The 57,671-nt window shown below is 67.5% G+C and carries 48 protein-coding genes (2 of these 48 only partly in view); 17 read left to right on the plus strand and 31 right to left on the minus strand.

Annotation, left to right across the window (positions count from 1 at the left end):
• Nucleotides 1-721: the 5' portion of a tRNA epoxyqueuosine(34) reductase QueG gene (queG, locus tag INR38_RS06530; RefSeq protein WP_012206924.1), read on the minus strand. Its footprint begins 335 nt before the window's first position; 721 of the gene's 1,056 nt are visible here — the first part of the coding sequence; the start codon lies at nt 719-721; its stop codon lies beyond the left edge, outside the window.
• Nucleotides 722-733: 12 nt separating this feature from the next.
• Here queG and tsaE point away from each other — a divergent pair, with 12 nt between their 5' ends.
• From tsaE to INR38_RS06545, 3 genes are all read left to right on the plus strand, one after another.
• On the plus strand, nt 734-1,261 hold the full coding sequence (gene tsaE / locus INR38_RS06535) for a tRNA (adenosine(37)-N6)-threonylcarbamoyltransferase complex ATPase subunit type 1 TsaE (RefSeq protein WP_207441892.1): 528 nt from the start codon (nt 734-736) through the stop codon (nt 1,259-1,261).
• A complete protein-coding gene (locus INR38_RS06540) occupies nt 1,258-2,757 on the plus strand; it encodes an N-acetylmuramoyl-L-alanine amidase (protein WP_207441894.1) in 1,500 nt (499 codons plus the stop codon). Before tsaE ends, INR38_RS06540 begins: the two co-directional genes overlap by 4 nt.
• Before the next feature lie 207 nt (nt 2,758-2,964).
• Nucleotides 2,965-3,189, plus strand: a complete 225-nt coding sequence (locus tag INR38_RS06545) for a glycine zipper 2TM domain-containing protein (protein ID WP_012206927.1) — start codon at nt 2,965-2,967, stop codon at nt 3,187-3,189.
• 73 nt (nt 3,190-3,262) lie between these two features.
• Here INR38_RS06545 and INR38_RS06550 read toward each other — a convergent pair whose 3' ends face one another.
• A complete protein-coding gene (locus INR38_RS06550; RefSeq protein WP_043782650.1) occupies nt 3,263-3,913 on the minus strand; it encodes a DedA family protein in 651 nt (216 codons plus the stop codon).
• Nucleotides 3,914-4,186: 273 nt separating this feature from the next.
• On the opposite strand from INR38_RS06550, the gene INR38_RS06555 reads away from it, so the two are divergent.
• Together INR38_RS06555 and mutL are read left to right on the plus strand one after the other, a co-directional pair.
• Entirely contained in the window at nt 4,187-4,477 is a 291-nt protein-coding gene (locus INR38_RS06555) for a glycine zipper 2TM domain-containing protein (protein WP_013801089.1), read from the plus strand.
• A 164-nt stretch (nt 4,478-4,641) separates the two neighbouring features.
• Nucleotides 4,642-6,666, plus strand: a complete 2,025-nt coding sequence (mutL, locus tag INR38_RS06560; protein WP_207441896.1) for a DNA mismatch repair endonuclease MutL — start codon at nt 4,642-4,644, stop codon at nt 6,664-6,666.
• A 43-nt stretch (nt 6,667-6,709) separates the two neighbouring features.
• Here mutL and INR38_RS06565 read toward each other — a convergent pair whose 3' ends face one another.
• A complete protein-coding gene (locus tag INR38_RS06565) occupies nt 6,710-7,714 on the minus strand; it encodes a tripartite tricarboxylate transporter substrate-binding protein (protein ID WP_207441898.1) in 1,005 nt (334 codons plus the stop codon).
• A 52-nt stretch (nt 7,715-7,766) separates the two neighbouring features.
• Complete coding sequence (locus INR38_RS06570) at nt 7,767-8,990, minus strand: M20 aminoacylase family protein (RefSeq protein ID WP_207441900.1); 1,224 nt, start codon at nt 8,988-8,990, stop codon at nt 7,767-7,769.
• Nucleotides 8,991-9,130: 140 nt separating this feature from the next.
• On the opposite strand from INR38_RS06570, the gene INR38_RS06575 reads away from it, so the two are divergent.
• Nucleotides 9,131-10,123, plus strand: coding sequence for a LysR substrate-binding domain-containing protein (locus INR38_RS06575; protein WP_207441902.1), 993 nt, complete (start codon nt 9,131-9,133; stop codon nt 10,121-10,123).
• 7 nt (nt 10,124-10,130) lie between these two features.
• Here the strand turns inward: INR38_RS06575 and INR38_RS06580 are convergent, their stop codons facing one another.
• From INR38_RS06580 to INR38_RS06595, 4 genes are all read right to left on the minus strand, one after another.
• Nucleotides 10,131-11,588, minus strand: a complete 1,458-nt coding sequence (locus tag INR38_RS06580; protein WP_207441904.1) for an efflux transporter outer membrane subunit — start codon at nt 11,586-11,588, stop codon at nt 10,131-10,133.
• Between the two features lie 28 nt (nt 11,589-11,616).
• Nucleotides 11,617-14,868, minus strand: a complete 3,252-nt coding sequence (locus INR38_RS06585; RefSeq protein ID WP_207441905.1) for an efflux RND transporter permease subunit — start codon at nt 14,866-14,868, stop codon at nt 11,617-11,619.
• An 86-nt stretch (nt 14,869-14,954) separates the two neighbouring features.
• Nucleotides 14,955-16,229 carry an efflux RND transporter periplasmic adaptor subunit gene (locus tag INR38_RS06590; protein ID WP_207441906.1) on the minus strand — a complete coding sequence of 425 codons (1,275 nt, stop codon included), beginning with the start codon at nt 16,227-16,229 and terminating at the stop codon, nt 14,955-14,957.
• A gap of 113 nt (nt 16,230-16,342) precedes the next feature.
• On the minus strand, nt 16,343-17,203 hold the full coding sequence (locus INR38_RS06595) for an alpha/beta hydrolase (RefSeq protein ID WP_043819199.1): 861 nt from the start codon (nt 17,201-17,203) through the stop codon (nt 16,343-16,345).
• Between the two features lie 175 nt (nt 17,204-17,378).
• Between INR38_RS06595 and INR38_RS06600 the strand changes: the two genes are divergently transcribed.
• From INR38_RS06600 to INR38_RS06610, 3 genes are all read left to right on the plus strand, one after another.
• Nucleotides 17,379-18,293, plus strand: a complete 915-nt coding sequence (locus tag INR38_RS06600; protein WP_012206938.1) for a LysR family transcriptional regulator — start codon at nt 17,379-17,381, stop codon at nt 18,291-18,293.
• Between the two features lie 352 nt (nt 18,294-18,645).
• Complete coding sequence (gdhA, locus tag INR38_RS06605; RefSeq protein WP_207441907.1) at nt 18,646-19,989, plus strand: NADP-specific glutamate dehydrogenase; 1,344 nt, start codon at nt 18,646-18,648, stop codon at nt 19,987-19,989.
• Nucleotides 19,990-20,173: 184 nt separating this feature from the next.
• The gene (locus INR38_RS06610) at nt 20,174-21,712 is read left to right on the plus strand and encodes an IPTL-CTERM sorting domain-containing protein (protein ID WP_207441938.1); all 1,539 of its coding nucleotides are present in this window, start codon (nt 20,174-20,176) and stop codon (nt 21,710-21,712) included.
• A 130-nt stretch (nt 21,713-21,842) separates the two neighbouring features.
• Here the strand turns inward: INR38_RS06610 and INR38_RS06615 are convergent, their stop codons facing one another.
• Nucleotides 21,843-23,162 carry a serine hydrolase gene (locus INR38_RS06615; protein WP_192366302.1) on the minus strand — a complete coding sequence of 440 codons (1,320 nt, stop codon included), beginning with the start codon at nt 23,160-23,162 and terminating at the stop codon, nt 21,843-21,845.
• A gap of 109 nt (nt 23,163-23,271) precedes the next feature.
• Nucleotides 23,272-24,144: a hypothetical protein gene (locus INR38_RS06620; RefSeq protein ID WP_012206945.1), complete on the minus strand. Its 873-nt coding sequence runs from the start codon at nt 24,142-24,144 to the stop codon at nt 23,272-23,274.
• A gap of 149 nt (nt 24,145-24,293) precedes the next feature.
• Here INR38_RS06620 and INR38_RS06625 point away from each other — a divergent pair, with 149 nt between their 5' ends.
• A complete protein-coding gene (locus INR38_RS06625) occupies nt 24,294-25,196 on the plus strand; it encodes an alpha/beta fold hydrolase (RefSeq protein WP_192366301.1) in 903 nt (300 codons plus the stop codon).
• A 27-nt stretch (nt 25,197-25,223) separates the two neighbouring features.
• Here INR38_RS06625 and INR38_RS06630 read toward each other — a convergent pair whose 3' ends face one another.
• The gene (locus INR38_RS06630; RefSeq protein ID WP_012206947.1) at nt 25,224-26,663 is read right to left on the minus strand and encodes an alpha/beta hydrolase; all 1,440 of its coding nucleotides are present in this window, start codon (nt 26,661-26,663) and stop codon (nt 25,224-25,226) included.
• Nucleotides 26,664-26,974: 311 nt separating this feature from the next.
• On the opposite strand from INR38_RS06630, the gene INR38_RS06635 reads away from it, so the two are divergent.
• Nucleotides 26,975-28,645: an ankyrin repeat domain-containing protein gene (locus tag INR38_RS06635; protein ID WP_207441908.1), complete on the plus strand. Its 1,671-nt coding sequence runs from the start codon at nt 26,975-26,977 to the stop codon at nt 28,643-28,645.
• 6 nt (nt 28,646-28,651) lie between these two features.
• On the opposite strand, the gene INR38_RS06640 is transcribed toward INR38_RS06635, so the two are convergent.
• Complete coding sequence (locus tag INR38_RS06640; protein ID WP_207441909.1) at nt 28,652-29,902, minus strand: YeeE/YedE family protein; 1,251 nt, start codon at nt 29,900-29,902, stop codon at nt 28,652-28,654.
• Between the two features lie 175 nt (nt 29,903-30,077).
• A complete protein-coding gene (locus INR38_RS06645) occupies nt 30,078-31,043 on the minus strand; it encodes a sulfurtransferase (RefSeq protein WP_207441910.1) in 966 nt (321 codons plus the stop codon).
• A 204-nt stretch (nt 31,044-31,247) separates the two neighbouring features.
• On the opposite strand from INR38_RS06645, the gene INR38_RS06650 reads away from it, so the two are divergent.
• From INR38_RS06650 to INR38_RS06675, 6 genes are read left to right on the plus strand one after another with little or no spacing between them, the layout of a single operon-like run.
• Complete coding sequence (locus tag INR38_RS06650) at nt 31,248-32,444, plus strand: multidrug effflux MFS transporter (RefSeq protein WP_207441912.1); 1,197 nt, start codon at nt 31,248-31,250, stop codon at nt 32,442-32,444.
• Between the two features lie 29 nt (nt 32,445-32,473).
• Nucleotides 32,474-33,463 (plus strand): tRNA (adenosine(37)-N6)-dimethylallyltransferase MiaA, encoded by a 990-nt coding sequence (miaA, locus tag INR38_RS06655; RefSeq protein WP_207441913.1) that lies wholly within the window; start codon nt 32,474-32,476, stop codon nt 33,461-33,463.
• A gap of 16 nt (nt 33,464-33,479) precedes the next feature.
• The gene (locus tag INR38_RS06660; protein WP_013801071.1) at nt 33,480-34,196 is read left to right on the plus strand and encodes an ABC transporter ATP-binding protein; all 717 of its coding nucleotides are present in this window, start codon (nt 33,480-33,482) and stop codon (nt 34,194-34,196) included.
• Nucleotides 34,197-34,215: 19 nt separating this feature from the next.
• On the plus strand, nt 34,216-36,783 hold the full coding sequence (locus INR38_RS06665; protein ID WP_207441914.1) for an ABC transporter permease: 2,568 nt from the start codon (nt 34,216-34,218) through the stop codon (nt 36,781-36,783).
• A 16-nt stretch (nt 36,784-36,799) separates the two neighbouring features.
• On the plus strand, nt 36,800-37,867 hold the full coding sequence (locus INR38_RS06670; RefSeq protein WP_012206955.1) for a PLP-dependent cysteine synthase family protein: 1,068 nt from the start codon (nt 36,800-36,802) through the stop codon (nt 37,865-37,867).
• 3 nt (nt 37,868-37,870) lie between these two features.
• Nucleotides 37,871-38,995, plus strand: coding sequence for a carotenoid 1,2-hydratase (locus tag INR38_RS06675; RefSeq protein ID WP_207441917.1), 1,125 nt, complete (start codon nt 37,871-37,873; stop codon nt 38,993-38,995).
• A gap of 61 nt (nt 38,996-39,056) precedes the next feature.
• On the opposite strand, the gene INR38_RS06680 is transcribed toward INR38_RS06675, so the two are convergent.
• The 18 genes from INR38_RS06680 to INR38_RS06765 form a co-directional block, all read right to left on the minus strand.
• Nucleotides 39,057-40,055, minus strand: coding sequence for a branched-chain amino acid ABC transporter permease (locus INR38_RS06680; protein ID WP_012206959.1), 999 nt, complete (start codon nt 40,053-40,055; stop codon nt 39,057-39,059).
• A gap of 27 nt (nt 40,056-40,082) precedes the next feature.
• Entirely contained in the window at nt 40,083-40,967 is an 885-nt protein-coding gene (locus tag INR38_RS06685; protein ID WP_012206960.1) for a branched-chain amino acid ABC transporter permease, read from the minus strand.
• Nucleotides 40,968-41,024: 57 nt separating this feature from the next.
• Nucleotides 41,025-42,221, minus strand: a complete 1,197-nt coding sequence (locus tag INR38_RS06690) for an ABC transporter substrate-binding protein (protein ID WP_012206961.1) — start codon at nt 42,219-42,221, stop codon at nt 41,025-41,027.
• A gap of 99 nt (nt 42,222-42,320) precedes the next feature.
• Nucleotides 42,321-43,031, minus strand: a complete 711-nt coding sequence (locus tag INR38_RS06695; RefSeq protein WP_043819222.1) for an ABC transporter ATP-binding protein — start codon at nt 43,029-43,031, stop codon at nt 42,321-42,323.
• 1 nt (nt 43,032) lies between these two features.
• Complete coding sequence (locus INR38_RS06700; RefSeq protein ID WP_012206963.1) at nt 43,033-43,803, minus strand: ABC transporter ATP-binding protein; 771 nt, start codon at nt 43,801-43,803, stop codon at nt 43,033-43,035.
• A 613-nt stretch (nt 43,804-44,416) separates the two neighbouring features.
• Nucleotides 44,417-44,926: a DUF1178 family protein gene (locus INR38_RS06705; RefSeq protein WP_207441919.1), complete on the minus strand. Its 510-nt coding sequence runs from the start codon at nt 44,924-44,926 to the stop codon at nt 44,417-44,419.
• Between the two features lie 38 nt (nt 44,927-44,964).
• Nucleotides 44,965-45,270, minus strand: coding sequence for a DUF2818 family protein (locus INR38_RS06710; protein WP_012206965.1), 306 nt, complete (start codon nt 45,268-45,270; stop codon nt 44,965-44,967).
• Between the two features lie 55 nt (nt 45,271-45,325).
• A complete protein-coding gene (gene nuoN, locus INR38_RS06715; protein ID WP_012206966.1) occupies nt 45,326-46,819 on the minus strand; it encodes an NADH-quinone oxidoreductase subunit NuoN in 1,494 nt (497 codons plus the stop codon).
• A 24-nt stretch (nt 46,820-46,843) separates the two neighbouring features.
• Entirely contained in the window at nt 46,844-48,319 is a 1,476-nt protein-coding gene (locus INR38_RS06720; RefSeq protein ID WP_012206967.1) for an NADH-quinone oxidoreductase subunit M, read from the minus strand.
• A 16-nt stretch (nt 48,320-48,335) separates the two neighbouring features.
• On the minus strand, nt 48,336-50,369 hold the full coding sequence (gene nuoL / locus INR38_RS06725) for an NADH-quinone oxidoreductase subunit L (RefSeq protein WP_034396572.1): 2,034 nt from the start codon (nt 50,367-50,369) through the stop codon (nt 48,336-48,338).
• A 53-nt stretch (nt 50,370-50,422) separates the two neighbouring features.
• Complete coding sequence (gene nuoK / locus INR38_RS06730) at nt 50,423-50,731, minus strand: NADH-quinone oxidoreductase subunit NuoK (RefSeq protein WP_012206969.1); 309 nt, start codon at nt 50,729-50,731, stop codon at nt 50,423-50,425.
• Nucleotides 50,728-51,396: an NADH-quinone oxidoreductase subunit J gene (locus tag INR38_RS06735; protein ID WP_012206970.1), complete on the minus strand. Its 669-nt coding sequence runs from the start codon at nt 51,394-51,396 to the stop codon at nt 50,728-50,730. Before INR38_RS06735 ends, nuoK begins: the two co-directional genes overlap by 4 nt.
• A 34-nt stretch (nt 51,397-51,430) precedes the next feature.
• Nucleotides 51,431-51,940, minus strand: coding sequence for an NADH-quinone oxidoreductase subunit NuoI (gene nuoI / locus INR38_RS06740; protein ID WP_012206971.1), 510 nt, complete (start codon nt 51,938-51,940; stop codon nt 51,431-51,433).
• An 11-nt stretch (nt 51,941-51,951) separates the two neighbouring features.
• Nucleotides 51,952-53,028 (minus strand): NADH-quinone oxidoreductase subunit NuoH, encoded by a 1,077-nt coding sequence (nuoH, locus tag INR38_RS06745; protein ID WP_013801064.1) that lies wholly within the window; start codon nt 53,026-53,028, stop codon nt 51,952-51,954.
• Nucleotides 53,025-55,148, minus strand: coding sequence for an NADH-quinone oxidoreductase subunit NuoG (gene nuoG / locus INR38_RS06750; RefSeq protein WP_013801063.1), 2,124 nt, complete (start codon nt 55,146-55,148; stop codon nt 53,025-53,027). Before nuoG ends, nuoH begins: the two co-directional genes overlap by 4 nt.
• 15 nt (nt 55,149-55,163) lie before the next feature.
• Entirely contained in the window at nt 55,164-56,522 is a 1,359-nt protein-coding gene (gene nuoF / locus INR38_RS06755) for an NADH-quinone oxidoreductase subunit NuoF (RefSeq protein WP_034396578.1), read from the minus strand.
• Nucleotides 56,519-57,010, minus strand: a complete 492-nt coding sequence (gene nuoE / locus INR38_RS06760) for an NADH-quinone oxidoreductase subunit NuoE (RefSeq protein WP_012206975.1) — start codon at nt 57,008-57,010, stop codon at nt 56,519-56,521. The genes nuoF and nuoE overlap by 4 nt, the downstream gene beginning before the upstream one ends.
• Nucleotides 57,007-57,671, minus strand: partial view of an NADH-quinone oxidoreductase subunit D gene (locus tag INR38_RS06765; protein ID WP_013801061.1) — the 3' portion only. Its footprint extends 589 nt past the window's final position; only the last 665 of its 1,254 coding nucleotides appear in the window; the start codon falls outside the window, past its right edge — the gene reads right to left on this strand; its stop codon occupies nt 57,007-57,009. Before INR38_RS06765 ends, nuoE begins: the two co-directional genes overlap by 4 nt.

Here is a 57,671-nt window from a genome sequence, read left to right on the forward strand (position 1 = left end):
AGATGCGATTGGCCATCAGCGGCCGCAGCTCCTCGGGAATGGCGCCCGCATGCTCGATGGTCAGATAGGAGATGCAGCGCCGCGCGTCCACCCGGTGCGGCGCCACGATGGCGCCCGTGGGGCAGGCCGTGATGCAGGCCGCGCAGCTGCCGCAGTGCGCGGTCACCGGCGCCGTGGGCTCCAGCGCAAGGTCCACATAGATCTCGCCCAGGAAGAACATGGAGCCCGCTTCGCGATTGAGCACCAGCGTGTGCTTGCCGCGCCAGCCCTGGCCGCTGCGCCGGGCCAGCTCGGCCTCCAGCACGGGCGCGGAATCGGTGAAGGCGCGGTGCCCGAAGGGGCCGACTTCCTGTGCAATGCGCTCGGCCAGCTTCTGCAGCCGGTTGCGCAGCACCTTGTGATAGTCGCGCCCCCGGGCATAGACGGAGACAATGCCCTCGTCGGGCCGCTGCAGCCGCGCCCACTCCACCGCTTGCCAGGCGCCCGGCGCATCGGCTGGCGTGTCGCGCGGCAGGTAGTCCATGCGCGCCGTGATCACGCTGACCGTGCCCGGCACCAGCTCGGCAGGCCGGGCGCGGCGCAGGCCGTGGGCCTGCATATAGTCCATCTCGCCATGGAACCCTTGGGCCAGCCACTGCATCAAACCCGGCTCCGCAGAAGACAAATCCACGCCGGCCACGCCAATTTGGGAAAATCCCAGCTCGCGGGCCCAGCCTTGCATCAAAGGAACCAATTGACTGCTGCACAACATACTCCCTCGATTGTAGAAAGCGCCCAGCCGCAGGATGCGGAAACTGCGGGCCGTCGCTGGATATGGGGCAGCGAGGAAGACACGCAGCGGTTTGCGCAGCAGCTTGCAGACCATCCCGCGATGCGCAACGCCTACGTCACGCTGCACGGCGACCTGGGCGCAGGCAAGACCACGCTGGTGCGGCACTGGCTGCGCGCCCTGGGCGTGCAGGGCCGCATCAAAAGCCCCACCTATGCCGTGGTGGAGCCGCATGAGGCGCCGGACCTGGCCATCTGGCACTTCGACTTCTACCGCTTCGATGATCCGCGCGAGTGGGAGGATGCAGGATTTCGCGATATTTTCGCCAGCCCCGGTCTCAAGCTGGCAGAATGGCCCGAAAAGGCCGCAGCGCTTACGCCTGCGGCAGATATAGCTATTCATATCGAAGCAATCGACGAGACGCAGCGCCAGGTGACCTTGCTCGCCGGCACGCCCGTCGGACGCGCCGTGATCCAAGCACTCAAGGCATGAGCGACGCCAACTCCTCCTCCTATCCGTCCGGCCTGTCGCGCCGCAATCTTTTGCAGGCGGGCTCCATCGTGCTGCTGCTGGGCCGCCAGCACATCGCGCACGGCGCCACCATCGTGGCCGTGCGCGTCTGGCCCGCGCCCGAATACACGCGCGTGACCATTGAGTCCGACCGGCCGCTGGCTGCCAAGCAGTTCTTCGTGGACCAGCCCCCGCGGCTGGCCGTGGACATCGAGGGCATCGACCTCAATCCCGCGCTGCGTGAACTGGTGGCCAAGGTCCGCTCCGACGATCCCAACATCGCCTCCATCCGCGTGGGCCAGAACTCGCCCAGCGTTGTGCGCCTGGTCATCGACCTCAAGCAGCCCGCCAAGCCCCAGGTCTTCACGCTGCAGCCCGTGGCGGCCTACAAGCACAGGCTGGTGTTCGACCTGTACCCCGCCAAGGCCGTGGACCCGCTGGAGGCGCTGATCAGCGAGCGCCTGCGCGATGCCTCCGGCGACGATACCGCTGTCGCATCGGCATCGGCCCCCCCGCCGCCTCCACCACCGCTGCCCCGGCCCTCAGGCTCCACGGCGCCAGGCCCCGACCCGTTGGGCGACCTGATCGCCCAGCACAGCAGCGGCTCCGGCGGCAAGACGCCTGCACCGCCCGCCGTGGTGGCACAGGCACCTTCCCCTGCCGCTCCGGCCCCGGCGCCTCGCCCTCCCGCGCCTGCGCCCGTTCCGGCCCCTGCCCCCATTGCCGCGCCCAACATCGCCACCTCGCGCCAGACCGACCGCATCATCATCGTGGCGCTGGACCCCGGCCACGGCGGCGAGGACCCCGGCGCCACCGGCCCCAGCGGCACGCGTGAAAAGGACGTGGTGCTCAAGATCGCCCACCTGCTGCGCGACCGCATCAACGACACCCGCATCGGCGGCAGCCCCATGCGCGCCTTCATGACGCGCGATGCCGACTTCTTCGTGCCCCTGGCCACGCGCGTGGAAAAGGCCCGGCGCGTGCAGGCCGACCTGTTCATCAGCATCCACGCCGACGCCTTCACCACGCCGGCCGCGCGTGGTGCCAGTGTCTTTGCGCTCAGCGACAAGGGCGCCTCCAGCACGGCCGCGCGCTGGCTGGCCAACAAGGAAAACCAGTCCGACATCGTCGGTGGCCTGAACATGGGCTCGCAGGACCAGCATGTGCAGCGCATGCTGCTGGACATGAGCACCACGGCCCAGATCAAGGACAGCCTCAAGCTCGGCGGCGCCCTGCTCGGCGAGATCGGCAACATGGCCAAGCTGCACAAGCCGCGCGTGGAGCAGGCCGGGTTTGCCGTGCTCAAGGCGCCCGACATTCCCAGCGTGCTGGTGGAAACCGCCTTCATCAGCAACCCCGAGGAAGAGGCCCGGCTGCGCAGCAGCGCCTACCAGGTGCAACTGGCCGACGCGCTGATGCGCGGCATCCGCAACTACTTCGCGCACAACCCGCCGCTGGCACGCAGCCGCTCCGTCTGACAGAGCCAGGCGAAGGCCGCGGGCGATGCCGCCCGCAGCCGCTGTCGGACGGTAAAGACGCGACACTTCCGAGCCGCCCGGCGGCAGCTCGGGCAGATCTCCTACCGCTGACGCAAGCCCTGAATGAGAGCATGCAAACATGTTCCACACAGTGCTTGCGCCACACGCCACTCACGGCGACAAGGCAGGCCATCACAGGAGATGAACATGAAGACACGCCTTTATTCCATTGCCGCCGCAGCAGCCATTGCCCTGTTCTCTGCCGGCTGTTCCACCAATCCCAGCAGTGCACAGATCGGTACCGGCGTAGGCGCCGTGGCCGGTGGTGTCGTGGGGGATGCCCTGTTCGGCAGCACGCTGGGCACCGTGGGCGGTGCAGCCGCCGGTGCACTGATCGGTAACGAGGTGGGCAAGCGCAACGACCGCCGCTGATCCCCACTCCCGCTCCATGAAAAAACCCCTTGCGCCATGAAGGTGCAAGGGGTTTTTTCTATGCGCTGAAAGCTCAGGCGGCCGTCTTGGGCGCGCGCCCCGCGCGCCAGGCGCCAAAGATGGCGATCAGGCCCGGCACCAGGATCAGGCCCCAGATGATCTTCTCCAGGTTCTCGCGCACCCAGGGCAGGTTGCCGAAGAAATAGCCGGCTGCGCTGATGCCGAACACCCAGACAATCGCCCCGCCCACATTGAAGGCAGTGAACTTGCCCCGGTTCATCGCGGCCACCCCGGCCACGAAGGGCGCAAAGGTGCGGATGAACGGCATGAAGCGGGCCAGCACGATGGTGATGCCGCCATAGCGCTCGTAGAACGCGTGGGCCTGGTCGAAGGCGCGGCGGTTGAACCAGCGCGAGTCCTCCCACTGGAACACCTTGGGCCCTATGTAGCGGCCGATGGTGTAGTTGCACTGGTCGCCCAGCACGGCCGCCACCAGCAGCACGGTGCAGGCGATCGAATAGTCCATGAGGCCGACGCCGCACAGCGCGCCGACGATGAACAGCAGCGAGTCGCCGGGCAGAAAGGGCATGACCACCACGCCCGTCTCCACGAAGACGATGAGAAACAGCAGCGCATACACCCAGGGTCCATAGGCCACGACAAAGGCCTCCAGATGCTTGTCGATGTGCAGGATGAAGTCGATCAGGAACTGAATGATTTCCAAAAGAGAGTCCTCCGCGGCGGGCGCCGCACCGGCCCGTACTGTACTTCGCCGACATGCCCCCACGGCCGAGCCGGAGCCGGTCACGCCATCGCACATACCGGCGCTTGCAGGAATCTACAAATGCTTGAAATCAAGCTTGTTTTGTTACACAACTTGATAAAACTCTACGAAAAACTCATGAATGCGTCAGCTTTTTGCAGGCAAAGTGCTTCCATGCCGTCGGCAATGCCGGCCCGGCCTCACCACCATCGCCAAGACACAAGGAAGCAAGCCATGAACAAGACCCTTCGCACTTTCGCGCACAAGTCCGAACGCCAGTCCGGCTCCACGATGGGCCGCACCCTGGCCATCGCCGCCCTGCTGACCGGCGCGCTCGCGATGGGCGGCTGCGCCCACCGCCCCAACAATGCGCAACTGGGCACGGGCGTGGGCGCCGTGGCCGGTGGCGTGCTGGGCAGCGCGCTGTTCGGCACCACGCTGGGCACCGTGGGCGGCGCCGCGGCCGGTGCGCTGGTCGGCAACCAGATGGGCAGCAACAGCGACCGCGCAGGCCGCCGCCGCTGACCCTGCGGCCACCCTCATTCAAAGAGTGCCCCCGGCTCCGGCCTTTGTTGCCGGGGACGCCTCTTGGAGCCGCTTTCGCGGCTCCTTTTTTTTGCGGGCGCCGGCGCCGCACACCCCATTCCCACAGCCCGCAAGCGGTGGATGCGAGCCCCTAGAATTGCCTCGTGAACGCATCCATCCCCTCCTCCGACACCCTCCCCCGCCGCCCCATCCGCGACCTGCCCGACGAGCTGATCAGCCAGATCGCGGCCGGCGAAGTCGTCGAGCGCCCTGCCTCGGTGGTGCGCGAACTCGTGGACAACGCACTGGATGCGGGCGCCCGCCAGATCAACGTGCGGCTGCTGGCCGGCGGCGTGCGGCTGATCTCGGTGGAGGACGACGGCGGCGGCATCCCGCGCGATGAGCTGCCCGTGGCATTGCGCCGCCATGCCACCAGCAAGATCACCGATCTGCACGACCTGGAGACCGTGGCCACCATGGGCTTTCGCGGCGAGGCGCTGGCGGCCATCTGCTCGGTGTCCGAGGCATCCATCCTCTCGCGCCCTGCGGGCCAGGACTCGGCCTATCTGCTCGATGCGCGCAGCGGCGAGCTGCGCCCCGCCGCCCGCAACCAGGGCACGACGGTCGAGGTCAAGGAGCTGTTCTTCTCCACGCCGGCCCGCCGCAAATTCCTCAAGAGCGACGCCACGGAGCTGGCCCACTGCATCGAGTCCGTGCGCCGCCATGCGCTGGCCCGGCCCGACGTGGGCTTTGCCATCTGGCACGAAGGCAAGCTGGTCGAGCAGTGGCGTGCCGCCGGCAGCATGTCGGATGAAGCCCTTGCGCGCCGCCTGGGCGATGTGCTGGGCGACGCCTTCGTGCAGAACTCCGTGACGGTGGAGCACTGGTCGGGCGCCGTTCACGTCACGGGCCGCGCGGGCATTCCCGATGCGGCGCGCTCCCGGCCCGACCACCAGTTCTGCTACGTCAATGGCCGCTTCGTGCGCGACAAGGTGCTGACCCACGCCTCGCGCAGCGCCTACGAGGATGTGCTGCACGGCCACAAGCAGCCTGTCTATGCGCTGTATGTGGAGATCGATCCTGCGCGCGTGGACGTGAACGTGCACCCCACCAAGATCGAGGTGCGCTTTCGCGACAGCCGCGAGGTGCACCAGGCCGTGCGCCACGCCATAGAGAACGCGCTGGCCGCCCCGCGCGCGGCGGCCGCCGCCGCCGCTGCCGCCGAGGAAGCCGCCCGCACCCCGGAGCTGGCCCCTGCCGCACCGGCCACCGCGCCCAAGGTGGCGGCTCCCGCCTGGCCCCAGGCGCGCATGAGCTTTGGCGATGAACAGGGCGGCCACAAGGTCAGCAACATGGCGGGCCTGTGGGCACCCATGCGTGAACCCGCGCCGGCCCCCGTGGCGCTTCCTGCCCAGACGGCCATGCAGACTGCCGGTGCCGCCGAAGTCGCGGTGGACACGCCCGGCGTGCAATGGCCTGCCGGCGATGTGCCCGCCAGCTATGCACCCGCTGCACAGCCACAGCCAGTCACCGTCACCGAGCCTTCACCTGCGAACTTCACGCCCCCGGCAGCGGACACCCCTGCCGCTGCCGAAGAAACCATCTGGCCCCTGGGCCGCGCCGTCGCCCAGATCCACGGCGTGTACATCCTGGCCGAGAACGCCCAGGGCATGGTCGTGGTGGACATGCATGCGGCGCACGAGCGCATCGTCTACGAGCAGCTCAAGAATGCCGTCAACGCGGCAGAGCAGATCCCCAGCCAGCCGCTGCTGATTCCCGCCACCTTCGCCGCCACGCCCGAGGAGGTGGCCACGGCCGAGGCCCATGGCGACACGCTGCAGGCCCTGGGCATGGAGGTTTCCCCCTTCTCGCCCAAGACGCTGGCCGTGCGTGCCGTGCCCGCCACCCTGGCCCAGGGCGATGCCGTGGAGCTGGCGCGCAGCGTGCTGGCCGAGCTGGCCCAGCACGACGCCAGCACCGTGGTGCAGCGCGCGCGCAATGAGATCCTGGCCACCATGGCCTGCCACGGCGCCGTGCGCGCCAACCGCCGCCTGACGCTGGACGAGATGAACGCCCTGCTGCGCCAGATGGAAGTCACCGAGCGCTCCGACCAATGCAACCACGGCCGCCCCACCTGGCGGCAGATGAGCATGAAGGAATTGGACGCGCTGTTCCTGCGCGGTCGCTGAACCTGCCCGGCTGCCGCCAGCACCGTCTACACCGTCAACGCCGTCAGTCGCGCATGTTCGCGAAGGCCGCCAGCTGCTCGTATTTGCGGTCTTCCTCGGCGATCAGGTGCGCCAGGTCCTCGCGGCCCGAGGCGGGCACCATGCCTGCATCTTCCAGGCGCTTGCGCACGGCGGGCTCGGCCAGCGCCTCCTGCAGGGCCGCCGTGATGCGCTGCGCGGTGGCGGCGGGCAGCCCGCGCGGCGCCATCAGCGCAAACCAGCCCACCAATTCATAACCGCGCAGCGGCGCCAGCTCGGCCATGGCCGGAACCTGGGGCAAGGCGGACAGGCGCTGCGCGCTGGTGACCGCCAGCGGCACGATGCGCCCGCTCTGCAAAAACGGTTGCGCCGCCGTGGGCGAGAGCATGGCCAGGTCCAGGCTGCCGCCCGCCAGGTCGCTGGTCAACGGCGCCACGCCGCGGTAGGGCACATGGGTGATGGAAACACCGGCGCGCTGCTTGAACAGCTCTCCCGCGAAATGCAGGGTCGACCCCACGCCCGAGCTGCCGTAGCTGAGCTTGCCGGGCTGGCGGCGCGCCAGCTCCAGCAAGTCGGCCATGCTCTTCACGCCCAGGCCCGGGCGTGCGGCCAGGATCAGCGGGCCGGTGGCCACCAGGCCCAGCGGCGTGAAATCGCGGCGGCCGTCGTAGCGCTGCGCGGGGTTGACGATGCGCGTGGCCACCAGCTCGTTGCTGGCCCCCATCAGCAGCGTGTAGCCATCGGCCGGTGCCGAGGCCACGCGCTGGGCCGCAATGGCACCCGCCGCCCCGCCCACGTTGTCCACCACCACCGTGCCGCGCAGCCGCGCGGCCAGCGCATCGCCCACCACGCGGGCGGCCAGGTCCACCGAACCACCGGCCGGGTATCCGACGACCAGCTTCAAGGGCTTGGCAGGAAAGCCGACCTGTGCAGCAGCCGGCAAGGCCAGCCCCAGCGCGGCGGCGCCCAGAAGACTGCGGCGGCTCAGGACCTGGCGGGCCTCGGAGGAGAGAGGAAATGCAGTGCGCATGGTGGCAATCGCAGGTGAAGTCGTGAAAGGAATCCGGTGCGGGCGCGGCGCCTCAGGCGGCGGACAGAAAACGCCGGGCCAGCTTCACCCAGTAGGTGGCTGCCAGCGGCAGGATGCGGTCGTTGAAGTCGTAGCCGGGGTTGTGGACCATGCAGCCGCCCGTGCCATGCGTGTCGCCCACGCCGTTGCCCACGATCAGATAGCTGCCCGGGCATTGTTCGAGCATGAAGGAGAAGTCCTCGCTGCCCGTCAGTGGCTGCAGGTCGGGGATCAGCGCCTGCTCGCCCAGCCAGTCGCGCGCCACCTCGCGGGCGAAGACCGTGCTGGCCGTGTCGTTGACCAGGGCCGGATAGCGCCAGCGGTAGTCCACCACGGCCTCGGCCCCCAGCGTGGCGGCCTGGGCATGGGCCAGCGCGGTGATGCGTTCGCGCAGCAGGGCACGCACCTCGGGCCGGTAGGCGCGCACGGACAGGCGCAGCTCCACCTCGCCAGGGATCACGTTGGGCGCATCGCCGCCATGGATGGCGCCCACGCTGACCACGGCCATGTCACGCGGATCGACATTGCGCGAGACCACGGTCTGCAGCGCCAGCACCAGGTGGGCCGCCGCCACCACCGGGTCGGCCGACAGATGGGGGGCCGAGCCATGGCCGCCCTTGCCGCGCACGGTGATGATCACCGTGTCCGACGAAGCCATGAACGAGCCCTCGCGAAAGCCGAACTGCCCCTCGGCAAAGCCCGGCATGTTGTGCAGCGCAAAGATGGCATCGCAGGGGAACAGATCGAACAGGCCGTCCTCCACCATCTTGCGGCCCCCGCCCAGGCCCTCCTCGGCAGGCTGGAAGATCAGGTTCAGCGTGCCGTCGAAGCCGCGCGCCTGGGCCAGCTCGCGCGCGGCGGCCAGCAGGATGGCGGTATGGCCGTCATGCCCGCAGGCGTGCATGCGTCCCGCGTGGCGGCTGGCATATGGCAGGCCGGTCTGCTCGTGGATGGGCAGCGCGTCCATGTCGGCGCGCAGGCCCAGCCGGCGCGTGCCCGTACCGCAGCGCAGCGTGCCGACCACGCCCGTGCCCCCCAGGCCCCGGTGCACTTCATAGCCCCAGGAGGCCAGGCGCTCGGCCACCAAGTCGCTGGTGGCGAACTCCTCGAAGGCCAGCTCGGGATGGGCATGCAGGTGATGGCGCAGGGCCACCATCTCGGCCTGCGTGGCGCGTATGCCGGCAAGCACCGGATCCGCGGCTTCGGCCGTGGTGGAAACGGGCGGTTCAATGTTCATGCCCGCAGTCTAGGAAGCGTGGGCAGCGGGAGGAAGACCGCCAGCGCCTGCCCTGCCAGGCATTGCCTGTCATCCCCGAACACCTGCACGCGCCAATCACGGGCATGGCACACATGGTATGAAACCTGCAAGATCGGCCCATGCATTCCCAGCCCCACCCCGATGCCGGCCCCGCAATGAAGCTGCACCAGATGCGCTACCTCGTCGCCGTGGCCGGCTGCGGCAGCGTGCGCGCCGCGTCACGCGCGCTGGGCATCACGCAGTCGGCCATCACCCAGGCCCTGCGCGAACTGGAGGAAGGCCACCGCCTTGCGCTGTTCGAGCGCCAGAGCAGCGGCATCGTCCTCACGCCGGCCGGGCGCACGCTGCTGCGCCACGCCCAGCTGATCACCGGGCAGATGGCCCAGGCCGAGGATGAAATGGCCCGCCTGCGCGACACCTGCGCCGTGGCGCGCCTGTCCGTGGGCGTGACGCCCTGGGTGGGCCAGAGCCTGCTGCCCCATGTGCTGCGCGCCTTCCGCGCCGAACTGCCCCAGGTGCGGCTGGAACTGTTCGAGGGCCTGTCGGCCGTGGCCCATCCGCGCCTGCGCGAAGGCACGCTGGACCTGCTGATCGACCGCGTGCCCTCGGGCCCCTCGGGCGGCGACCTGCATGGCACGCCGCTGTTCCGCTATGACACCACCGTCGTGGCCCGCACCGGCCACCCGCTGGCAGGCGCCCGTTCGCTGGCCGAGCTGATGGACTGCGACTGGCTGCTCAACTACACGCCGCCTGAAGAAGACGACCTGGTGCGGCGCCTGTTCCTGCGCCACGGCCTGCCCGTGCCCGTGGGCCACATCCACCTGGTGCATTCGGCATCGCTGCTGCTGCACCTGATCGCGCACAGCGACATGCTCTCGTTGTGCCCCTGGCCGCTGATCGAATCGGGCGTACCCCAGGGCACCCTGGTGCCGCTGTCTCTGCGCGAGCAGTTCGAGCCCCACACGGTGGGCGTGGTCCAGCGCGGCCACGGCCCCCTGCCCTGGGTGGCCGAGCGCTTCGTGCACCACCTCATGGAGCAGGTCCACGCCTGCCGCCACAGCCCGGACTCGGTGCTGCAGCGCGTGTTCCGCTCCATCGACGTGCTGGCCTGAGGGTGCCTCAGCGCAGCGCGGCCTGGGCCACCGGCACGTCAGCCGGCACATCCCAGCCCCCGCCCAGCGCCCGGATCAGGCCCACGGCGGCCTGGTACTGAGCGGATTTCACCTGCAGCGCCTGGCGGCGGTTGCGCAGTTCGCTGCGGCGCGCATCCAGCAGGTCAAGCTGGCTGACGTAGCCATTGCGGTAGCGCGTGTCCGAAAGGCTGGTGGCACGCTTGGCGGCCACCACGGCCTGGCCCTGCACGGTGGACTGCTCCTGCAGGATGCGGATGGACGACAGCTGGTCCTCCACCTCCTGGAAGGCCACCAGCGCCTGCTGGCGGTAGGCGGCCAGCGCGGCGTCGAGCTGCGCGCCTGCGGCCTGCACGCCGGCCTCGCGCCGGCCGCCGTCGAACAGCGGCAGCGACAGCAGGGCGCCCACGCCCCAGGAGCGCATGGACCACTTGAACAGGTCACCCACCTCGGGCGAGGCATGGCCGGCCGCGCCGGTCAGCGAGATGCTGGGGAACCATGCCGTCTTCGCCACGCCCACGCGCGACTGCGCGGCGAACACGGCGCGCTGCGCAGCCGAGATGTCGGGCCGGCGCATGAGCACCGTGGCCGGCACGCCGGCTGGGATGGAGGGCAGAGCCGTGGTCCAGGCGCCTTCGCCCAGGCCGAAGCGCGAGGCCGAGTCACCCACCAGCACGGCCAGCGCATGCTCGACCTGGGCGCGCTGGCGGTCCAGCGCCAGCGCATCCGATTCGGTGGCCGACAGCTCGGCCTGGATGCGCGCCACGTCCAGCTCGGCAATGTCGCCGGCCTGCAGCCTTCGCTCCGACAGGCGCAGCGTATCGCGGTAGGCCTCCACGGTCTCGCGCATCAGGGCGCGCTCGGCGTCCAGTGCGCGCAGCTGCAGATAGGTCTGCGCGACCTCGGCCTGCACGGCCAGCCGCGTGCTTTGCAGCAGGGCCTCGCGGCCCTCGGCGTCCAGCCGCGATGCGTCGGCCGCCTGGGAAATGCGGCCGAACAGATCGACCTCATACGACAGGTTCAGTCCCGCATTGACCAGGGTGGCAGGCCGCGTGCCCGAGGCCTTGTCCAGCCCCGCGCCGCGCGTGGCCCCTGCGCCCAGGCCCAGTTGGGGCAGGCGCTCGGCATTGGCGCTGCGCGCCAGGGCGCGGGCCTCGGCCAGGCGTGCGGCCGCAGCCTGGATGCCCTGGTTGTCCAGCGTGGCCTTGTCCACCAGCGCGTTCAGCGCCGGGTCGGCAAAGGCCAGCCACCATTGGCCGCGTGCCTGGGCTTCGGCGGGCAGGGCCTGGGTCCAGCCCGCCTGTGGCGCGGCGCCCTGCTCCTTGAAGGCGGGGGCCGCCGGCAGCTCGGGCAGGCTCTGGGACACGCTGGCGCAGCCGGCCAGGGCCAGCGCCGCCACCAGGGGCAGCAGACGCCTGGACAGTTTCGAAAGCGATGGGATCTTCATGATCGGTTCCTGTTCTTGTGGTGTGGGCTCATTCATGCTCGCCACGCGCAGCAGAGGGCATGGGCAGCGCGCCGCCACCCGAGGCATGGCCGTGGACGGGTGCGTGTGCAGAGGCCTCTTCCTCCATCTCTGGACCATGCTGCTTGAGCGGCCGGTTGCCTGCCAGGCGGCGCATCAGCACGTAGAACACGGGCGTCAGGAACAGGCCGAAGGCCGTCACCCCGATCATTCCCGAGAACACGGCCACGCCCATGGCACGGCGCATTTCCGAGCCGGCGCCCGTGGACAGCACCAGGGGCAGCACGCCCATGACGAAGGCCAGCGAGGTCATCAGGATGGGGCGCAGGCGCAGCCGGCTGGCCTCGATGGCAGCCTGTATGGGCGTGCGGCCCTCGAACTCCAGCTCCCGTGCGAACTCCACGATCAGGATGGCGTTCTTCGCACTCAGCCCCACCAGCACGATGAGCCCGATCTGCGTGAAGACATTGCTGTCGCCACCCGACAGCCACACGCCGGTCATGGCCGCCAGCAGGCCCATGGGAACGATCAGGATGATGGCAATCGGCAGGGTCAGGCTCTCGTACTGCGCGGCCAGCACCAGGAAGACCAGCAGCAGGGCCAGCGGGAACACGATCACCGCCGAATTGCCGGCCAGGATTTCCTGGTAGGTCAGGTCGGTCCATTCGAAATCGATGCCCTTGGGCAGGGTCTCGGCCGCGATGCGCTTGATGGCGTCCTGCGCCTGGCCCGAAGAGAAGCCCGGTGCGGCACCGCCGTTGATGTCGGCCGTGAGGTAGCCGTTGTAGCGCATGGCGCGCTCGGGGCCGAAGCTGGAGTCCACCTTCATCAGCGCCGACAGCGGAATCATCTCGCCCGAACTGGAGCGCACCTTGAGCATGCCCACGTCCTCGGCACGCGCGCGGTAGGGCGCGTCGGCCTGCACGCGGACGCTGTAGGTGCGGCCGAACTTGTTGAAGTCGTTCGCATACAGGCTGCCCAGGTAGATCTGCATGGTGTCGAAGATGTCCGTCACCGGCACGCCGAGCTGGCGCGCCTTGGTGCGGTCGATGTCGGCATACAGCTGGGGCACGTTGACCTGCCAGCTGGTGAACATGCCGGTCAGCTCGGGCGTCTGGTAGGCCTTGGCCATGAAGGCCTTCACGGCCGCGTCCATCTGGTCATAGCCCAGGGAGGCGCGGTCTTCCAGCTGCAGCTTGAAGCCGCCCGTCGTGCCCAGGCCCGCCACGGGTGGCGGCGGGAACATGACGATGAAGGCGTCCTGGATGCCTGCGAAGGCCTGGTTCAGCTGGCCGGCCACGGCGCCGCCGCTCTGGTCGGCGCGCTTGCGCTCGTCAAAGGGCTTGAGCGTGGCGAAGACGATGCCCGAGTTGGAGCTGTTGGTGAAGCCGTTGATGGACAGGCCCGGGAAGGCGATGGTGTCCTCCACGTTGGGGTTGTCCTTCATGATCTCGCCCATGCGGCGGATCACCTCGTCCGTGCGGTCCAGCGTGGCACCGTCGGGCAGTTGGGCAAAGCCGATCAGGTACTGCTTGTCCTGCGCGGGCACGAAGCCCGAAGGCACGGCCTTGAACAGGCCGAAGGTCACGGCGATCAGCGCCAGGTAGATGGCCAGCATCAGCGCCTTGCGCGAGATCACGCGGCCCACGCCGCCGCTGTAGGCCTCGGAGCCCCGGTGGAACATGCGGTTGAAGCCGCGGAACAGCCAGCCGAAGGCCCGGTCCATGCCGCGCGTCAGCGCGTCCTTGGGCGCATCGTGCCCGCGCAGCAGCAGGGCCGCCAGCGCGGGCGACAGGGTCAGCGAGTTGATGGCCGAGATCACCGTGGAGATGGCGATGGTCACCGCGAACTGCTTGTAGAACTGGCCCGTGAGGCCGCTGATGAAGGCCAGCGGAACGAACACCGCCACCAGCACCAGGGCGATGGCGATGATGGGCCCGGACACCTCGCGCATGGCGCGGTAGGTGGCGTTGCGCGGCGTGAGACCCGCCTCGATGTTGCGCTCCACGTTCTCGACCACGACGATGGCGTCATCCACCACGATGCCGATGGCCAGCACCAGGCCGAACAGGCTCAGCGCGTTGATGGAAAAGCCCAGCAGATGCAGCACGGCGAAGGTGCCGATCACCGACACCGGCACGGCCAGCAGCGGGATGATGGAGGCGCGCCAGGTCTGCAGGAACAGGATCACCACCAGCACCACGAGCACGATGGCCTCCAGCAGCGTGTGCACCACCGATTCGATGGAGGCGCGCACGAACTGCGTGGGGTCGTAGGCGATGCGGTATTCCAGGCCCTCGGGCATGTTCTTGTTCAGGGCCTCCATGGTCTTGCGCACGTTGGCCGAGATCTCCAGCGCATTGGAGCCCGGCGCCTGGAACACGCCCATGCCCACGGCCGGGTCGTTGTTCAGCAGCGAGCGCAGCGAATAGTCGGCCGCGCCCATCTCCAGGCGGCCGATGTCGCGCAGGCGGGTCACGGCGCCGTCGGAGCCGCTCTTGACGATGATGTCGCCGAAGTCCTCCTCGCTTTGCAGGCGGCCCTGGGCGTTGATGGACAGTTGCATGTCCACGCCCGGCAGCCCCGGCGAGGCGCCGACCACGCCGGCCGCAGCCTGCACGTTCTGGCCGCGGATGGCAGCCACCACATCGCTGGCCGACAGGCCGCGCTGCGCCACCTTCTGCGGGTCCAGCCACACGCGCATGGCGTAGTCGCCACCGCCGAAGATCTGGATCTGACCCACGCCCTCGATGCGCGCCAGCGGGTCCTTCACGTTCAGCACCGCGTAGTTGCGCAGGTAGTTGATGTCATAGCGCTGGTTGGGCGAGACCAGGTGCACCACCATGGTCAGGTCGGGTGCGCTCTTGACCGTGGTGATGCCCAGGCGGCGCACCTCTTCCGGCAGGCGCGGCTCGGCCTGCGAGACGCGGTTTTGCACCATCTGCTGCGCCTTGTCGGGGTCGGTACCCAGGCGGAAGGTGACGGTCAGCGTCATCACGCCGTCGCTGGTGGCCTGGCTGCCCATGTAGAGCATGCCTTCGACGCCGTTGATCTGCTCTTCCAGCGGCGTGGCCACGGTCTCGGCGATCACCTTGGGATTGGCGCCCGGGTACTGGGCGCGCACCACCACGGACGGCGGCGCGACCTCGGGGTATTCCGAGATCGGCAGCCCGCCCATGGCGATCAGGCCGGCGATCAGCATCAGCAGCGAAAGCACGCCTGCGAAGATCGGCCGGTCAATGAAGAATTTGGATAGGTTCATGGTGTTTGGCTCCGCCACGGCAAAGCGCGGCCCATGCCGCCTGCGGTCAGGCGGCATTTCAGAGGCAGGAAAGGTGTGCGGCTAGATCAGGACTTGGTTGCGTCAGCCACTTGTTCGGCTGCCTGCCGGGTGCCCGGCTGGCGGGCATCGGCCCGCGCATCCATGGACACCTCCTTGGGCGCGACCAGGGCGCCGGGGCGGATGTGCTGCAGGCCGTTGACGACCACGCGCTCGCCGGGCTGCAGGCCCTGGGTCACGTTGCGCAGGCCGTTGACCGAGGCGCCCAGGGCCACCTCGCGGTACACGGCCTTGTTGTCGCCGCCCACCACCATCACGTACTTCTTGCTCTGGTCCGTGCCGATGGCGCGCTCGCTGACCAGCAGCATGCTGCTGTCGCGCGCCTGGCCCATGCGGATGCGGGCGAACTGGCCGGGCATGAGGGCGCCGTCCTTGTTGTCGAAGGCGGCGCGCACGCGCACCGTGCCGCTTCGGGCATCGACCTGGTTGTCGATCAGCTGCAGCCGGCCCTCGAAGGGCGTGCTGCCGGCCGTGGCCGTGCCCATCTGCACGGGAATGCTGTCGATCTTGGCGCGGTTGCCCGCGCCGCCGCCCAGCTCCTTGAGCGCGCGCGTGATGACCTGCTCATCGGCATCAAAGCTTGCATAGATGGGGCTGACCGAGACCAGCGTGGTCAGCACCGGCGCGCCCGGGCCTGCGGCCACCAGGTTGCCCACGGTGATCTCGCGCTTGCCGATGCGGCCCGACACGGGGGCGCGCACCTGGGTGTAGCCCAGGTTCAGCCGCGCCGATTGCAGGGATGCCTGGGCCGCGCGCAGATTGGCCTCGGCCTCGCTGCCTGCGTTGATGCGCTCGTCCAGCTCGCGCTGGGCAATCGCCCGCTCGTCCCACAGGCGGCGTGCGCGCTCCTGCTCGCTGCGCGCATAGGACTGGCGTGCCTGGGCCGAGGCCACCTGCGCTTCGGCACGCTCGACCTCGGCCGCATACGGTGCGGGATCGATGGTGATCAGCAGCTCGCCCTGCTTGACCAGCGCGCCCTCGCGAAAGTGCACGGCCTGCACGGCGCCGGCCACGCGCGAGCGGATGTCCACGCGCTCCACGGCTTCAAGGCGGCCCGAGAACTCGTCCCAGGCGGTGACCTCGCTTTCGGCGACCGTGGCCACGGACACGGGCGTGGCGGCGGGCTGGGCGCTGGCGGGCGCGTCATCGGCCTTGGCATCGAAGCCATGCAGGCCGAACAGGCCGGCGCTGACGGCGAGGATGGCCGCAGCGGCGGCAGGCAGCCTCCAGCCCTTGCGCTGGGCCGAGACGGAAGAAGAGGATGAGGTGGATTCGGTGGACATGGTGGTTTTTGCGAAATTCAGGGAACACGATGCCCGCCCGGCGCCTGAACGCGCCGGGAAGGCGGAAGGGGAAAACGGGGCAGCAGGTGTCGCCGGCTGCGGCGGCGCGGGGCCTAGCCCGGTGCTGCGGGCTTGTTCATGGTGGCCTCGAAGAAGTCATGCACATGCTGGGACACGGCGGCGCTGCAGGCCGTACAGGCCTCGGCCTCGGACAGGGCCTGCGGCCAGTTCGACGCGCTGGGCAGCACATGGCTACTGGCTGTCACCCCGGCCGCGCGCAGGCGGGCCGCATAGGCCTGGGCCTCATCGCGCAGCGGGTCGTCACCACCCACCAGCACCAGGGCCGGCGGCAGCTGGGCCAGGCGCAGCGAGCTGCCGGGCACGGCATAGGGATGCATGGCGTCCTTGGGGCAGCTCAGGTACTCGCGCCAGCCCGTGGCCCAGCGGCATTCGCCGGCCTCGGGCGTTGCCTCGCGCTGCGAGGCGGTGCCGGTGCAGGGATCGAGCATGGGCGACACCAGGATCTGGCCCGCCAGCGGCGGATGGCCCCGGTCGCGCGAGATCACGGCCACGGCAGCGGCCAGGTTGCCGCCGGCTTCTTCACCCGCGAGGAACAGCGGTGCGCCCTTGCCCGCCATCTTCACGCGGTGCTTGTACAGCCACTGCAGCACGGCGTAGCCCACCTCGATGGGCTGGGGAAACGGATGCTCGGGCGCCAGCGGGTAGGCCAGCGACACCACGACGGCGCCCGCCTCGGCCAGCAGCCGGCCGATGTAGCGCCCGTTGTCCAGCGTGCCGCAGACAAAGGTGCCGCCATGGAAATGCAGCACCAGCGGCGAGACCGTGCCGGGCCTGCGCTGGCCATAGGCGCGCGCAGCCACGGTGCCGTGCTCGGGCAGCTCGATGGAGAATTCTGTTTCGGCAATCTGCGCCCCGGCGGCGGGGCCGTTCGGAAGCGACGGGGAAGTGGACATGGCGCGAACCTGCGGCAATGGTCGATGGTTGGAATATAGGCGGCGCCGGCCATGTCTGAAATAGCAACGCAGCCATCGCTCTGTTTCCGTTTCACGAACAATCGCCCGATACCGCGCATGTGAGAATTCCGCTGAGCCGGCATTCCCTTGCCGGGCGCTGCAGGAGCAACTTTCCATGGACCAGATCCAGGCCATGCGTGTCTTCGTTCGCGTGGTGGAAGCCGGCAACTTCACCCGCGCCGCCGATTCGCTCGACCTGCCCAAGGGCACGGTCACCAAACAGATACAGGCGCTGGAGGCGCGCGTGCGCGTCAAGCTGCTCAACCGCACGACGCGGCGCGTCACCGTCACGCCCGATGGCGCGGCCTACTACGAACGCGCGGCACGCCTGCTCAACGACTTCGACGATCTCGAAGCCAGCATGGTCAACACCCAGACCGCGCCCAGCGGGCGACTGCGGCTGGACGTGGGCAGCTCCATGGCCCGGCTGATCATCATTCCGGCGCTGACCGAATTCTGCGAACGCTACCCCGACATACAGATCGACCTGGGCGTGGGCGACCGCCTGGTGGACCTGATCAGCGACAACGTGGACTGCGTGATCCGCGGGGGCGAGCTCAGCGACCAGTCCCTGGTGGCGCGGCGCATCGGCTCGATGAACTGGGTCACCGTGGCCTCGCCCGCCTACCTGGCGCGCCACGGCGTGCCCCAGCACCCTTCCGAGCTGGATACGAAGCACCAGATCGTCGCCTTCTTCTCGGGCCATACGCGGCGCATGTACCCGCTGGAATTCCAGCGGGGCGATGAATCCATCGAGGTGGCGGGCAACTACCGCATCGCGGCCAACGACAGCAATGCCTACACGGCCGCCGTGCTGGCGGGCTTTGGCATCGCGCAGCTGGTCACGGCCTTTGCCCAGCCGCTGATCGACAGCGGCGAACTGGTCGAGGTGCTGCCCGAATGGACACAGCCGCCGCTGCCCATTCACGTGGTCTATCCGCCCAACCGCCACCTCAGCGCCAAGGTGCGGGCCTTCGTGGACTGGGCGGCCGACCTGTTCGCGCGCCATCCCCAGCTGCAGCGCAGCTGAAAGGCCGTCGATGGGATGGCCGGGCGGGCCCAAGCCCCGTCCGGCTGCAAGGCCTTCCTAGCCACTCTTCATGTCAGCTGGCATGGCGCCAGCCATTCCCATTCGCCATGACCATGCACGCCACTGGATACGGCTGATCCAGGCCGCAGCCTGCCCGCTCACTGCGGCACGCAGGCCCTGCCCATGCACCAAATACCGTCGGCACCTCTCTGGAAATGCACCGAAAAACGGCATTCAGGCACCAAGCACGGGCACCGCTCACCAAAACGATGCATGACGGCATAACTTTTTGGCATAATTTTGGTTTGCACTCACCCCTTCCCGCAGCCGTTTTTTAGTCAGAGGTTTTTCCATGAAGTACGAGTCCGTCGGCCAATTCCTTGAAGAAGTGGCGCAACGCAACCCCGGCCAGCCCGAATTCCTGCAAGCCGTCACCGAAGTGATGGAAAGCCTCTGGCCCTTCATCGAGAAGAACCCCAAGTACGCCGAGCACGGACTGCTGGAGCGTCTGGTCGAGCCCGAGCGCGTGGTCATGTTCCGCGTGAGCTGGACCGACGACAAGGGCCATGTGCAGGTCAACCGCGGCTTCCGCATCCAGCACAGCATGGCCATCGGCCCCTACAAGGGCGGCCTGCGTTTCCACCCCTCGGTCACGCTGTCCGTGCTCAAGTTCCTGGCCTTCGAGCAGACCTTCAAGAACGCGCTGACCACGCTGCCCATGGGCGGCGGCAAGGGCGGCTCGGACTTCGATCCCAAGGGCAAGAGCCCCGCTGAAGTCATGCGCTTTTGCCAGGCCTTCGTCACCGAGCTGTTCCGCCACGTGGGTCCGGACACCGACGTGCCGGCAGGCGACATCGGCGTGGGCGGCCGCGAAGTGGGCTTCATGGCCGGCATGTACAAGAAGCTGTCCAACAGCGCCGCCAGCGTGTTCACGGGCAAGGGCCTGTCCTTCGGCGGCTCGCTGATCCGCCCCGAAGCCACCGGCTACGGCACCGTCTACTTCGCCCAGGAAATGCTGGCCACGCGCGGCCAGTCCTTCGCAGGCAAGACCGTCTCCGTCTCGGGTTCGGGCAACGTGGCCCAGTACGCCGTGGAGAAGGCCCTGCAACTGGGCGCCAAGGTGGTGTCGGTCTCCGACTCCTCGGGCACCGTGTATGACCAGGACGGCTTCACCACCGAGAAGCTGGCCATCCTCATGGACGTGAAGAACCACCGCTACGGCCGCGTGGACGAGTACGCCAAGCTGGTGGGCGCAGAGTTCCTGCGCGGCAAGACGCCGTGGCACCTGAAGGTGGACGTGGCCCTGCCCTGCGCCACGCAGAACGAACTGACCGAGGAAGACGCCAAGGTGCTGATCGCCAACGGCGTGGTCTGCGTGGCCGAAGGCGCCAACATGCCCTCGACCATCGAAGCCGCCAAGGCCTTCGAGAAGGCCGGCGTGCTGTACGCACCGGGCAAGGCCAGCAACGCCGGTGGCGTGGCCACCTCGGGCCTGGAGATGAGCCAGAACGCGGCCCGCCTGTCCTGGCCCGCCGAGGAAGTCGATGCCCGCCTGCTGCAGATCATGCAAGGCATCCACGCCGCCTGCCTGAAGTACGGCAAGCGCGAGGACGGCACGGTCAGCTACATCGACGGCGCCAACATCGCCGGCTTCGTCAAGGTGGCCGACGCCATGCTGGCCCAGGGCGTGATCTGAGCATCAACGCTCCCCATCCCTGACGAAAGCCCATGCAGCCTGCTGCATGGGCTTTTTTCATGGCTGGCCCGCACACAGAAAACGCGACGGCCTTCGCTATTGAAAGCCAATTCTCAGAATTGCTCAGATTCGCCGGCCAACGGGAGAGGACACTCAGCGCGCCCTGTCTCCACCCCCGTTCCCCATGCTCCCTGGACCCATCACCAAAGCGCTGCTCGTCGGCGCCGCAGCCCTGTCGCTGGGCAATGCCTTCGCCTACGAATCCCTCGGCTTCAAACCCGATCTGGATGTCAACGGCAACTGCAGATCCACGACTGACACGACGCCTTCATCGCCCTACTATTTTTTCTCCGCACAGATGGTCGGCGGCACCACCCGCTGCGGCACCGACAGCAACGGCTGGATGAGCTTTCGAATCAGCGGCTCGGCCTATCCCTTTGCATCCTGGTCGGTGTCGGCTCTCACCGGAAAGATCAATTTCCAATCATTCGTGATGCGCAACAGCACGGCCAATCCGTTGCAACTGACCATCACATCGGGCGCCGTGACGTACACCAAGACGGCACCGGTGGGCATCTCCACCATTGCGCTGGACGAGCCCATCACCAACAGCAGCACCGTGAAAATCACTTTCTCGGCCGCCGACATTGTGGGTGCGGCTCTGCAGTCCGTTTCCGTCGAGCCCTTCATTCCCCTGAGCATCAGCCCCTCGACCTTGCCCAGCCCCCAGGTCGGCAGCCTGTACTCCCGGACGCTGACGGCAACCGGCGGCCTGGGCGCACCCTACACGTTTGCACTGCAAAGCGGAGCGCTGCCTGCAGGACTTGAACTGGACCCCGCCACAGGCACGATCAGCGGCACGCCCACGGCCGCAGGCAGCACCTCGTTCACGATCCGGGTCACCGACAGCAAAGCCAATACGCTGAACCGCAGCTACACGCTCAATCCCATCAAGATCCCCGAGCCCCAGGCAGCCACCGTGACCGCGACGCCGACAGCCGTTGCCGTGGGCGAAACCACCACCCTGGCCCTGAGCGGCGGCATAGGCAATGCCGCCCCCGCCTTCCAGCTCCTGAGCGGGCCATGCACGGTCAGCGGCAACCAGCTGACCGGCACGGCCACGGGCACCTGCGTCGTGCGGGGGACCAAGGCCAGCAGCGATCCCTTGAACTACGCAGCCGCAACCGGCACCGTCTCCGTGACTGTTCTCGGCCTCACACAGCACGCCGATGGAACGAGCAGGACACAGTTCACGCAAGGCCAGCCCAATGGCACCTGCACCTTCCGCCATGTCGCATTCACCAGCGCCCTGCCCGGCCCCTTGCCCGCCGGCTTCACGGCCGTGCCCGACATGCCCAGGCCCGTGCTGGAGTTTGAGACCCGGGACTGCACCGTCGGCGACACGCTGACCATGCAGGTGACGCATGCAAACGTGCCCGCAGGTGCCGTTCTGCTGAAATGGAAGCCGCTGGCAACGCCTGCCCAGTGGGTGAAGATTTCCAGCTTCAACGGTGGCACTGCCAGCTACACCGTCACGGACGGCGGTGATGGCGACGATGACGGAGCCCAGGACGGCGCCATCCTCGACCCCGTGGTCGTGGCCATGCCTGCGGCAGCCGCCACCACCACCGCAGTGCCCACCCTGTCGCAGTGGTGCCTGATAGCCATGTCGGCCCTGCTGGCCCTGTTCGGCATGACCCGGATGCGGCGCCGCCAGGTCTGACGCGTGCGCTCCATTGTGGGCCGTGCCAGGCGGTCAGAAACCGGCCCGGCCTGCCCACGGGCCGAAGGCAGCGTGTTTGCGCACGCTGCCTTTTTTGCTGCCTGCGACCTGTTCCTGCTGCCTGTTCCTGCTACCTGTCGCGCACCGCATCGGCCAGCGCCGCCCAGGCCTTGAGCGTCAGCGCATGCGTGAAGGCCGCGCCCGCCACCGGGTGCGATGACAGCTTGACCACCACCATCTGCGCGGCCGGGTTCACGTGGATGAACTGGCCGTGTATGCCGGCGGCCTCGTAGGCGCCGTCGGCGTTGTGCAGCACCCACCACTGGTTGCGGTAGCTGTAGCCGGGCCGCGCGGCCTGGATGCCGCGGAACTTGAACTGCTCGCGGTCGCCGCCGCGCGCAATGTCGTCCAGCACCGCCTTGTCGAAGATCTTGTGGCCGTTGAAGCTGCCGCCCAGACGCAGCATCTCGCCCACGCGCGCCAGGTCACGCGCCGTGGCGTTCAGGCCCGCGCCCTGCAGCGGCGTGCCGGTGCTGTCCACCATCACATAGGCGTCTTCCTGCATGCCCAGCTTCTGCCAGATGTTCTCGCTCATGAGATCGCTCCAGCGCCGGCCCGTGACGCGCGAGACGATCCAGCCCAGCACCTCGGAGTGCACGGTGCGGTAGACAAAGCCCTCGCCATGCGTGCCTTCCTTGGGCAGCGTTTTGAGGAAGTCGTAGACATTGGTCGGCCCCGCGTAGCCGGGCGGACGCGGCAGCATGCCCGAGGCCCAGGAGTAGCCGAAGATCTCGGTCTTGGGGTCGGTGTAGTCCTCGCGAAAGCGCACGGCGCCCGTCATGTCCATGACCTGGCGCACCGTCATGTCGCCCCAGGCCGAGCCTTCCAGCTCGGGCACGTACTTCGTCACTAGCGCCTGGGGGTCGATGCGCCCCTCGTGGGCCAGTTGCGCGGCCATCAGGCCGGTGAACGACTTGGTGACCGAGAACAGCAGGTGCGGCGAGCTGGCCTGCATCTGGTTCTGGTAGCGCTCGAAGACCACCCGCCCCTTGTGCAGCACCACGATGGCGTCGGTATAGGTGCGGTCCAGCCACTGGTCCACGGTGACGGGCTGGCCCTTGTCGTCGTCAAAGCGCAGGCCGCCCAGGGCCATGGGCGCTTCGGGCAGGGCCGAGGGCGCCGCCGCGCCGCGCCGGATGTTCTGCGTGGGCTGGATTTCGCGCAGGTGCTGCACCACCCAGCGCAGTTGCGGATAGCGGTAGCCGTTGGACACGTCCACACGCTTGTCTGCGGCCGGAGGAAAGCCCTGCATCAGCCCCAGTTGCTCCAGGCGCACGCTGTCGGGCGGCGGCAGCGCGGGCGCTGCGGGGGCCTGGGCTGCCGCCCAGCCGGGCAGCAGGGCCAGCAGGGCCATGGCATGCCGGGAACGCCGAAAGAGCTGACTGACCATCGTTGTCTCCTTGGTTTTGGAAACGGCCAGTCTTGCAGAAAGCCCTCGGCCGGTCACGGGTGTTCGCCCGCCCGCAGGCCGCAAGGCTGTCGTCTGCGCGACGAAGGTTTCAGCGGCGCATCAAGGCCGCATCGCACCAGCGCTGCGCCACGGCCGGAGAAGTGGTGCAGACCGTGTCGTGCGTCACCGTGGTCACGGCGCGCTCCAGCAGCTGGATGTCGGCCTCGTGCTGGCGCGCCACATGCGGGTCCTCGAAGAAGATCACGCGCTGGCAGCGGCGGTCCAGCACCAGGTCGGCGATCTGCGCATCGCCGCCCAGCGGGCCGCTGTTGTAGCGGTCCACCCAGGGCCGGTCCTCGGGCCAGCCACGGCTCCAGGCCATTTCGTTGAGCCGCTGGCCCGTGGTGCCCGTGCCCACGCGCCGGCCAAAGCGCGACAGCAGCTCGAAGTTGCGCGCCGCGAAATCCAGCATCGTGGGCTTGAGCGCATCGTGGGCGATCAGCGCCAGCGTCTGCTGCGCGTAGTCGTGGAAGCGCTGCGCGCCCGCATCCCTGGGAAGGCCGGCATGGATGCGCTCCATCTCGATCCAGTCCCGCGCCGAGGCCACGGTGGACAGGAAGGGCTTGCCGTGGATCACGCATTGGCGCTTGAGCGCCACGGCCTCGGGGAAGATGGAGGACGGATCGACCGGGTCGGTCAGATAAATGGCGCCGTCAATCGTGCGCTCGTCGCCTTCCACGCCCACCACCTCGGCCACCAGCTTCATCAGCCCGCCTTCGCGGCCATAGGGATAGCGGCGCAGGCCCCGGTAGGACGCCAGCATGCCGGCGGCCTGGATGGCGTCGAAGGTACGGCCCACGGCATGCAGGCCCAGCTGCAGCTCGCGGATGCCGGACTCGCAGGCGCGCAGCCAGCCGAACAGTGCGGCATCCTCGGTTTGGTGGTGGATTCGGTTGGCGGCCAGGCCCAGGCGTATCGGCATACAGGTTCACTCATCAACAGTGGAGAGAGGTCCGCATCGCCTTGTCGGCCCGCGAACCAGCGGCAAGAATAGCGCCAATCCATGACAGCGCCGGCCCGCAGGGCAGCGGCGCTGAACTTTTGGCCGGCCCGTGCATCCATTGTTGCGTCATGCCCTCAATGCTTCCCTTTCTGTGGCCCCGAAGGCGCCTGCACCGGATCACGGCGGCGCTGGGCGCGGCCGCGCTGCTGGCGGCCAGCGGCTGCTCCGTGCTGGACACCAAGCAGCGCGAATGGATCTTCCAGCCCAGCGACCGCAGCTGGCCCGGCGCCAACACGGCCGGCATGGAAGATGTCTGGATCGACATGCCAGCGCAGGACGGCGCCCGCCTGCATGCGCTGTGGCTGCCCCAGCCGGCCACGGCCAGCAACGCCCCCGTGCTGCTGTACCTGCATGGCGCGCGCTGGAACGTTGCCGGCTCCTCGCCGCGCATCCGGCGGCTGCACGAACTGGGCTTTTCGGTGCTGGCCATCGACTACCGGGGCTTTGGCAAGAGCAGCGCCGGCCTGCCGTCCGAGGAATCGGCCGCCGAGGACGCACGCGCAGGCTGGGACTGGCTGGGCCGGCACGCTCCGGACCGGCCGCGCTTCATCTTCGGCCATTCACTGGGCGGCGCCATCGCCATCGACCTGGCGCGCAGCGTTCAGGATGAGGCCGGCGTCATGGTCGAGGCCACCTTCACCAGCATTCCCGATGTGGTCCGCAGCTTCCGCTGGGGCTGGCTGCCCGTGGGGCCGCTGATCACGCAGCGCTTTGCCTCCATCGACAAGGTGGCCGGCATAGGCTCGCCGCTGCTGGTCGTGCACGGCAGCGCCGATCCGCTGATCCCCGCCACGCTGGGCCGCCAGCTGTTCGACGCGGCCAGCGAGCCCAAGCGCTTCGTGCTCATCGAAGGCGGCAACCACCACAACACTCAGTCGCGCGCCATGGAGCAATACCGGCAGGCGCTGGACGAGCTGTTCGGGCTGCGCCTGCTCGCACAGGCGCCCACCGCGCCAGCAAGCCCGCGCTGAGCGGCGCAGCCTGCGCCGCCTTCCGCGCTACGGGCAGCTTGCCGCGTTCTGCGAGATCACGGCGCGCAACTGCCGCGTGGTGGTGCTGTCATCCGGGCCCAGCGTGTTGCGCGTGTAGCGGCAGCCATAGGTGGGCGCGGCCACCGTGGCGGCCGTCTGCACATCGTCACCGCCCGGCTTGGCTCCGCCCTGCTCCCACTGCACCATGGCATCGAAGGCTTCCACCTGTTCGGCCACGGTGAAGTCGCAGTGCGATGCGCCGCGGATGGCGCGCTGCACCAGCCACTGGCTCCGGCCCTTGTCGGCCACGCGGCGCTGGTAGATCTGCTCCATGCTGAAGGGCACATACAGATCGCCCAGCGTATGCAGGGTCACCACGGGAATGTTGATATCGCCGGAAGTCACGGGAATCCAGCGCAGGCCGTCGCGGCGCGGCCGGTTGGCATCGGGCGCGGCCGTACGCTTTTGCGCAGCGGCATTGAGCGCGGCCGAGGCCGCGGCATCCCCGTCGATGCGGTAGGTGAAGCGGTTGGTGTCGGCCACGTTGCGGTTCAGGATGCCGTTGACCGAGCCATCGCTGCCGAACACCCCCCAGACCGGCGCGAACGAGCCGCCCACGGCCACGCCCAGATCGAACAGCGGGCGCGGGCCACCCGTGAGGTTCTGGATGACCGACAGATAGGCGCGCCCCGTCGCGGTGGGAGCCGACGGAAAGGTGGTGAACAGGGCCGAGGTCACCTGGCCCTGGATGGCGGCCCACTCGGTGACAGGGCGCTGGGCCACGCCGGCCATGGCCTGCGCGGTGACCTGGGCCGCGGCGAAGTAGTCGAACAGTTCGGTATCTCCCGTCACGCCGCACATGGGCACGGCGCCCTGGTAGCGCACCTTGTTCCTCGCGGTGGCCTGGGCCTCGGCCTCGATGGCCGCCGCCGTGACATGGCCGCCCATGGAATGGCCGGTGATGTACAGGCGCTGCGGCTGCGCCAGCGGCCGGCCGTGGGATGCGGCCAGGCGGTTGAAGGCCAGCGCCAGCGCATTCGTGTCCTCCACGCCGGCGCGCACGTCGTAGTAGTTCTTGCTGTAGCTGGACGCCGCCCAGGCATAGCCGTTCTGGATCAGGTACCGGCGTATGGACGGATTGGTGACGTTGAGCGCACTGCCCTCGCCCGCATAGCCGTGGGCATACATCACCAGGCGGCCATTCCAGTTGGCCGGCACCTCGATGCGGTAGGCAGCGCCTTCCAGCACACCGGCCCAGCGGCTGGTGCTGGCGTTGTCGACCACATCGCCCGAAGCGGCGGCCAGCGCGTCGAAGCTGGTGGCCGAAGGATTGGCCGGCGCAAAGCTGCGGCTGTCCTGTGCCCGCGTCTCCTCGGGCGCATCACCGTCCCCCCCGCCGCAGGCCGCAAGGCCCGTGGCCGCCAGCAGACCGAGATACTTCCAACGATTCCAACGCAGGGCTCGCATAAGACTGTCTCCTTGGGATGAAGGTGTTGAGGGAAACGCGCGCAAAAAATCAGGTTCAAGCGGGATTGCCGACGCAGCCTATGCCAGACAACTGGCCCGCCATGCGGGTAGGAACCCGCAAGCAGGGGCTGCCGGCTGTCACCCAGATGACTGTCGCCTTGCGCTAACATCCGCGCTTGCGGTGCAGGCCGCACCCGGACCTGCGGGAAGGGTTGAACCCACCTGTATGCGCCTCCCGGCGTTTTTCTCTTGCCACATGCCTTTGTGCGCCAAGCTGCAGGTCATTGGCCTTCGTGCACGGAGGTATCCCTGTGAAACGCATCCCCGCCCGGCCCGACATGGGCCATCTCAAGAAACAGGCCAAGCAACTGCTGGCCGCCTATCGCGCAGGCTCGGCCCAGGCCATGGAGTCCATGCGCTCCCACCTGCCAGCGGCCAAAGGCCTTGCCGATGAGGCGCTCGCCGCCAAGGACCTGCGGCTGCACGACGCCCAGTCCTGCGTGGCGCGCGAGCACGGTTTCGCTTCATGGAGCGAGCTGTCAGGCTACGTCGAGGCATGCCAGCGCCTGGCGGCGGACCCCGAGAAATCCCGGCTGCACTGGCTGGCCCTGGTCTATGCCGGCGATGTGGCGGGCGGCACGCACCGCGCGCAACCCGCGCTGGCCCGGCGCCTGCTGGACGAGCGGCCGGAACTTGCGGGCAGTGATGGCAGTGATCCCTGGGTGGCCTGCGCCACCGGCAATCTGGCCGTGCTGCGCGAGGCCGAGCGCAGCGACCCCGGCTGGCTGCGCCGTGCAGGCGGGCCGTTGGCGCTGCCGCCGCTGATGGCCGTCACCCATTCCTGCCTGCTGCGCCTGCCCGAATTCACCGAGCACCTGCACGCATGCGCGCGCTGGCTGCTGGACGCGGGCGCCGACCCGCTGCAGACCGTGGGCAACCGCTGGCCACCCGCCTCGCTGCAGTCCCCCTCCGATACCGAGCGGCTGTCGGCCCTCTATGGCGCAGCAGGCCAGAACCATGATGCGCAACTGACGCAGATGCTGCTACAGGCCGGCGCCGACCCCAACGATGGCGAATCGCTCTACCACTCGCTGGAAGGCACGCCCGCCAGCCGCGAATGCACGCGGCTGCTGCTGAAAGCCGGCGCACGCGCGGACGGCAGCAATGCCCTGTTCCGCGTGCTGGACCTGGACGATGTGCAGGCCCTGCGCCTGCTGCTGGACCACGGCGCCGATCCGAACGAGGACAACGGCCAGGGCGAATGGGGCCGCCCGCTGCTGTGGGCCATCCGCCGGCGCCGCTCGCCCGCCCATGTGAAGGCGCTGCTGGATGCCGGCGCCGATCCGTCGGTCCGCACGCCGCAGGGCCTGAGTGCCGCTGCACTGGCGCGGCGCTTTGGCCTGGCCGACGTGGCCGCCCTGCTGGAACAGGCGGCGGGCAGCGAGCCCACCACGCCGCAGGAGCAACTCCTGGCCGCCTGCGCCGTGGGCGACGCAGCACAGGCCCGCCGTCTTGCCGCAGCCCACCCCGGGCTGCTCCAGGGCCTGGCGCCCGAACAACTGCGCATGCTGCCCGAACTGGCGGCCCTGGGCTGCATGGACGCCGTGCGCTGCATGGTGGAACTGGGCTGGCCCATCGCCGCGCGCGGCGGCGACTGGGATGCCTCCGCACTGAACCAGGCCGTGTACCGTGGCGATGCCGCCATGGCGCGCTTCCTGCTGGAGCACGGCGCACAGTGGACCGAACGCCACGCCTATGGCGACAACTGCGCAGGCACCCTGTGCTGGGCATCGCTGAACCAGCCCGAATCCACCGAGCCCGGCGGCGGCGACTGGCTGGGCTGCGCCCAGGCCCTCATCGACCACGGCATGCCCCTGGCCAGGCCCGACCCCGAGGCGCCCGGCTGCGTGCTCATCGACGGAAGCCGGCAGCGGTATCCGGAGGAGATCGCGGATCTGCTGCTGGGGGTGGCTGCCGGCTGAAGGCCCTCAGTCCCGGCTGGCCTGCCAGCGCCGCAGCACGAAACCCGCCCACAGCGCCGTGAACACGGCCGCGCCAAAGACCCAGCCCGACAGCGCGCCCGCCATGCTGCCCGACAGCAGCGTGCCGATGGTGCAGCCCAGCCCTGTCATGGCGCCCCAGCCCAGCAAGGCGCCACCGGCCAGGCCGCGTGCCGCATCGCGCCAGGTGGGGCGGCGCGGCGTCCACTGGCGGCTGGCCACGGCAGCGCCCCAGGCACCGGCCACCAGGCCCAGCAGCAGCACGGCATGGGGCGTGAGCAGGCTGTTGAGTACGGCGGTGGCGCATCCGCCCAGGGTATCCAGGCCATGCAGGCGCTCGGGCACCCAGCCGCCCGCCTGGGCCCAGCCGCGCACGGTGCTGCCCAGCGTGGTGGTCACGCCCAGCGGCCGCATGCGCACGATGGCGGCGGCCGCAATCAGGCCCACGGCCAGGCCGCCCAGCGCGGCGTTCCAGCGGCCTTGCCACAGTGACAGCCACAGCTGGCGCAGGCCCGGTGGCTGCGCCGGTTCTACCGCAGGCCGTGGCTGTGCGCGGCCCGAGCGCCCATGAATGCGCCAGACCCAGGCCGCCAGCAGGCCCAGCACGGCCAGTTGCAGCGCCAGCGCGCCGCCATAGCCCAGATGGGCCGGCAGCCAGATGACGGGCGCATCGGCAATGGCCAGGCTGTACAGCGGGTTCCAGCTGCGAAACCCCAGCACGAAGCCCAGGCCCGTGCCGACCAGGGCAAACGGCGCCACGGGCGAGCCCTCGCCCAGCCGATACCAGTGGGCGCTGATGCACGAGCCCGAGACCGACATGCCCGCGCCAAAGGCCAGGCCCGCAAGGACCAGCACCCAGCTCACGGGACCTATGTGCATGTCGGGCGGCAACTGGCCCGTCTGGGGCACGGCCACCCAGCTGCCCAGCACCACGGTCATGCCCGCCGATCCCACGGCCAGCGCCAGCAGGATGGAGAGCACGCCGCGCGGGTCGCCGAACTCGAACCAGTCGCGCGCATGGCAGTAAAAGCAAAAGCGCGAGCGCTGCAGCACCAGCCCCAGCAGCAGGCCCAGCGCCAGCGCAAAGACCAGGGTGCGCCCGCCGCCTTGCAGCTGCAGTTGCACCGCCACAGGCCAGGCTGCGGCCAGCACGGCGGCCAAGGGCAGCCATCTGGTCCAGTCCCTTGCCCTGTGCCTGCCAGTCACGTTCTGCGTGTGCTCACCGGTCACGCTTGTCATTCCTGCCCCCTTTGTTGCCATCCCACGCATAAAAAAAGGGGCCCGCAGTCTGCGGGCCCCAAAGGAGCCGAGCTTTTGCCAAAGCCACTCGTCACCACCCCTGATCCGTCAAACCAAGAGCACCGACACCCCTCGCCCGGCCCCCGCCTTCAAGACAGGTTGATCGACTGCAGGATCATTTCGCGGCCCAGACCGTGCCGGCCGGGTTGTTGATGGGCACACCCACGGAGTTGCCGTATTCGGTCCACGAGCCGTCGTAGTTGCGCACCTGGTAGCCCAGGATCTTGGACAGCGCAAACCAGGTGTGGCTGGAGCGCTCGCCAATGCGGCAGTAGGTGATGACCGGCTTGCTGCCGTCGATGCCCACGCCCGCATAGAGCTTCTTGAGTTCTTCGGCGGACTTGAAGCTGCCGTCCTCGCGCACGGCCTGCCCCCAGGGCACGTTGACGGCGCCGGGGATGTGGCCGGCGCGGATGGCCAGTTCCGGCACGCCGGCCGAGGCGAAGACCTTGCCCTGGTATTCGTCGGCCGAGCGGATGTCGACGAGCTTGGCGTCGCTGCGCCCCTCGGCCGAGGCCAGCGCATCGGTCAGGCGCGCGCGCAGCGCGGTGTTGACCTTGCCCACGCGGTAGGTGGTGGCCGCATATTCGGGGGCGCGGTTGTTGAGGGGGCGGTTCTCGGCCTCCCACTTCTTGCGGCCGCCGTCCAGCAGCTTGACGTTCTGCACGCCATAGATGTCGAAGACCCAGGCCCCCCAGGCCGCGAACCAGTTGTTGGTATCGCCGTACAGCACGACCGTGTTGCCCTCCTTCACGCCGGCCTGGGACAGCAGCTTCTCGAACTGCTCCTTGCCAACGATGTCGCGGCGCACCTTGTCATTGAGGTCGTTGTGCCAAGAGAAGTTGACGGCGCCCGGCACATGGGAGCGCTCGTACAGGCCGGGGTTGACGCTGACCTCGACGATGCGCACATCGGCGCGGTTGAGGTTGGCCGCCAGCCATTCGGTGCTGACCAGCGGGCCTTCGGGCACAGGCGCATTGGCATGGGCCGCACCACCGACCAGGGCCACGCCCCACAGCAGGGTGCACGCCCCCTGGCGCAGCGCGGCGGGAAGGGAGGAGAAAGCGGTCAGCGTTGCCATTGCGGTCCTTTGTTCACAGTTGCGTTGATCGGGTTGATTCCTCTGCAATGCAATGTAGGCAGGGCCCGGCCGGTTCCCAACTGCGCAATCCGCAGATGGATATGCACCGCCCGAACATGGACAGCGGCACCCCTTGTTCTCTGCTACCCTCGGTCGCCTATGTCAGCGCCCCTGTCTCCCGCCGCCGCGCAAGCGCAGCCGGCCATGTCCCCCGTCCTGGTCGTCGTCCTGCTCGGCCTGCTGCTGGGACTGCAGCCGCTGGCCACCGACCTGTACCTGCCGGCCCTGCCGTCGATACAGGCGGCCTTCTCCACCCAGGTGTCCCAGGTGCAGCTCACGCTGACGGCGTTCCTGCTGGCCTTCGGCTGCTCGCAACTGGCCTGGGGGCCGCTGTCCGACCGCTTCGGGCGCCGGCCCATCCTGCTGGCGGGCATGTCCATCTACGTGCTGGCCGCGCTGGGCAGCGCCAGCGCCGAGACCATGGAGTCGCTGATCGCCTGGCGCGCGCTGCAGGGGGCATCGCTGGGCGCCGGCGTGATGTGTGCACGCGCCATGGTGCGCGACCTGTTCGCGCCGCACCTGGGCGCCCAGGTCATGTCCAAGGCGCTGACCGGGCTGGGCGTGATCGCCTTCCTGAGCCCCGTCAGCGGCAGCCTGCTGGTGGATTCGCTGGGCTGGCGCTCGACCATGCTGGCCCAGGCCGTGATGGGTGCGCTGGCCCTGCTGCTGGTGGCCCTGCGCTTCACGGAGACACTGGCTCGCACCAATCCCACGGCGCTGCAGCCGCTGGCCCTGGCGCGCAACTGGATCACCATCGTGCGCCACCCGGGATTCCAGTCCTACCAGTTGCTGACCTGCTGCACCTATGCGGCCCTGTTCACCAATCTGGCCGCATCTTCCTTCACCTATATCCATGTGCTGGGCGTGAGCCGCACGGGCTACGGCCTGCTGATGGGCAGCAATGCGCTGTGCTACATCGCGGGCACCTTCCTGTGCCGCTGGCTGCTGCAGCGCATGGATGTGCGGCGCGCCGTGCAGATTGCCGGGCTGGCCAGCCTGCTGTCGGCCACGGCCATCGGCATTGCGGCGCTGGCCGATGCGCGCAGCCTCTGGTCCTATGCCCTGCCCTTCTATATCTTCCAGATCGCCCATGGCGTGCACATGCCCTGCGGCCAGAGCAATGCCATCGCGCCCTTCCCGCAGTCGGCGGGCACGGCCTCGGCGCTGAACGGCTTCACCATGATGCTCATCGCCTTTGCCATGGGACACTGGCTGGGCCTGCACCTGGACGGCCAGTCCACCCGGCCCATGGCCTTCGGCATCTGGTTCTGGGGCGTGTGCACGGCCCTGGTCGCCTGGGGGCTGGTGCGCCGCCACGGCCGGGTCGATGGCCACCGCTGATTCCACTTTCCTGCGTTCCCGTTTCTCGAATGTCCACCGCCTCCCCGCTCCCCTGCCTGGCCATCGCCGGCCCCACCGCTTCCGGCAAGACCGCTGCCGCCCTGGCCCTGGCCAGGCTGCTGGCCGAACGCGGCCAGGCCGCAGAAATCATCAGCGTGGACTCGGCCCTGGTCTATCGCGGCATGGACATCGGCACGGCCAAGCCCACGCCCGAAGAACTGGCTGCCTGCCCCCATCACCTGATCGATATCCGCGACCCGCTGCAGGCCTACAGCGCGGCCGAATTCGTGCAGGACACGCAGCGCCTGGTGGCCGAGATTCGCGCGCGCGGCGCCCTGCCGCTGCTGGTGGGCGGCACCATGCTGTATTTCAAGGCCCTGCAGGATGGCATTGACGACATGCCGGCCGCCGACCCCGCCGTGCGCGAGCGGCTGGATGCACAGGCCGCGCAGATCGGCTGGCCCGCCATGCATGCGCTGCTGGCCCAGGTCGATCCCGCCACGGCAGCACGCCTGGCGCCGGCCGACAGCCAGCGCATACAGCGCGCGCTGGAGGTCTGGCATGTGTCGGGCAAACCGCTGTCCAGCTTTCATACGCGGGCGGGCAAGGATGCGGCACAGGGCCTGATCAGCCCCGGCGGTTTCTTCTCGCTGGAGCCGCAGGGCCGCGCCTGGCTGCATGCGCGCATCGCCCAGCGCTTCGACGCCATGCTGGACGCCGGTTTCATCGACGAAGTGCAACAGCTGCGCGCGCGCGGCGACCTGCACCTGGACCTGCCCTCCATCCGCTGCGTGGGCTACCGACAGGCCTGGGAATCGCTGGACGGCCTGTACTCCATGAACTCGCTGCGCGAACGCGGCATTGCCGCCACGCGCCAGCTGGCCAAGCGCCAGATCACCTGGCTGCGCAGCATGCCCGCCCGCCATGCCATTGCCTGCGATGCGCCCGATGCCCAGCAGCAACTGCTGCAGGCAGCGATGGCCGTGGTGGCTGCAGCAAACCAGGCCCGCAACGGCTGAACAGGAAACCGCCTTCATGACTGCCGCGCCCCGGGACAACACGCCACTGACTCAGCCGCCGCTGCTTCAGGTCCAGGGCCTGGCGCGGCGCTACCGCAACGACGGCGGCACGGAAACCGCCGTCTTCGAGAACGTGGACTGCAGCGTGGCGCGCGGCGAGTTCGTGGCCATCGTGGGTGACTCGGGCGTGGGCAAGTCCACCTTTCTCAACTGCCTGGCCGGGCTCGATGAGTGGCAGCAGGGCCGCGTGCTGCACGAAGGCCAGGACCTGTCGGCCCTGGATGAAACCGGCCGCGCGCTGTGGCGGCGCAGCCATGTGGGTTTCGTGTTCCAGGCCTTCCATGTACTGCCCCATCTGGATGTCTGGCACAACGTGGCCCTGCCGCTGATGCTGCTGCAGCGGCTGGATGCGGCGGGCCGCCAGCGCGTGCAGCAACTGCTGCAGGCCGTCGGGCTGCAGGGGCTGGAGCAGCGCCTGCCCTGGCAGCTCAGCGGCGGCCAGCTGCAGCGCGTGGCCATTGCACGCGCCCTTGTCCACGGACCGGCCCTGCTGCTGGCCGACGAGCCCACGGGCAACCTGGACCCCGGCACGGCCGCACAGGTCATGGAACTGCTGCTGCAGCAGACCCGGGAACACCAGGCCGCCCTGGTGCTGGTCACGCACTCCATCGAGGCCGCGCGCCGTGCCGACCGCGTGCTGCGCCTGACCGCACAGGGCATGCAGCCCGCCTAGCGCCAAAGATCGCCCGCCCATGCTCGCCCTGCTTCGCACCTTTTCCTGGCAGGAGCTGCGCCAGCATCCCTGGCGCACGGCCACCGCCCTGGTGGCCATCATGCTGGGCGTGGCGCTGGGCTTTGCCGTGCATGTGATCAACCAGTCCGCGCTCGATGAGTTCTCGCGCGCCGTGCGCACGGTCAGCGGCCAGCCGGACCTGGAGCTGCGTGCCATGCAGGGCGGCCTGCCCGAATCGCTGTATGGCCATGTTGCGCAGCAGCCCCAGGTCAGCCTGGCCGCCCCCTGGATCGAAGCCACGGCCCTGGCCGGCACCGCCACGCCGGTGCAGTTGCGCGTGCTGGGCGGCGATGCGCTGCGGCTGGCGCCCGTAGCGCCTGCGCTCATGCCCCGGCTGTTCGATGGCGGCGGGCGGCTGGACCTGTTCGCGCCCGATGCGGTCTTCCTCAATGCAACGGCACTCGAAGCCCTGGGCCTGACGCCGGAGCAGGCGCGGCACACGCCCCTGCCATGGCAACTGGGCGGGCGCGCGCAGACCCTGCGCATCGCGGGTACGGTGGCCGCATCCGGCCCGCCGCTGGCCGTGATGGACATCGGCGCGCTGCAGGACAGCCTGCAGCGCTGGGGCCAGGTGGACCGCATCGATGTGCTGCTGGCCGAAGGCGCCACGCGCGAGTCCCTGCTGGCCGAGCTGCGCCGCCTGCCCGACTGGCCCGCCCAGGCCCTGGCCAGCCGCCCCGGCGACGACCAGCAGCGAATTGCCGAGATGTCGCGCGCCTACCGCGTCAACCTCACGGTGCTGGCCCTGGTGGCGCTGTTCACGGGGGCGTTCCTGGTGTTCTCGGTGCTGGCGCTCAGCGTGGCCCAGCGCGCGCCGCAGTTCGCCCTGCTGGCCGTGCTGGGACTGACGCCTCGCCAGCGCCTGGGCCTGGTGCTGCTGGAATCGCTGCTGCTGGGCATGGTGGGCAGCGCGGCCGGCATTGCACTGGGCGCGGGCCTGGCCTGGCTGGCCCTGCACCTGCTGGGCGGTGACCTGGGCGGCGGCTACTTTGCCGGCGTGCAGCCCGCGCTGCAGTGGAGCGCCGGCGCCGCGCTGACCTTTGGCCTGCTCGGCGTGGCCGCCACCGTGGCTGGCGGCTGGTGGCCGGCGCGCCAGGCCATGGAGCTGCCGCCCGCCGCCACGCTCAAGGGCCAGGGCGCGGGCTCGGAACGCGCGGCGCGCGGCCTGCCGGCCCTGCTGCTGATGGCAGCCAGCGTGGCCCTGGCCTTTGTGCCGCCCGTGGCCGGCATTCCCCTGGCCGCCTATGCCGCCGTGGCCCTGCTGCTGCTGGGCGGCATGGCCGCCCTGCCCTGGCTGTTGGGCCAGCTGCTGCGCCTGGTGCCGCAATCGCTGCTGCGCCAGCCGCTGGCCCTGCTGCCCGTGGAGCGCGCACGGCGCATGCGCCGCAGCACCACGGTGGCCGTGGGCGGCGTGGTGGCCAGCCTGAGCCTGGCCGTGGCGCTGACCGTGATGGTGGCCAGCTTCAGGGACAGCATGATCGCCTGGCTGGATGCCGTGCTGCCCGCCCCGCTGTACCTGCGCACCGCCGGCAGCGCAGGCCGTGCCGATGCCGCGCCCCTGCCCGCCGATCTGGCCGCGCGCATTGCCGCCCTGCCTGGCGTGCAGCGCGCCCAGCCCATGCGCAGCACCAGCCTGTGGCTCAGCCCGGATCGCCCCGCCGTCAGCCTGCTGCTGCGTCCGCTGCATGGCCCCCAGGGCCAGCAGTTGCCGTGGATACAAGGCCCCGTGCAAGCGCCCGCTGGCAGCACGCCCGTCTATGTCAGTGAAGCCGTGGCCCAACTCTATGGCGTGCGGCCCGGCCAGGAGTGGCCGCTGCTGGCCCAGGCCCTGCCGTCCGAAGATTCCCGCGTGTTTGTGGCCGGCATCTGGCGCGACTATGTGCGCCAGTTCGGCGCCATCGCCATGGACTGGGACGACTACCAACAGCTCGCCAAGGGCAGCGCCAACACGGCAGGCCCCACCGAAATCGCCATCTGGCCGGACGGCGACGACACGGCCACGGCGCAGCAGCTTCAGGCGCGCATCCAGTCGCTGCTGACCGGGCCGGGCGCCGCGCAGGCCCTGGAGTTCGCCAGCAGCGGCGCGCTGCGCGAGCGCTCCATGCGCATCTTCGACCGCAGCTTTGCCGTGACCTACTGGCTGCAGGCCGTGGCCATCGGCATCGGCCTGTTCGGCATTGCCGCCAGCTTCAGCGCCCAGGTGCTGGCGCGGCGCAAGGAATTCGGCCTGCTGGCCCACCTGGGGCTGACGCGGCGCGACATCCTGGCCGTGGTGGCCGGCGAAGGCATGGCCTGGACCACGGCGGGCGCCATCGCCGGCAGCCTGCTGGGCCTGGGCGTGGCCGTGATACTGGTGCACGTGGTGAATCCGCAAAGCTTTCACTGGACCATGGAGCTGTCCCTGCCGTGGCCCCGCCTTTTGGCGCTGGCTGCCAGCGTGATCGCAGCAGGCACGCTGACGGCCTGGCTGGCCGGGCGTGCGGCTGCAGGGCGCGAGGCAGTGCTGGCAGTCAAGGAGGATTGGTAGGAGGCAGCCTGCGACAATGGCCGCCATGCCGCACACCACCTCTTCCTGGCTGCATGAGGCCATCAACCGCATCGAGGCCGATTACCAGCGCAGTGCCGACACGCACCTGATCCCGCTGCCCCTGCCCGGCTTTGCCGACCTGGGGATCGATCTCTACCTCAAGGACGAATCCACCCACCCCACGGGCAGCCTCAAGCACCGGCTGGCGCGCTCGCTGTTTCTCTATGCGCTGTGCAATGGCTGGGTGCATGAGGGCTCGACCATCGTCGAGGCATCGAGCGGCTCCACGGCCGTGAGCGAGGCGTATTTCGCGCGCCTGCTGGGCCTGCCCTTCGTGGCCGTAATGCCGCGCAGCACCTCGGCCGAGAAGATTGCGCTGATCGAGTTCTACGGCGGTCGCTGCCATCTCGTGGACAGCGCAGGCCAGGTCTACGACGAGGCACGCGCCGTGGCCGCGCAGACCGGCGGCCACTACATGGACCAGTTCACCTATGCCGAGCGCGCCACCGACTGGCGTGGCAACAACAATATTGCGGAGAGCATGTTCACCCAGATGCGGCGCGAGCGCCATGCCGTGCCGCGCTGGATCGTGGTGGGCGCGGGCACGGGCGGCACCAGCGCCACCATTGGCCGCTACGTGCGTTTCCAGCGCCATGCCACAGGCATCTGCGTGGCCGACCCCGAGGGCTCGGTGTTCGCCGCCTACCACCGCACGGGCGATGCCACCCTCACCGCGCCGGGCTCGCGCATCGAAGGCATAGGCCGCCCGCGCGTGGAGCCCAGCTTTGTGCGCACCCTGGTGGACCGCATGGAGGAGGTGGCGGACTGCGATTCCCTGGCCGCCATGCGCAGCCTGTCCGCACTGCTGGGCCGGCGCGTGGGGCCGTCCACGGGCACCAACTACGTGGCCATGCTCAGGCTGGCCAGCGAGATGCGCCAGCGCGGCGAGCAGGGCTCCATCCTCTCGCTGCTGTGCGATGCGGGCGAGCGCTACCTGCCCACCTACCATGATGCGGACTGGGTGATGCAGCGCATCGGCGACTGCGGGCCGGCCCAGGCGCGCATCGCGCAGTTGCAAAGCTGATCCATGATGCCCCTGCCCCGCCGCCATCTGCTGGGCCTGGCTGCCGGCCTGGGCCTGGGGGCGGCAGGACTGCCCGCCCGGGCACTGCCGCCACGCACGCTGGTCTTCCCGCGCGACCATGGCAGCCACCCCGGGCTGCGCACCGAGTGGTGGTACATCACCGGCCAGGCACGCGCGGCGGGCCGGGCCTGGGGTTTCCAGATCACCTTCTTCCGGTCACGCGTGCAGGCCACGCAGGAGCTGCGCTCCGCCTTTGCGGCGCGCCAGCTGCTGTTTGCCCATGCGGCGCTGTGCGATGTGCAGGGCGCCCGCCTGCACCACGACCAGCGCATCGCGCGCGCAGGCTTTGGCATTGCCCAGGCCAGCGAGACCGATGCCGACGTGCGGCTGCAGGACTGGTCGCTGCAGCGCACCGATGAAGGCACCGGTAACGGCGAGGCCGAACGCTATACCACCCGCATACGCAGCACCGCATTCGCACTGGACCTGCGCTTCGAGACCCGCGAGCACCCGCTGCTGCAGGGCCGCGCCGGCCTCTCGCGCAAGGGGCCGGAGCCCGAGCAGGCCAGCTACTACTACAGCCGCCCGCAACTGCAGGTGAGCGGCACGCTGGAGCTGGCAGGCCAGCGCATGGAGATCGAAGCCGCGCGCGAACCCGGTGACAACCGCGCCTGGCTGGACCATGAATGGAGCCAGGCCCTGATGCACCCCGAGGCCGTGGGCTGGGACTGGATAGGCATGAACCTGTTCGACGGCGGTGCGCTCACGGCCTTCCGAGTGCGCCGCAGCGATGGCAGCGCGCTGTGGGCCGGAGGCTCGCTGCGCGGCGCCGATGGCAAGGTACAGGTCTTCGCCCACGATGCCGTGCAGTTCACACCGCTGCGCCACTGGAGCAGCCCCGCCAGCGGCGCGCGCTACCCTGTGCAATGGCAGGTGGACACGCCCGCTGGCCGCTTCATCGTGAACGCCCTGGTCGATGACCAGGAGCTGGACAGCAGCGCCTCCACCGGTGCCATCTACTGGGAGGGCCTGTGCGGCCTCCAAACGCCCACCGGCCCGGGCCAGGAGGCGCGAGCCGGTCAGGGATACCTGGAGATGACGGGCTACGCCCGGCCCCTGCAGTTGTAGCTATGGCAGTCAAGAGCATGGGCACGTAGCCCACCCCCTTGAAACCGTCCCAACCCGGCTCTCAAGGAGTACGCTTTTTCTGCAGCCAGGCGATCAGCTCGCCCATGATGCCCTTGCGGAACAGCAGCACGCAGACCACGAAGATCAGGCCGGTGACGATGGTCACCGACTCGCCCAGCGTGGAGAACCACTCCACGCCCGTGAGGCGCTGCAGGAAGCTGCCGAACTCGCCGATCTTGTTCTCCAGCATGACCACCACGGCCGAGCCCAGGATGGGGCCGGACAGCGTGCCCAGGCCGCCCATCAGCGTCATCAGGATCACGTGGCCGGAGGTGGTCCAGTGCACATCCGACAGCGTGGCAAAGCCCAGCACCACGGTCTTGAGAGAACCGGCCAGGCCCGTGAGCGCGGCCGAGATCACGAAGGCCAGCAGCTTGAAGCGCGCCACGTCATAGCCCAGCGAGGTCGCGCGCGGCTCGTTCTCCTTGATGGCCTTGAGCACCTGGCCGAAGGGCGAGTGGATGGTGCGCACGATCAGCAGGAAGGCCAGGACCACGATGACCAGCGTGACGTAGTACATGGTCAGGTCGCTGGTCAGGTCGATGAGGCCGAACAGCTTGCCGCGCGGTACGCCCTGCAGTCCGTCCTCGCCGCCCGTGAAGGGCGCCTGCAGGCACACGAAGAACAGCATCTGGGCCAGCGCCAGCGTGATCATCGAGAAATAAATGCCCTGGCGGCGGATGGCCAGCCAGCCGAAGATCAGCCCCAGCAGCGCGCCCCCGGCCGTGCCGGCCAGCATGGCCAGCTCGGGCGTGAAGCCCCAGCCCTTGATGGCGTAGCCCGTCACATAGGCCGCACCGCCCAGGAAGGCCGCGTGGCCGAAGGACAGCAGGCCCGTGTAGCCCAGCAGCAGGTTGAAGGCCGAGGCGAACAGTGCGAAGCACATGAGCTTCATCACGAACACCGGGTAGGCACCCAGCATGGGCGCCGCCAGCAGGCCCAGCAGCAGCAGGCCATAGCCCCAGGGGGCGATGCGTTGAACGAGAGTCTTGGATTTCATGTGGTCGGCCCCTTGTCCTCGTTCTTGTTATTTCTCTTTGCCGAACAGGCCGGCGGGGCGGATGAGCAAAACGATGACCATGATGAAGAACACCACGGTGGACGAAGCCTCGGGCCAGAAGACCTTGGTCAGGCCCTCGATCACGCCCAGGCCCAGGCCGGTGAGGATGGAGCCCATGATGGAGCCCATGCCGCCGATCACCACCACGGCGAAGACCACGATGATGAGGTTCTGCCCCATCAGCGGCGTGACCTGGTAGACGGGCGCCGCCAGCACGCCGGCAAACGCCGCCAGCGCCGCGCCGAAGGCATAGGTCAGCGTGATCATCACGGGCACGTTGACGCCGAAGGCCTCGACCAGGCGCGGGTTCTCGGTGCCGGCCCGCAGGTAGGCGCCGATGCGCGTCTTCTCGATCATGAACCAGGTGGCCACGCAGACCACGATGGAGGCAAGCACCACCCAGGCGCGGTAGTTGGGCAGGATCATGAAGCCCAGGTTGGTCGCGCCTTCCAGCAGCTCGGGCGTGTCGTAGCCCAGGCCCGAGACGCCGTAGACCGAGCGGAACAGGCCCTCGATCAGCAGCGACAGGCCCAGGGTCAGCAACAGGCCGTAGAGATGGTCGAGCTTGTAGATCCAGCGCAATAAAAAGCGCTCGATCAGCACGCCCAGCAGGCCCACCAGCAACGGCGACAGCACCAGCATCACCCAGTAGTTGATGTTGAAGTAGCTCATGGCCATCCAGGTGACCATGGCGCCCAGCATGAACAACGCGCCGTGGGCGAAGTTGATCACGTTGAGCAGGCCGAAGATCACCGCCAGCCCCAGGCTGAGGATGGCGTAGAACGAGCCGTTGACCAGCCCCAGAAGGAGCTGGCTCATCAGGCCTGGCAGGGAAACACCAAAGATTTCCATGGGATGCAGCTGTCGTGGTTGGCCGGGTGGCGGTTGGGGGTCAGTGGCGGCGCAGCGTTACTTCCACAGCGCGCACTTGGTCTCGGCCTTGGTGGTCCAGACCTGGTCGGCGGGCAGCGTGGCCACGACCTTCAGGTAATCCCAGGGCTTCTTGGACTCGGCGGGCTTCTTGACCTCGACCAGGTACATGTCGTGGGCGAAGGTGCCATCGGGACGGATCGAGCCCTTGCCGTAGAAGTCGTCGATGGGCGTGCTCTTGAGGTAGGCCATGACCTTGTCGGCATCCGTGGACTTCACGGCCTGCACGGCCTTGAGGTAGCTGGTCACGGCCGAGTAGTCGGCAGCCTGGATGGAGGTGGGCATGCGCTTGGTCTTGGCGAAGAAGCGCTCGCCGAACTTGCGCGTGGCATCGTTCTGGTCCCAGTACCAGCTGGTGGTGAACTGCATGCCTTCGGTGTTCTTCAGGCCCAGGCTGTGGATGTCGGTCAGGAACACCAGCAGGCCCACGGTCTTCATGCTCTTGTTGATGCCGAATTCCTTGGCGGCCTTGATGGCGTTGATGGTGTCGCCACCGGCGTTGGCCAGGCCCAGGATCTGGGCCTTGGAGGCCTGCGCCTGCAGCAGGAAGGACGAGAAGTCCGAGGCATTGAGCGGGTGCTTGACGCCGCCCACCACCTTGCCGCCCTTGGCCTTGATCACGGCCGTGGTGTCGTTCTCCAGCGCGTGGCCGAAGGCGTAGTCGGCCGTCAGGAAGAACCAGTCCTTGCCGCCGCGCTCTACCACGGCCGTACCCGTGCCCTTGGCCAGGGCCACGGTGTCATAGGCGTAGTGCACGGTGTAGGCGTTGCACTGCTCGTTGGTCAGTGCCGAGGAACCCGCGCCGCTGTTGAAGTGCACGCGCTTTTTCTCATTGGCCACCTGCGACACCGCCAGGGCCGTGCCGGAGTTGGTGCCGCTGAACACCAGCGAGATACCTTGCGTGTCCACCCACTCGCGCACCTTGGAGGCGGCGATGTCGGCCTTGTTCTGGTGGTCGGCGCTCAGCAGCTCGATGGGCTGGCCCAGCACCTTGCCGCCGAAGTCATCGATGGCCATCTGCATGGCGGTGACGGCGTTCTTGCCTTCCACGTCCGCATACAGGCTGGACATGTCGGTCACGAAGCCGATCTTCACCTTCTCCTGTGCCATGGCAAGCGGGCTGGCCAGGCCGGCCGCAGCCAGCATGCACGACAGTGCGGTCAGTTTTGCTTTCATTGGTGTCTCCTTCGCGTTGATGTCTTGGGTTTTTGTCACAGGGCCATGGCAGGAATGCAGCCGGCGAGCCCCAGGCGCCGGCCACGATGGATATCCGGGTCAAACGCCCAGCAGCTCGTTGAGCACGGGCATCTTGGCCTGCAGCTCGGACGCGCCGAAACGCTCGACCACATGGCCGTGCTCGACCACGTAGAAGCGGTCGGCCAGCGGCGCCGCGAAGTGGAAGTTCTGCTCCACCATCACCACGGTGTAACCCTTGGTGCGCAGCATGGTGATCATGCGGGCCAGCGCCTGCACGATGACGGGTGCCAGGCCTTCCGAGATTTCGTCGAGCAGCAGCAGCCGCGCGCCCGTGCGCAGGATGCGCGCCACCGCCAGCATCTGCTGCTCGCCACCCGACAGGCGAGTGCCCTGGCTGTGGCGGCGCTCGGCCAGGTTGGGGAACATGGCGTAGATCTCATCCACGCTCATGCCCGGCTGGCCGGTCTTGAGCGGCGGCGGCAGCATCAGGTTCTCTTCGCAAGAGAGGCTGGAGAAGATGCCGCGCTCTTCAGGGCAGTAGCCCACACCCAGGTGGGCAATGCGGTGCGTGGGCATGTGGATGGCTTCCACGCCATTGATCCTGATCGAGCCCTTGCGCGCGCCCGTCAGACCCATGATGGCGCGCAGCGTGGACGTGCGGCCCGCGCCGTTGCGCCCCAGCAGCGTGACCACCTCGCCGGGCTGGACCACTAGGTCCATGCCGTGCAGCACATGGGATTCGCCGTACCAGGCCTGCAGGCCCTTGATTTCCAATGCCGGTGCAGTCATCTCAATGCGCTCCCTGCAACTGGCCGTCGGTGGTGCCCATATACGCTTCCATCACTTGCGGGTTGCGCGAAACTTCCTCGTATGGCCCCTCGGCCAGCACGGCGCCGCGCTGCAGCACCGTGATGCGGTCGGCAATGGTGGAGATCACCTTCATGTTGTGCTCCACCATGAGAATCGTGCGGCCGGCCGAGACCTTCTTGATCAGCTGGGTCACGCGGTCCACGTCTTCGTGGCCCATGCCCTGCGTGGGTTCGTCCAGCAGCATCAGCTCGGGCTCCATGGCCAGCGTGGTGGCAATCTCCAGCGCGCGCTTGCGGCCATAGGGCAGGTTGACCGTGACCTCGTCGGCCAGATCCTGCAGGCCCACTTCGGCCAGCAACTGCATGGCGCGGTCATCGAGCTGCGACAGGCTCTTCTCGCTGCGCCAGAAATGGAACTCCGTGCCCAGCTTGCGCTGCAGGCCGATGCGCACGTTCTCCAGCAGCGTGCAATGCGGGAACACGGCCGAGATCTGGAAGGATCGGATCACGCCACGGCGCGCAATCTGCGCCGGTGCTTCCCGCGTGATGTCCTCGCCATTGAAACGGATGGTGCCGGAGGTGGGCTCCAGGAACTTGGTCAGCAGATTGAAGCAGGTGGTCTTGCCTGCGCCATTGGGGCCGATCAAGGCATGGATGGAGCCACGGCGCACCGAAAGGTCCACCTTGCTCACCGCCGTAAATCCCTTGAACTCTTTGGTCAGGTTCCGGGTTTCGAGAATAACGTCGCTCATGTGCGCTTCGCCTGCTCCGTTGATGCTGCCAGCCCCCAACGCGTCGCCAGAGGCTCTGGCGGGCGTTGTGCAGGGTCGGACGCATCGTAGGCTTGCCGACGTTGTGCACCGCAGCGGGAAAACGCCTACGTAGGTGCTCCTAAGCACAGGCCCTGCCCCGCACTGCAGCATGGCGCATCAAGCCTGGCCTTCGCAAACGATAGAAGCAACCACTCACACTTGAAATAATCAAGCACACACGGGGCTGTAAGGTGCCGCGGTGGCATGCAGGGCCTAGGGTTCTCCAGCATCTCGGCCCGGCGCGGCCCGCACGGAAGGCCAGAGCGCTTCCAAAGCGATAGCAAACTACCCTTTTTGCGACTTACAGGGCAGCGGCCAATGTCCGCTGCCTTACGGGAAACACCCAGGTCGGCAATCTCCCTGTGGCCTGCTCAGTCACTATGCGAAAAGCCGCGGATATGCTTGAGTTTGTCGCCTCTTCAATTGAAGGGCGACAAAGTCAGCTGGAGCGCTACTCAATCAATAGCAACAAGCAAAGGCCTGGCCTGGAAATTCCCGATCCATTGCAATGGGCGCAATTGTCGTCGCCAAGACAGCACGTGCCAGTCGCCACTTACTGCAGCGTTTCCTTGCTGCCTTCGGGCAAGGCCAATGGAAGGACGGTAATGCCTTCATCCAGCAATTGCATGGCCTGCTCGGGGCTGGCCTTGCCGCGGATGGCGCGCTCGTCCGTCTCGCCGTAGTGCATGCGGCGGGCTTCATCGGCGAAGCGTTCGCCCACGTCCTCGGTCTGCTGCGCCACCTGGCGCGACCATTTCAGCCAGGCGGCCTGCATGGCCTGCAGCTGCTCGCGCGCCTGGGGCGGTATGGACGGTGAGGGAGCGGCTGCCGCACTGGCAGCCGAGGCGGCTGCAGCAGGCTCAGCCGCTGCAGCCGGGGGCGTGGCTGCGGGCTTGGCGCCAAGATTGATGCGGGGGGCGCTCAGTCGCTTGGTGATGTCGCTGTGGCCGCAGACGGGGCACAGCACCAGCTGGCGCTGCAGCTGGCCCTGGAAATCATCTTCCGAGGCGAACCAGCCCTCGAACAGATGGCCGTGCGGGCAATGCAGGTCGAGCACTTTCATCACGCACCCCCACCCATGAGACAACCGGCACCGCAGCCTCAGCCGCGGCGGTGAATCAGGAAACGATAGACGAAACCGGGGAAGGCCAGCGTCAGGAACAACGCTCCCGTGACGGCATAGAACTCCCAGCCCTGGGGCGCGATCTGCCCTACACGGCGCTCCAGCAGCAGCGCCACGCCGCCGACGATGAAGTACAGCAGCACCATCTCCAGCAGGCACATGGCCAGCGGCTTGCGCTGGGCGCGCAGCGGCCCCAGCTGAAGCCAGCGGGCGTTGAAGAAAGGCAAATTGGCTGCCACAAGGGCAGCCAATATCACGAGCCAGATCGAAGCGGTTTGCGACAAGCCGATGTCCTCACCGCGGAGCCCTGCGTGCAGGGCCCCGCATCGGGAAAGTGGATCAGGAAGCCAGGGCGCGCACGACGGCGTCGGCGCACAGGGCCATCAGGCCACCCGGCAGAAGGCCCAGCCCCAGCACCAGGGCGCCGTTGAGGGTCAGCACCACGCGCACGTCCAGCGAAGCGGAAACGCTGGTGGCGGTGATGGGTTCGTCAAAGTACATGACCTTGACGACGCGCAGGTAGTAGAAGGCGCCGATCAGCGACATGACCACGGCAAACACGGCCAGCGCGATGTACAGGCTGTGGCCCGATGCCACGAGTGCCTGCAGCACCGACAGCTTGGCGTAGAAGCCCACCAGGGGGGGGATACCGGCCATGGAGAACAGGCAGATCGCCATCACGCCGGCATACAGCGGGCTGCGCTGGTTGAGGCCGGCAAAGTCGGCGACCTCTTCGCTCTCGAAGCCTTCGCGGGCCAGCAGCTGGATCACGCCGAAGGCGGCCAGCGTGGTCAGCACGTAGGTCACCACGTAGAACATGGCCGAGCTGTAGGCGTTCTCGATGGTGGCCGGATCGACCTTGCCATCCACCACACCCGACATCAGGCCCAGCAGCACGAAGCCCATCTGCGAGATGGTCGAGTAGGCCAGCATGCGCTTGAGGTTGGTCTGCTGCAGGCCGGCCAGGTTGCCGACCAGCAGAGAGGCGATGGCAAGCACCGCCAGCATCTGCTGCCAGTCGATGGCCAGCGGCAGCAGGCCGTCCACCAGCAGGCGGATGACGATGGCGAAGGCGGCCAGCTTGGGCGCGCCACCGATCATGGTGGTGATGGCCGTGGGAGCGCCCTGGTAGACGTCGGGAACCCACATGTGGAAGGGAACCACGCCCAGCTTGAAGGCCAGGCCGGAGACCACGAAGACCAGGCCGAACACCAGCACCTGGTGCTTGATCTCGCCCGAGTTGATGGCCTTGAAGACCTGACCGATGTCCAGCGAGCCGGTCGCACCGTAGAGCATGGACATGCCGTACAGCAGGAAGCCGCTGGCCATGGCGCCGAGTACGAAGTACTTCATCGCGGCCTCGACCGACGCCGTGTGGTCGCGGCGCAGGGCCACCAGGGCGTAGCTGGACAGCGTCAGCAGCTCCAGGCCCAGGTAGATGACCAGGAAGTTGTTGCCCGAGATCATGATGAACATGCCCAGCAGCGCAAGCATGGCCAGCGTGAACAGCTCGCCGCCGCGCAGCATGTCGCGGTCGGCGGCGTAGGGGCGGCCGTAGACCAGGGTGACCATCATGGCCACGGTGGCGAAGCACTTGAGCCAGTTGCCCATGGCGTCGGAGACCACCATGTTGCCCCAGCCATAGAAGGTGTTGCCACTGGAGGCGTACATGCCTTGCAGCACGGCCACCACGCCCAGGGTCAGCAGCGTCAGAACATAGGTGCCCGTGCGGCGCGGGCTTTTGACGCCCAGGTCCACCAGGGCGATCACGCAGGCCATGACCAGGAGAAGGATCTCCGGATAGATGGCCAGCCAGCTGATGTTGTCAATCATCTCGATTCTCTCGTTTCAGTCTGGTCACTGCAGCTTGCTCATGGCCACATGCTTGAGCAGCTCGGCCACGGACACATCCATCACGTCAGTGAAGGGCTTGGGATACAGACCCATGTACAGCACGGCGATGGCCAGCAGACCCAGCACCAGGAACTCGCGGTTGCCGATGTCGGTCAGGCCGCGCACATTGTCGTTGGTGACCGGACCCAGGTAGACGCGCTTGTACATCCACAGGGTGTAGGCGGCGCCGAAGATCAGCGCCGTGGCAGCGCCCAGGCCGATCCAGAAGTTGTACTGGACGGCACCCAGGATCACCATCCACTCGCCCACGAAGCCGGCCGTTGCGGGCAGGCCGCAGTTGGCCATGGCGAACAGCAGTGCGAAGGCTGCGAACTTGGGCATGGTGTTGACCACGCCGCCGTAGGAGGCGATTTCACGCGAGTGCACGCGGTCGTAGAGCACGCCGATGCACAGGAACATGGCGCCCGACACGAAGCCGTGGGCAATCATCTGCACGATGCCGCCGGCAACGCCCAGCGGGTTGAAGATGAAGAAACCCAGGGTCACGAAGCCCATGTGGGCCACGGACGAGTAGGCCACCAGCTTCTTCATGTCCTTTTGCACCAGGGCGACCACGCCCACGTAGATCACGGCGACCAGCGACAGCGCGATGACCAGCCAGGCCCACTTGTGCGATGCATCAGGGGCGATGGGCATGGAAAAGCGCAGGAAACCGTAGGCACCGAGCTTCAGCATGATGGCTGCCAGCACGGCGGAGCCGCCGGTGGGCGCTTCCACGTGCACGTCGGGCAGCCAGGTGTGCACCGGCCACATCGGCACCTTCACGGCGAAGGCCGCGAAGAAGGCGAAGAAGATCAGCGTCTGGGCCGTCATGGACAGCGGCAGCTTGTGCCAGTCGAGGATCTCGAAGCTGCCACCGGACTGGGTGTACAGATAGATGATCGCGATCAGGGTCAGCAGCGAACCCATCAGCGTGTACAGGAAGAACTTGAAGGCCGCGTAGATGCGGTTGGGTCCGCCCCAGATACCGATGATCAGGTACATCGGGATCAGCGTGGCTTCGAAGAACACGTAGAACAGCAGGCCGTCCAGTGCGCTGAACACGCCGACCATCAGGCCGGACAGGATCAGGAACGCGCCCATGTACTGGTTCACGCGCTCCGTGATGTTTTCCCACGACGCGATCACGACGATCACGGTGATGAAGGCCGTCAGCGGCACGAACCAGAACGAGATGCCATCCACGCCCAGGTGGTAGTAGATGTTGAAGCGCTCGATCCACAGCGCCTTCTCCACGAACTGCATCGCAGCCGTGCTGTTGTCGAACTGCTGGATCAGCGGCAGCGTGACCGCCAGGCCGGCCAGGGCGCCGACCAGGGCCAGCCAGCGCACTGCCTTGACCTGGTCCTCGCGGCCCAGGGCCAGCAGGAGGGCGCCGAATGCGATCGGCACCCAGATTGAAAGACTCAACCAATGCATTTTTGTTCTTCCTCTACTACTTGTTGAGCCACACGAAATACGTCATGAGAGCGAACACGCCCAGCAGCATGACCAACGCGTAGTGATAGAGATAGCCCGACTGCAGCTTGCGCACCCACTGGCCGATGCGGCCGATGAGCTTCCACGAACCGTTGACGATGGCGCCATCGATGATGGCCTGGTCGCCGACCTTCCAGAAGAAGCTGCCGAAGGCGCGAGCACCACGGGCGAAGATGTTTTCGTAGACCCAGTCCACGCCGTACTTGCCTTCCAGTGCCTGGTAGACACCGATCTTCTGCATGGCCGACTTGATGGCCGCAGGAACTTCGGGCTTGACCATGTAGAACAGGTAGGAGACGACGACACCTGCCAGTGCCAGCCAGAACGGCGCGGCCGTGAAGCCGTGCAGTGCCATGGGCACCCAGCCGTGGATCTTCTCGGCCAGTTCGGCCATGGCGCCGTGCTTTGCGCCATCGACGTGGATCACGCCCTTGAAGAAGTCACCGAACAGCATGGGCATCAGCGCGATGGCACCGATCACCACCGAGGGGATGGCCAGCAGCATCAGCGGGCCGGTCACGACCAGGGGCGACTCGTGCGGCTTGGCATCGTGGCCATGGCCGTGGTGGTCGTCATGGGCATGATGGTCATCGTGACCGTGGTGGTCATCGTGGTGCGCGTCCGGGTTCTGGTCGTAGCGCTCCTTGCCGTGGAAGACGATGAAGTACAGGCGGAAGGAGTAGAAGGCCGTGATGAACACGCCGGCCAGCACCGCGAAGTTCGCGAAGCCTGCGCCCGGCAGGTTCGTGGCGTGCACGGCTTCGATGATGGCGTCCTTCGAGTAGAAGCCCGAGAAGAACGGCGTACCGATCAGCGCCAGGTTGCCCAGCAGGAAGGTGATCCAGGTGATGGGCATGTACTTGCGCACGCCGCCCATCCAGCGGATGTCCTGGTTGTGGTGCATGCCCATGATCACCGAGCCGGCGCCAAGGAACAGCAGGGCCTTGAAGAAGGCGTGGGTCATCAGGTGGAACACGGCCACCGAGTAGGCCGAGGCGCCCAGGGCCACGGTCATGTAGCCCAGCTGCGACAGCGTGGAGTACGCGATCACGCGCTTGATGTCGTTCTGGATGATGCCCAGCACGCCCATGAACAGCGCCGTGATGGAGCCGATCACCAGGATGAAGCTCAGTGCCGTGTCCGACAGCTCGTACAGCGGCGACATGCGCGAGACCATGAAGATGCCGGCCGTCACCATGGTGGCGGCGTGGATCAGTGCCGAGATGGGGGTCGGGCCTTCCATCGAATCGGGCAGCCAGGCGTGCAGCGGGAACTGTGCCGACTTGCCCATGGCGCCGATGAACAGGCAGATGGCCGTCACCGTCACCAGCAGCCAGCCGGTGCCCGGCAGCAGGGTGTTCTGGATCTCGGGCAGCTTGGCGAAGATTTCGCCGTAGTTCATGGTGCCGGTGTAAGCAGCGATCAGGCCGATGCCCAGGATGAAGCCGAAGTCACCCACACGGTTGACCAGGAAGGCCTTCATGTTGGCGAAGATGGCCGTGGGCTTGTTGTAGTAGAAGCCGATCAGCAGGTAGGACACCAGGCCCACGGCTTCCCAGCCGAAGAACAGCTGCAGCAGGTTGTTGCTCATGACGAGCATCAACATGGAGAACGTGAACAGCGAGATGTAGGAGAAGAAACGGTTGTAGCCGTCATCTTCCTGCATGTAGCCGATGGTGTAGATGTGCACCATCAGCGACACGAAGGTCACCACGCACATCATCATGGCCGTGATGCTGTCGATCAGGAAACCGACCTCCATCTTCAGGCCGCCGATTTCCATCCAGGTATAGATGGACTGGTCGAAACGCGCGCCGTCGAAGATCACGCTGTTGAACGTGATGGCCGACAGGATGAAGGCGATCAGCACGCCCGCGATGGTGAGGGTATGGCTGCCGCCGCGACCGATCTTGTTGCCGCCGAAGGCCGTGCCCCAGATGCCCGCGAGCACGGAGCCCGCCAGCGGTGCCAGCGGCACCGCCAGGAGCATGGATGCAGAGAGTGTTTGACTCATTCTTAAGAACCTTGCAAGTTACGGCGGACTCAACCCTTGAGGGAGTTGAGATCTTCCGCATTGATGCTGGTCTTGTTGCGGAACAGAAGCACCAGGATCGCCAGACCGATGGCCGACTCGGCGGCTGCCACTGTCAGGATGAAGAACACGAACACCTGGCCGTGCATGTCACCCAGATAGCTGGAGAACGCCACGAAGTTGGTGTTGACGGCCAGGAGCATCAGCTCGATGGCCATCAGCAGCACGATCAGGTTCTTGCGGTTCAGAAAAATGCCAACGACGGAGAGCGCGAACAGCATGGCACCCAGCGTCAAATAATGGCCCAAAGTCAACGTCATGCTTTTGTCTCCACGGCGGGGGTTGCCTCGGCGGCCGGTGCCTGCGGCGCCTGGGTGACCGGCACCTTGACCAGCTCGAGGCGATCCTTTGCGCGCACGCGGATCTGCTGGGCCGGGTTCACTGCCTTGCTGTCCTTGCGCTTGCGCAGGGTCAGGGCGATGGCGGCAATCATGGCCACCAGCAGGATCACGGCAGCGATCTCGACGGGGTACAGGTATTCGGTGTACAGCAGCTTGCCCAGGGCCTGGGTGTTGGAGTACTGCACGGTCTGGCCGGCAGCGTTGACCGTGGCCGCAATGGCCTTGGGCTCCTCGACGCCGCTGAAGCCGCCCATCAGCACCATGCCCATTTCAAAGGCAATCAGTGCGCCGATCAGGGCAGCGAAGGGGAAATGCTTCCAGAACCCCTGGCGCACGGCGTCGATGCGGATATCCAGCATCATCACCACGAACAGGAACAGCACCATCACGGCGCCCAGGTAGACCAGCACCAGGGTCACGCCCAGGAACTCGGCCTTGAGCAGAAGCCAGATGCCGGCAGCCTGCGAGAAGGCCAGGATCAGGTTGAGCACGGCATGCACGGGGTTGCGCGCCGTGACGACCCGGAAGGCTGCAAACAGCAGCACGACCGAGAACAGATAGAAGAAACCAGTTTTGGCGTCCATGGATCGAATCTTTTCAAGTGATCAAGGAGCCGCTTCAGCGGTACTTGGCGTCCGCAGCCTTGGCGGCGGCAATCTCGGGTTCGTAGCGATCGCCAACGGCCAGCAGCATGTCCTTGGTGAAGTACAGGTCGCCGCGCTTTTCTCCGTGGTACTCGAAGATATGCGTCTCGACGATCGAGTCCACCGGGCAGCTTTCCTCGCAGAAGCCGCAGAAGATGCACTTGGTCAGGTCGATGTCGTAGCGCGTGGTGCGGCGCGAGCCGTCGTCACGCACATCGGACTCGATGGTGATGGCCATGGCCGGGCACACCGCCTCGCACAGCTTGCAGGCAATGCAGCGCTCTTCGCCGTTGTCATAACGGCGCAGGGCGTGCAGTCCGCGAAAACGCGGCGACAGGGGTGTCTTTTCCTCGGGGAACTGCACCGTGACCTTGCGGCGGAAGGTGTAGCGGCCAGTCAGGGCCATGCCCTTGGCCAGTTCCCAGAGCATGAAGCTCTTGAGGAAATCTTTGATCGAAAATGGGGTAGCAGCAACCGCAGACATTCTTGCTCCGCTCAGTTCCAGATGTTCCAAGGCGAGTGCATCCAGCCACCCACGACGACCAGCCACACCAGGGTGACGGGAATGAAGATCTTCCAGCCCAGACGCATGATCTGGTCATAGCGAAAGCGCGGGAAGGTGGCACGGATCCAGATGAACATGGACACGACCAGGAAAGTCTTCGCCGCCAGCCAGATCCATCCGGGGATGAACGACAGGAAGTCGAACGGAGGCAGCCAGCCGCCCAGGAACATCACCACGGCCAGGATGGACACCAGCCACATGCTGGCGTATTCGGCCAGGAAGAAGATGGCAAAGCCCATGCCCGAGTACTCGACCATGTGGCCGGCCACGATTTCGGCTTCGCCTTCGACCACGTCGAAGGGGTGGCGGTTGGTCTCGGCCACGGCCGAGATCAGGTAGACCACGAAGATCGGCAGCAGCGGCAGCCAGTTCCACGACAGGACGCTGACACCCATGCTGGCGAATTGGCCCTGGCCCTGGCTCAGCACGATCTGCGTCAAGTTCATGCTGCCCGTGACCATGATCACCACCAGGAAGCAGAAGCCCAGCGCGATTTCATAGCTGACCATCTGTGCCGAGGCGCGCAGCGCGCCCAGGAAGGCGTACTTGGAGTTGGAGGCCCAGCCCGCAATGATCACGCCATAGACTTCGATGGACGTGATGGCCATGATCAGCAGCAGGCCGGCATTGACGTTGGCCAGGGCCACGTCGGGACCGAAGGGGATCGCCACCCATGCCGCCAGGGCGGGCATGATGGCCATCACCGGGCCCACGTAGAACAGGCCCTTGGCAGCAGCCGTGGGCTGGATCAGTTCCTTGGTCAGCAGCTTCAGGCCGTCGGCCAGAGGCTGCAGCAGACCGAAGGGACCCACGCGGTTGGGACCCATGCGAACCTGCATGAAGCCCAGCAGCTTGCGCTCCCACAGCGTCAGGTAGGCCACGGCTCCCATAAGCGGGGCGACGATGGCAACGATGCCCAGCAGGATCCAGAGCACTGGCCAAGCCACGTCGGTCCACCAGGGTGCGGCGATCAGGCCGGCACCGGCCGTCTTGAGTGCGTCAATCATGCGGCGCCTCCCTCACGAGCCTGACGTGCATCTGCCGTCAGTTGCAGCGATGTCGCGCGGCGCACGATGCTGTCGAGCTGATAAATGCTGGCCACCACGGGCGCGGCATGGCCGGCACCGTTGGCGATGGAATTCACGGCAGGAGCACCGTTGCCCAGCAGGTTGGCCGGCACGCTGGTGGCAGCGGCCGTGGCGGCTGCGAGCACGTCCTGCGACGTCTCGTAGTCCACGCCCTGCACGCCCAGCAGGTTGGCCAGCACGCGCAGCACCTTCCAGCCCGGACGGGCTTCGGCCAGCGGCTTGACCACGGCGTGGAAGCTCTGCAGGCGGCCTTCGGCGTTGACGAAGCTGCCCGAGGTTTCCGTGAACGGGGCGATGGGCAGCAGCACGTCGCTGAATTCCATGTTGGCCTTGAAGGGGCTCAGGGTCACGACCATCTCGGCCTTGCCCAGTGCCTCTGCGGCGCGGGCGCCGGCAGCGGAGTCGAACACGGGTTCGTTGTTCAGCAGCAGCACGGCCTTGAGGCCGCCGGCCAGCATCTGGCCTGCGTTCAGGCCCGAAGCGGCAGGCTGTGCACCCACCCACTGGGCGCCCACCGTGTTGGCGGCTTCGGTCAGGTAGCCGACCGAGGCGCCGGTCTGCTCGGCAATCCAGTTGGCCAGCGACAGCAGGGTCGATGCCTGTGCGTGGTGCGCAGCGGCATTGCCCAGCAAGATGGCCTTGCGCTCGCCGCGCAGCAGCGCGGCAGCGATGGCCTGGGCCTCGGCATGCACGTCGGCGGCGGCCACGGGAGCGGCAACGCCCTTTTCCTGCGCCACGGCGGCGGCCACATCGGCCAGCGCCTGGGCCCAGTCCGGGGCAGCCACGATGGACGCCGTCACCGGCATGGCCCAGTCGTAGACACGCTCATTGATGGCGAGCACGGCGCAGCCCTGCTTGGCAGCCTGGCGGATGCGCTGCGCGAACAGCGGATGGTCCTTGCGCAGGTTGGAGCCCAGCACCAGGACGCCTTGCAGCTTGGACAGCGACGCGATGGGCGTGCCCAGCCACTGCACGCCCTGGGCGGCGGTGAACTCGGCATTGCGCAGGCGGTAGTCGATGTTCTCGCTGCCCAGGCCACGCACCAGCTTGCCTGCCAGGTACAGCTCTTCCAGCGTGCTGTGCGGGCTGACCAGCGAACCGATGGCGGAGGCGCCATGGTCGTTCTTGATCTGGCGCAGGCCGTTGGCCACGTATTCGAGGGCGGTCTGCCAATCGACTTCCTTCCACTCGCCGCCTTGCTTGAGCATGGGGCGGGTCAGGCGTTCGTCGCTGTTCAGGGCTTCGTAGGAGAAGCGATCGCGGTCGGCGATCCAGCACTCGTTGACCTCTTCGTTCTCGAAGGGCACGACGCGCAGAACCTTGTGGTTCTTGACCTGGACGATGAGGTTGGCACCCGTGGAATCATGGGGCGAGACCGACTTGCGGCGCGACAGCTCCCAGGTGCGGGCGCTGTAGCGGAAGGGCTTGCTGGTCAACGCGCCCACGGGGCAGATGTCGATCATGTTGCCCGACAGCTCGGAGTCCACCGTATCGCCCACCACCGTGGTGATCTCGGAGTGCTCGCCGCGGTTGATCATGCCCAGCTCCATCACGCCGGACACTTCCTGTCCGAAGCGCACGCAGCGGGTGCAGTGGATGCAGCGGCTCATCTCCTGCATGGAGATCAGCGGGCCCACGTCCTTGTGGAAGACCACGCGCTTTTCTTCCTCGTAGCGCGAGGCGGAGCTGCCGTAGCCCACGGCCAGATCCTGCAGCTGGCATTCGCCGCCCTGGTCGCAGATCGGGCAGTCCAGCGGGTGATTGATGAGCAGGAACTCCATCACCGATTGCTGTGCCTTGATCGCCTTCTCGCTCTTGGTGCGCACGATCATGCCCTGCGTCACGGGCGTGGCGCAGGCGGGCATGGGCTTGGGGGCTTTTTCCACATCCACCAGGCACATGCGGCAGTTGGCGGCGATGGAAAGTTTCTTGTGATAGCAGAAATGCGGGATGTAGGTGCCTGCCTTCTCGGCTGCATGCATGACCATGCAGCCTTCGGCGACCTCCACCTTTTTTCCGTCCAGTTCAATTTCAACCATATGCTTTTCTCGCGATCAGGCGGCGTGGACCGTCTGCTTGGAAGCGTTCTGGATCTTCGCTTCAAACTCGTGGCGGAAGTGCTTGATCATGGCGCGCACCGGCATCGCTGCCGCATCGCCCAGCGCACAGATCGTGCGCCCCATGATGTTCACGGACACCGAGTCCAACAGCTCGATGTCTTCAGGACGGCCTTCGCCGTGCTCGATTCGGTTGACCACGCGCCACAGCCAGCCCGTGCCTTCGCGGCAGGGAGTGCACTGGCCGCAGGACTCGTGCTGGTAGAAGTAGGACAGGCGCAGCAGGCTCTCGACCATGTCGCGCGAGTCGTCCATCACGATCACGGCGCCCGAGCCCAGCATGGAGCCGGCCTTGGCGATGGAATCGTAGTCCATCGTGCATTCCATGATGATGTCAGCCGGCAGCACGGGCGAGGACGATCCACCGGGGATCACCGCCTTGAGCTTGCGGCCCGTGCGCACGCCACCTGCCAGCTCCAGCAGCTTGCTGAAGGGCGTGCCCAGCGGCACTTCGTAGTTGCCGGGCAGGTTCACGTCACCGCTGACCGAGAAGATCTTGGTGCCGCCGTTGTTGGGCTTGCCGCACTCCAGGTACGCAGCGCCGCCGTTGCGGATGATCCAGGGAACGGCCGCAAAGGTTTCGGTGTTGTTGATGGTGGTGGGCTTGCCGTACAGGCCGAAGCTGGCCGGGAACGGCGGCTTGAAGCGCGGCTGGCCCTTCTTGCCTTCCAGCGACTCCAGCAGCGCCGTCTCTTCGCCGCAGATGTAGGCGCCGAAGCCATGGTGCGCGTGCAGCTGGAAGCTGAAGCTGCTGCCCATGATGTTGTCACCCAGGTAGCCGGCGGCGCGGGCCTCTTCCAGCGCGGCCTCGAAGCGCTCATAGGCTTCGAAGATTTCGCCGTGGATGTAGTTGTAGCCCAGGGAGATGCCCATCGCGTAGGCGGCGATGATCATGCCCTCGATCACGATGTGCGGGTTGTGCACCAGGATGTCGCGGTCCTTGCAGGTGCCCGGCTCGCCTTCGTCCGAGTTGCAGACCAGGTGCTTCTGGCCCGGGAACTGGCGGGGCATGAAGCTCCACTTCAGGCCCGTGGGGAAACCTGCGCCGCCGCGGCCGCGCAGTCCCGATTCCTTGACGGTGGCGATCACCTGATCCTGGGTCAGGCCTTCGCTGCCATCCTTGCCCAGGATCTTGCGCAGCGCCTGATAGCCGCCGCGTGCCTCGTAGTCCTTGATGGACCAGTTGGCGCCGGTCAGGTCGGCGTAGATCTGCGGATTGATGTGGCGGTCGTGAAAGCAGGTCTCGCTGCCCGAAGAGGCAAACTTGGCCAGGACCGATTGTGCGGCGGCGTTCATGCCTTGCCCTCCGCGGCGCGCAGGCCGTCGATCAATTCGTCGAGCTTCTCGTTGCTCATGAAGCTGCACATGCAGCGGTCGTTCACCAGCATCACCGGCGAATCCGCGCAGGCGCCCAGGCACTCGGACTGCTGCAGCGTGAACATGCCGTCAGGCGTGGTCTCGCCCATCTTGATGCCCAGGCGGGATTCCAGATGGTGCAGCGCCTTGTAGCCGTCGCGCAGCTGGCAAGGCAGGTTGGTGCAGACGTTCAGCTTGTACGTGCCCGTGGGGCGCTGGTTGTACATGTTGTAGAACGTGGTGACTTCATGCACCGCGATCTCGGCCATGCCCAGGAACTCGGCAATCACGGCCTCGCTCTCGGCACTGACCCAGCCCTGCTCCTGCTGCACGATGGACAGGCAGGCCATCACGGCAGACTGCTTCTGGTCGGCCGGGTACTTGGCCACCTCGCGCGCAAAGCGCTCCTTGGTCGCTTCGGTAATCATCGGTCAACGTCTCCAAACACGATGTCCAGGGTACTCAGCACCATCACGGCGTCGGCCAGCATGTGGCCTCGGCACATTTCGTCCATGGCGGACAGATTGGCGAATCCCGGCGGACGGATCTTCAGGCGGTAGGGCTTGTTGGCCCCATCGCTCACGATGTAGATGCCGAACTCCCCCTTGGGGTGTTCGATGGCCGCGTAAGCCTCGCCTTCGGGCACGCGGAAACCTTCGGTGAAGAGCTTGAAGTGGTGGATCAGCTCTTCCATGTTGGACTTCATGCCTTCGCGCGGCGGCGGGGCAATCTTGTGGTTGTCCACGATCACCGGGCCCGGGTTGGCACGCAGCCAGTCCACGCACTGCTTGATGATGCGGTTGGACTGGCGCATTTCGGCCACGCGCACCAGGTAGCGGTCGTAGCAGTCGCCGGTCTTGCCCACAGGCACGTCGAAGTCCATGCGGTCATAGACCTCGTAGGGCTGCGACTTGCGCATGTCCCAGGCCACGCCGGAGGCACGCAGCATGGGGCCGGTCAGGCCCAGGTTCATGGCGCGCTCGGCCGTCACCACGCCGATGTCCACGTTGCGCTGCTTCCAGATGCGGTTGTCGGTCAGCAGGGTCTCGTACTCGTCCGCGCACTTGGGGAAGCGCTGCGTGAAGTCGT

Origin of the sequence: Delftia sp. SD018, from assembly GCF_017355445.1 — a bacterium.
GTDB classification, from domain to species: domain Bacteria; phylum Pseudomonadota; class Gammaproteobacteria; order Burkholderiales; family Burkholderiaceae_C; genus Comamonas; species Comamonas acidovorans.

What these genes read in the sequence shown, in the direction of transcription:
- INR38_RS06540 (WP_207441894.1), top strand. Translation starts at nt 1,258, where the DNA reads ATGAGCGACGCCAACTCCTCCTCCTATCCGTCCGGCCTGTCGCGCCGC.
- INR38_RS06545 (WP_012206927.1), top strand. Translation starts at nt 2,965, where the DNA reads ATGAAGACACGCCTTTATTCCATTGCCGCCGCAGCAGCCATTGCCCTG.
- INR38_RS06555 (WP_013801089.1), top strand. Translation starts at nt 4,187, where the DNA reads ATGAACAAGACCCTTCGCACTTTCGCGCACAAGTCCGAACGCCAGTCC.
- INR38_RS06565 (WP_207441898.1), bottom strand. Translation starts at nt 7,714, where the DNA reads ATGCGCACTGCATTTCCTCTCTCCTCCGAGGCCCGCCAGGTCCTGAGC.
- INR38_RS06570 (WP_207441900.1), bottom strand. Translation starts at nt 8,990, where the DNA reads ATGAACATTGAACCGCCCGTTTCCACCACGGCCGAAGCCGCGGATCCG.
- INR38_RS06575 (WP_207441902.1), top strand. Translation starts at nt 9,131, where the DNA reads ATGCATTCCCAGCCCCACCCCGATGCCGGCCCCGCAATGAAGCTGCAC.
- INR38_RS06580 (WP_207441904.1), bottom strand. Translation starts at nt 11,588, where the DNA reads ATGAAGATCCCATCGCTTTCGAAACTGTCCAGGCGTCTGCTGCCCCTG.
- INR38_RS06585 (WP_207441905.1), bottom strand. Translation starts at nt 14,868, where the DNA reads ATGAACCTATCCAAATTCTTCATTGACCGGCCGATCTTCGCAGGCGTG.
- INR38_RS06590 (WP_207441906.1), bottom strand. Translation starts at nt 16,229, where the DNA reads ATGTCCACCGAATCCACCTCATCCTCTTCTTCCGTCTCGGCCCAGCGC.
- INR38_RS06595 (WP_043819199.1), bottom strand. Translation starts at nt 17,203, where the DNA reads ATGTCCACTTCCCCGTCGCTTCCGAACGGCCCCGCCGCCGGGGCGCAG.
- INR38_RS06600 (WP_012206938.1), top strand. Translation starts at nt 17,379, where the DNA reads ATGGACCAGATCCAGGCCATGCGTGTCTTCGTTCGCGTGGTGGAAGCC.
- gdhA (WP_207441907.1), top strand. Translation starts at nt 18,646, where the DNA reads ATGAAGTACGAGTCCGTCGGCCAATTCCTTGAAGAAGTGGCGCAACGC.
- INR38_RS06610 (WP_207441938.1), top strand. Translation starts at nt 20,174, where the DNA reads ATGCTCCCTGGACCCATCACCAAAGCGCTGCTCGTCGGCGCCGCAGCC.
- INR38_RS06615 (WP_192366302.1), bottom strand. Translation starts at nt 23,162, where the DNA reads ATGGTCAGTCAGCTCTTTCGGCGTTCCCGGCATGCCATGGCCCTGCTG.
- INR38_RS06620 (WP_012206945.1), bottom strand. Translation starts at nt 24,144, where the DNA reads ATGCCGATACGCCTGGGCCTGGCCGCCAACCGAATCCACCACCAAACC.
- INR38_RS06625 (WP_192366301.1), top strand. Translation starts at nt 24,294, where the DNA reads ATGCCCTCAATGCTTCCCTTTCTGTGGCCCCGAAGGCGCCTGCACCGG.
- INR38_RS06630 (WP_012206947.1), bottom strand. Translation starts at nt 26,663, where the DNA reads ATGCGAGCCCTGCGTTGGAATCGTTGGAAGTATCTCGGTCTGCTGGCG.
- INR38_RS06640 (WP_207441909.1), bottom strand. Translation starts at nt 29,902, where the DNA reads ATGACAAGCGTGACCGGTGAGCACACGCAGAACGTGACTGGCAGGCAC.
- INR38_RS06645 (WP_207441910.1), bottom strand. Translation starts at nt 31,043, where the DNA reads ATGGCAACGCTGACCGCTTTCTCCTCCCTTCCCGCCGCGCTGCGCCAG.
- INR38_RS06650 (WP_207441912.1), top strand. Translation starts at nt 31,248, where the DNA reads ATGTCCCCCGTCCTGGTCGTCGTCCTGCTCGGCCTGCTGCTGGGACTG.
- miaA (WP_207441913.1), top strand. Translation starts at nt 32,474, where the DNA reads ATGTCCACCGCCTCCCCGCTCCCCTGCCTGGCCATCGCCGGCCCCACC.
- INR38_RS06660 (WP_013801071.1), top strand. Translation starts at nt 33,480, where the DNA reads ATGACTGCCGCGCCCCGGGACAACACGCCACTGACTCAGCCGCCGCTG.
- INR38_RS06665 (WP_207441914.1), top strand. Translation starts at nt 34,216, where the DNA reads ATGCTCGCCCTGCTTCGCACCTTTTCCTGGCAGGAGCTGCGCCAGCAT.
- INR38_RS06670 (WP_012206955.1), top strand. Translation starts at nt 36,800, where the DNA reads ATGGCCGCCATGCCGCACACCACCTCTTCCTGGCTGCATGAGGCCATC.
- INR38_RS06675 (WP_207441917.1), top strand. Translation starts at nt 37,871, where the DNA reads ATGATGCCCCTGCCCCGCCGCCATCTGCTGGGCCTGGCTGCCGGCCTG.
- INR38_RS06680 (WP_012206959.1), bottom strand. Translation starts at nt 40,055, where the DNA reads ATGAAATCCAAGACTCTCGTTCAACGCATCGCCCCCTGGGGCTATGGC.
- INR38_RS06685 (WP_012206960.1), bottom strand. Translation starts at nt 40,967, where the DNA reads ATGGAAATCTTTGGTGTTTCCCTGCCAGGCCTGATGAGCCAGCTCCTT.
- INR38_RS06690 (WP_012206961.1), bottom strand. Translation starts at nt 42,221, where the DNA reads ATGAAAGCAAAACTGACCGCACTGTCGTGCATGCTGGCTGCGGCCGGC.
- INR38_RS06695 (WP_043819222.1), bottom strand. Translation starts at nt 43,031, where the DNA reads ATGACTGCACCGGCATTGGAAATCAAGGGCCTGCAGGCCTGGTACGGC.
- INR38_RS06700 (WP_012206963.1), bottom strand. Translation starts at nt 43,803, where the DNA reads ATGAGCGACGTTATTCTCGAAACCCGGAACCTGACCAAAGAGTTCAAG.
- INR38_RS06705 (WP_207441919.1), bottom strand. Translation starts at nt 44,926, where the DNA reads ATGAAAGTGCTCGACCTGCATTGCCCGCACGGCCATCTGTTCGAGGGC.
- nuoN (WP_012206966.1), bottom strand. Translation starts at nt 46,819, where the DNA reads ATGATTGACAACATCAGCTGGCTGGCCATCTATCCGGAGATCCTTCTC.
- INR38_RS06720 (WP_012206967.1), bottom strand. Translation starts at nt 48,319, where the DNA reads ATGCATTGGTTGAGTCTTTCAATCTGGGTGCCGATCGCATTCGGCGCC.
- nuoL (WP_034396572.1), bottom strand. Translation starts at nt 50,369, where the DNA reads ATGCTCCTGGCGGTGCCGCTGGCACCGCTGGCGGGCTCCGTGCTCGCG.
- nuoK (WP_012206969.1), bottom strand. Translation starts at nt 50,731, where the DNA reads ATGACGTTGACTTTGGGCCATTATTTGACGCTGGGTGCCATGCTGTTC.
- INR38_RS06735 (WP_012206970.1), bottom strand. Translation starts at nt 51,396, where the DNA reads ATGGACGCCAAAACTGGTTTCTTCTATCTGTTCTCGGTCGTGCTGCTG.
- nuoI (WP_012206971.1), bottom strand. Translation starts at nt 51,940, where the DNA reads ATGTCTGCGGTTGCTGCTACCCCATTTTCGATCAAAGATTTCCTCAAG.
- nuoH (WP_013801064.1), bottom strand. Translation starts at nt 53,028, where the DNA reads ATGATTGACGCACTCAAGACGGCCGGTGCCGGCCTGATCGCCGCACCC.
- nuoG (WP_013801063.1), bottom strand. Translation starts at nt 55,148, where the DNA reads ATGGTTGAAATTGAACTGGACGGAAAAAAGGTGGAGGTCGCCGAAGGC.
- nuoF (WP_034396578.1), bottom strand. Translation starts at nt 56,522, where the DNA reads ATGAACGCCGCCGCACAATCGGTCCTGGCCAAGTTTGCCTCTTCGGGC.
- nuoE (WP_012206975.1), bottom strand. Translation starts at nt 57,010, where the DNA reads ATGATTACCGAAGCGACCAAGGAGCGCTTTGCGCGCGAGGTGGCCAAG.